Origin of the sequence: Gracilibacillus pellucidus (assembly GCF_033949965.1) — a bacterium.
Taxonomy (GTDB): domain Bacteria; phylum Bacillota; class Bacilli; order Bacillales; family Amphibacillaceae; genus Gracilibacillus; species Gracilibacillus pellucidus.
Genome location: NZ_JAWZSR010000008.1, coordinates 115,344 through 173,014, shown reverse-complemented (window position 1 = coordinate 173,014; position 57,671 = coordinate 115,344). Strand labels below are relative to the sequence as shown.

Annotated in this window: 54 protein-coding genes and 1 pseudogene (1 of these 55 only partly in view); 14 read left to right on the top strand and 41 right to left on the bottom strand. The window is 35.1% G+C overall.

Features of this window, described 5'->3' with window-relative positions; all coding sequences use genetic code 11:
• Positions 1-171, bottom strand: the 5' portion of a protein-coding gene (locus tag SH601_RS13890; protein ID WP_319958932.1) for a TetR/AcrR family transcriptional regulator. Its footprint begins 432 nt before the window's first position; only the first 171 of its 603 coding nucleotides appear in the window; it begins with the start codon at positions 169-171; its stop codon lies beyond the left edge, outside the window.
• A gap of 454 nt (positions 172-625) precedes the next feature.
• Here SH601_RS13890 and SH601_RS13885 point away from each other — a divergent pair, with 454 nt between their 5' ends.
• Positions 626-3,814 (top strand): bifunctional cytochrome P450/NADPH--P450 reductase, encoded by a 3,189-nt coding sequence (locus tag SH601_RS13885; protein WP_319958931.1) that lies wholly within the window; start codon positions 626-628, stop codon positions 3,812-3,814.
• A 518-nt stretch (positions 3,815-4,332) separates the two neighbouring features.
• Here the strand turns inward: SH601_RS13885 and SH601_RS13880 are convergent.
• The 5 genes and pseudogenes from SH601_RS13880 to SH601_RS13860 form a co-directional block, all read right to left on the bottom strand.
• Positions 4,333-4,599: pseudogene (locus SH601_RS13880) on the bottom strand (contact-dependent growth inhibition system immunity protein); the annotation flags it as partial.
• Between the two features lie 207 nt (positions 4,600-4,806).
• The gene (locus SH601_RS13875) at positions 4,807-5,256 is read right to left on the bottom strand and encodes a DinB family protein (RefSeq protein ID WP_319958930.1); all 450 of its coding nucleotides are present in this window, start codon (positions 5,254-5,256) and stop codon (positions 4,807-4,809) included.
• A gap of 182 nt (positions 5,257-5,438) precedes the next feature.
• A complete protein-coding gene (locus SH601_RS13870) occupies positions 5,439-6,056 on the bottom strand; it encodes a class I SAM-dependent methyltransferase (protein ID WP_319958929.1) in 618 nt (205 codons plus the stop codon).
• 147 nt (positions 6,057-6,203) lie between these two features.
• The gene (locus SH601_RS13865; protein WP_319958928.1) at positions 6,204-6,473 is read right to left on the bottom strand and encodes a phosphotransferase; all 270 of its coding nucleotides are present in this window, start codon (positions 6,471-6,473) and stop codon (positions 6,204-6,206) included.
• Positions 6,474-6,494: 21 nt separating this feature from the next.
• Positions 6,495-6,905: a hypothetical protein gene (locus tag SH601_RS13860; RefSeq protein WP_319958927.1), complete on the bottom strand. Its 411-nt coding sequence runs from the start codon at positions 6,903-6,905 to the stop codon at positions 6,495-6,497.
• A gap of 446 nt (positions 6,906-7,351) precedes the next feature.
• Here SH601_RS13860 and SH601_RS13855 point away from each other — a divergent pair, with 446 nt between their 5' ends.
• The gene (locus tag SH601_RS13855) at positions 7,352-8,065 is read left to right on the top strand and encodes a tyrosine-type recombinase/integrase (protein WP_413775133.1); all 714 of its coding nucleotides are present in this window, start codon (positions 7,352-7,354) and stop codon (positions 8,063-8,065) included.
• Between the two features lie 661 nt (positions 8,066-8,726).
• Here the strand turns inward: SH601_RS13855 and SH601_RS13850 are convergent.
• The 11 genes from SH601_RS13850 to SH601_RS13800 all read right to left on the bottom strand — a co-directional run bounded on the left by SH601_RS13850 (position 8,727) and on the right by SH601_RS13800 (position 17,706).
• Positions 8,727-9,485, bottom strand: a complete 759-nt coding sequence (locus SH601_RS13850) for a class I SAM-dependent methyltransferase (protein ID WP_319958926.1) — start codon at positions 9,483-9,485, stop codon at positions 8,727-8,729.
• 246 nt (positions 9,486-9,731) lie between these two features.
• Entirely contained in the window at positions 9,732-10,121 is a 390-nt protein-coding gene (locus tag SH601_RS13845; RefSeq protein ID WP_319958925.1) for a RidA family protein, read from the bottom strand.
• Positions 10,122-10,255: 134 nt separating this feature from the next.
• Positions 10,256-10,831, bottom strand: a complete 576-nt coding sequence (locus tag SH601_RS13840) for a nucleotidyltransferase family protein (protein ID WP_319958924.1) — start codon at positions 10,829-10,831, stop codon at positions 10,256-10,258.
• Between the two features lie 376 nt (positions 10,832-11,207).
• Positions 11,208-11,750 carry a GNAT family N-acetyltransferase gene (locus SH601_RS13835; RefSeq protein ID WP_319958923.1) on the bottom strand — a complete coding sequence of 181 codons (543 nt, stop codon included), beginning with the start codon at positions 11,748-11,750 and terminating at the stop codon, positions 11,208-11,210.
• A 341-nt stretch (positions 11,751-12,091) separates the two neighbouring features.
• Entirely contained in the window at positions 12,092-12,739 is a 648-nt protein-coding gene (gene hisIE, locus SH601_RS13830; RefSeq protein ID WP_319958922.1) for a bifunctional phosphoribosyl-AMP cyclohydrolase/phosphoribosyl-ATP diphosphatase HisIE, read from the bottom strand.
• The gene (hisF, locus tag SH601_RS13825; protein ID WP_319958921.1) at positions 12,729-13,487 is read right to left on the bottom strand and encodes an imidazole glycerol phosphate synthase subunit HisF; all 759 of its coding nucleotides are present in this window, start codon (positions 13,485-13,487) and stop codon (positions 12,729-12,731) included. The genes hisIE and hisF overlap by 11 nt, the downstream gene beginning before the upstream one ends.
• The gene (gene hisH, locus SH601_RS13820; protein WP_319958920.1) at positions 13,484-14,101 is read right to left on the bottom strand and encodes an imidazole glycerol phosphate synthase subunit HisH; all 618 of its coding nucleotides are present in this window, start codon (positions 14,099-14,101) and stop codon (positions 13,484-13,486) included. Before hisH ends, hisF begins: the two co-directional genes overlap by 4 nt.
• Positions 14,098-14,685, bottom strand: a complete 588-nt coding sequence (gene hisB / locus SH601_RS13815) for an imidazoleglycerol-phosphate dehydratase HisB (protein WP_319958919.1) — start codon at positions 14,683-14,685, stop codon at positions 14,098-14,100. The genes hisH and hisB overlap by 4 nt, the downstream gene beginning before the upstream one ends.
• Positions 14,685-15,968, bottom strand: a complete 1,284-nt coding sequence (gene hisD, locus SH601_RS13810; RefSeq protein WP_319958918.1) for a histidinol dehydrogenase — start codon at positions 15,966-15,968, stop codon at positions 14,685-14,687. The genes hisB and hisD overlap by 1 nt, the downstream gene beginning before the upstream one ends.
• Positions 15,965-16,585 (bottom strand): ATP phosphoribosyltransferase, encoded by a 621-nt coding sequence (gene hisG / locus SH601_RS13805; RefSeq protein WP_319958917.1) that lies wholly within the window; start codon positions 16,583-16,585, stop codon positions 15,965-15,967. Before hisG ends, hisD begins: the two co-directional genes overlap by 4 nt.
• Complete coding sequence (locus SH601_RS13800) at positions 16,582-17,706, bottom strand: ATP phosphoribosyltransferase regulatory subunit (protein WP_319958916.1); 1,125 nt, start codon at positions 17,704-17,706, stop codon at positions 16,582-16,584. The genes hisG and SH601_RS13800 overlap by 4 nt, the downstream gene beginning before the upstream one ends.
• A gap of 171 nt (positions 17,707-17,877) precedes the next feature.
• Between SH601_RS13800 and hisJ the strand changes: the two genes are divergently transcribed.
• A complete protein-coding gene (gene hisJ, locus SH601_RS13795; protein ID WP_319958914.1) occupies positions 17,878-18,684 on the top strand; it encodes a histidinol-phosphatase HisJ in 807 nt (268 codons plus the stop codon).
• A gap of 68 nt (positions 18,685-18,752) precedes the next feature.
• On the opposite strand, the gene SH601_RS13790 is transcribed toward hisJ, so the two are convergent.
• Positions 18,753-22,349 carry a dynamin family protein gene (locus SH601_RS13790; protein ID WP_319958913.1) on the bottom strand — a complete coding sequence of 1,199 codons (3,597 nt, stop codon included), beginning with the start codon at positions 22,347-22,349 and terminating at the stop codon, positions 18,753-18,755.
• Between the two features lie 155 nt (positions 22,350-22,504).
• On the opposite strand from SH601_RS13790, the gene SH601_RS13785 reads away from it, so the two are divergent.
• On the top strand, positions 22,505-22,930 hold the full coding sequence (locus tag SH601_RS13785) for a hypothetical protein (RefSeq protein WP_319958912.1): 426 nt from the start codon (positions 22,505-22,507) through the stop codon (positions 22,928-22,930).
• Positions 22,931-23,029: 99 nt separating this feature from the next.
• On the opposite strand, the gene parC is transcribed toward SH601_RS13785, so the two are convergent.
• From parC to SH601_RS13770, 3 genes are all read right to left on the bottom strand, one after another.
• A complete protein-coding gene (gene parC, locus SH601_RS13780) occupies positions 23,030-25,483 on the bottom strand; it encodes a DNA topoisomerase IV subunit A (protein ID WP_319958911.1) in 2,454 nt (817 codons plus the stop codon).
• A gap of 20 nt (positions 25,484-25,503) precedes the next feature.
• On the bottom strand, positions 25,504-27,456 hold the full coding sequence (gene parE, locus SH601_RS13775) for a DNA topoisomerase IV subunit B (RefSeq protein WP_319958910.1): 1,953 nt from the start codon (positions 27,454-27,456) through the stop codon (positions 25,504-25,506).
• Between the two features lie 72 nt (positions 27,457-27,528).
• A complete protein-coding gene (locus tag SH601_RS13770) occupies positions 27,529-27,942 on the bottom strand; it encodes a CoA-binding protein (RefSeq protein ID WP_319958909.1) in 414 nt (137 codons plus the stop codon).
• A gap of 347 nt (positions 27,943-28,289) precedes the next feature.
• On the opposite strand from SH601_RS13770, the gene plsY reads away from it, so the two are divergent.
• The 3 genes from plsY (at position 28,290) to yidD (ending at position 30,174) form a co-directional block, all read left to right on the top strand.
• A complete protein-coding gene (gene plsY / locus SH601_RS13765) occupies positions 28,290-28,874 on the top strand; it encodes a glycerol-3-phosphate 1-O-acyltransferase PlsY (protein WP_319958908.1) in 585 nt (194 codons plus the stop codon).
• Positions 28,875-29,001: 127 nt separating this feature from the next.
• Positions 29,002-29,922: a GTP cyclohydrolase FolE2 gene (gene folE2 / locus SH601_RS13760; protein ID WP_319958907.1), complete on the top strand. Its 921-nt coding sequence runs from the start codon at positions 29,002-29,004 to the stop codon at positions 29,920-29,922.
• A gap of 6 nt (positions 29,923-29,928) precedes the next feature.
• The gene (yidD, locus tag SH601_RS13755) at positions 29,929-30,174 is read left to right on the top strand and encodes a membrane protein insertion efficiency factor YidD (RefSeq protein WP_319958943.1); all 246 of its coding nucleotides are present in this window, start codon (positions 29,929-29,931) and stop codon (positions 30,172-30,174) included.
• A 133-nt stretch (positions 30,175-30,307) separates the two neighbouring features.
• On the opposite strand, the gene SH601_RS13750 is transcribed toward yidD, so the two are convergent.
• The 6 genes from SH601_RS13750 to SH601_RS13725 all read right to left on the bottom strand — a co-directional run bounded on the left by SH601_RS13750 (position 30,308) and on the right by SH601_RS13725 (position 38,712).
• Positions 30,308-30,607 carry a hypothetical protein gene (locus SH601_RS13750; protein ID WP_319958906.1) on the bottom strand — a complete coding sequence of 100 codons (300 nt, stop codon included), beginning with the start codon at positions 30,605-30,607 and terminating at the stop codon, positions 30,308-30,310.
• 2 nt (positions 30,608-30,609) lie between these two features.
• Positions 30,610-31,032: an acyl-CoA thioesterase gene (locus SH601_RS13745; protein ID WP_319958905.1), complete on the bottom strand. Its 423-nt coding sequence runs from the start codon at positions 31,030-31,032 to the stop codon at positions 30,610-30,612.
• Positions 31,029-33,308: an AAA family ATPase gene (locus SH601_RS13740; RefSeq protein ID WP_319958904.1), complete on the bottom strand. Its 2,280-nt coding sequence runs from the start codon at positions 33,306-33,308 to the stop codon at positions 31,029-31,031. The genes SH601_RS13745 and SH601_RS13740 overlap by 4 nt, the downstream gene beginning before the upstream one ends.
• Before the next feature lie 17 nt (positions 33,309-33,325).
• On the bottom strand, positions 33,326-33,928 hold the full coding sequence (locus SH601_RS13735) for a redoxin domain-containing protein (RefSeq protein WP_319958903.1): 603 nt from the start codon (positions 33,926-33,928) through the stop codon (positions 33,326-33,328).
• 710 nt (positions 33,929-34,638) lie between these two features.
• Positions 34,639-37,341 (bottom strand): aconitate hydratase AcnA, encoded by a 2,703-nt coding sequence (acnA, locus tag SH601_RS13730; protein ID WP_319958902.1) that lies wholly within the window; start codon positions 37,339-37,341, stop codon positions 34,639-34,641.
• A gap of 273 nt (positions 37,342-37,614) precedes the next feature.
• Positions 37,615-38,712, bottom strand: coding sequence for an ATP-binding protein (locus SH601_RS13725; protein WP_319958901.1), 1,098 nt, complete (start codon positions 38,710-38,712; stop codon positions 37,615-37,617).
• A 192-nt stretch (positions 38,713-38,904) separates the two neighbouring features.
• Here SH601_RS13725 and SH601_RS13720 point away from each other — a divergent pair, with 192 nt between their 5' ends.
• Positions 38,905-39,390 (top strand): DUF2621 domain-containing protein, encoded by a 486-nt coding sequence (locus SH601_RS13720; protein ID WP_319958900.1) that lies wholly within the window; start codon positions 38,905-38,907, stop codon positions 39,388-39,390.
• A 137-nt stretch (positions 39,391-39,527) separates the two neighbouring features.
• Here SH601_RS13720 and SH601_RS13715 read toward each other — a convergent pair whose 3' ends face one another.
• Together SH601_RS13715 and SH601_RS13710 are read right to left on the bottom strand one after the other, a co-directional pair.
• On the bottom strand, positions 39,528-39,953 hold the full coding sequence (locus SH601_RS13715) for a Na(+)/H(+) antiporter subunit B (RefSeq protein ID WP_319958899.1): 426 nt from the start codon (positions 39,951-39,953) through the stop codon (positions 39,528-39,530).
• Positions 39,954-39,995: 42 nt separating this feature from the next.
• Positions 39,996-40,700 (bottom strand): cytochrome c biogenesis CcdA family protein, encoded by a 705-nt coding sequence (locus SH601_RS13710; RefSeq protein ID WP_319958898.1) that lies wholly within the window; start codon positions 40,698-40,700, stop codon positions 39,996-39,998.
• Positions 40,701-41,212: 512 nt separating this feature from the next.
• On the opposite strand from SH601_RS13710, the gene SH601_RS13705 reads away from it, so the two are divergent.
• The 3 genes from SH601_RS13705 to SH601_RS13695 are packed head-to-tail and all read left to right on the top strand — an operon-like array spanning position 41,213 to position 43,715.
• A complete protein-coding gene (locus SH601_RS13705; RefSeq protein ID WP_319958897.1) occupies positions 41,213-41,941 on the top strand; it encodes a metal ABC transporter ATP-binding protein in 729 nt (242 codons plus the stop codon).
• On the top strand, positions 41,938-42,780 hold the full coding sequence (locus tag SH601_RS13700; RefSeq protein ID WP_319958896.1) for a metal ABC transporter permease: 843 nt from the start codon (positions 41,938-41,940) through the stop codon (positions 42,778-42,780). Before SH601_RS13705 ends, SH601_RS13700 begins: the two co-directional genes overlap by 4 nt.
• Complete coding sequence (locus SH601_RS13695; protein ID WP_425323695.1) at positions 42,777-43,715, top strand: metal ABC transporter substrate-binding lipoprotein; 939 nt, start codon at positions 42,777-42,779, stop codon at positions 43,713-43,715. The genes SH601_RS13700 and SH601_RS13695 overlap by 4 nt, the downstream gene beginning before the upstream one ends.
• Positions 43,716-44,141: 426 nt before the next feature.
• Here the strand turns inward: SH601_RS13695 and SH601_RS13690 are convergent, their stop codons facing one another.
• The 4 genes from SH601_RS13690 to SH601_RS13675 all read right to left on the bottom strand — a co-directional run bounded on the left by SH601_RS13690 (position 44,142) and on the right by SH601_RS13675 (position 47,638).
• Positions 44,142-44,366, bottom strand: coding sequence for a YneF family protein (locus SH601_RS13690; RefSeq protein ID WP_319958895.1), 225 nt, complete (start codon positions 44,364-44,366; stop codon positions 44,142-44,144).
• Positions 44,367-44,506: 140 nt separating this feature from the next.
• Positions 44,507-46,507 carry a transketolase gene (gene tkt / locus SH601_RS13685; protein WP_319958894.1) on the bottom strand — a complete coding sequence of 667 codons (2,001 nt, stop codon included), beginning with the start codon at positions 46,505-46,507 and terminating at the stop codon, positions 44,507-44,509.
• A 170-nt stretch (positions 46,508-46,677) separates the two neighbouring features.
• A complete protein-coding gene (locus SH601_RS13680; RefSeq protein WP_319958893.1) occupies positions 46,678-46,902 on the bottom strand; it encodes a DUF896 domain-containing protein in 225 nt (74 codons plus the stop codon).
• 73 nt (positions 46,903-46,975) lie between these two features.
• The gene (locus tag SH601_RS13675) at positions 46,976-47,638 is read right to left on the bottom strand and encodes a YneB family resolvase-like protein (protein ID WP_319958892.1); all 663 of its coding nucleotides are present in this window, start codon (positions 47,636-47,638) and stop codon (positions 46,976-46,978) included.
• A 261-nt stretch (positions 47,639-47,899) separates the two neighbouring features.
• Here SH601_RS13675 and lexA point away from each other — a divergent pair, with 261 nt between their 5' ends.
• Complete coding sequence (gene lexA, locus SH601_RS13670; protein WP_319958891.1) at positions 47,900-48,520, top strand: transcriptional repressor LexA; 621 nt, start codon at positions 47,900-47,902, stop codon at positions 48,518-48,520.
• A gap of 376 nt (positions 48,521-48,896) precedes the next feature.
• Here the strand turns inward: lexA and SH601_RS13665 are convergent, their stop codons facing one another.
• The 3 genes from SH601_RS13665 to SH601_RS17660 all read right to left on the bottom strand — a co-directional run bounded on the left by SH601_RS13665 (position 48,897) and on the right by SH601_RS17660 (position 51,656).
• Positions 48,897-49,595, bottom strand: coding sequence for a hypothetical protein (locus SH601_RS13665; RefSeq protein WP_319958890.1), 699 nt, complete (start codon positions 49,593-49,595; stop codon positions 48,897-48,899).
• A 282-nt stretch (positions 49,596-49,877) separates the two neighbouring features.
• Positions 49,878-50,606: a hypothetical protein gene (locus tag SH601_RS13660; protein WP_319958889.1), complete on the bottom strand. Its 729-nt coding sequence runs from the start codon at positions 50,604-50,606 to the stop codon at positions 49,878-49,880.
• A gap of 120 nt (positions 50,607-50,726) precedes the next feature.
• Positions 50,727-51,656: an N-acetylmuramoyl-L-alanine amidase family protein gene (locus SH601_RS17660; protein ID WP_413775130.1), complete on the bottom strand. Its 930-nt coding sequence runs from the start codon at positions 51,654-51,656 to the stop codon at positions 50,727-50,729.
• A 177-nt stretch (positions 51,657-51,833) separates the two neighbouring features.
• Here SH601_RS17660 and SH601_RS13650 point away from each other — a divergent pair, with 177 nt between their 5' ends.
• Positions 51,834-52,358 carry a GNAT family N-acetyltransferase gene (locus tag SH601_RS13650; protein WP_319958888.1) on the top strand — a complete coding sequence of 175 codons (525 nt, stop codon included), beginning with the start codon at positions 51,834-51,836 and terminating at the stop codon, positions 52,356-52,358.
• Positions 52,359-52,430: 72 nt separating this feature from the next.
• On the opposite strand, the gene SH601_RS13645 is transcribed toward SH601_RS13650, so the two are convergent.
• Complete coding sequence (locus SH601_RS13645) at positions 52,431-53,690, bottom strand: hypothetical protein (protein WP_319958887.1); 1,260 nt, start codon at positions 53,688-53,690, stop codon at positions 52,431-52,433.
• 225 nt (positions 53,691-53,915) lie between these two features.
• On the opposite strand from SH601_RS13645, the gene SH601_RS13640 reads away from it, so the two are divergent.
• Positions 53,916-54,101: a hypothetical protein gene (locus tag SH601_RS13640; protein ID WP_319958886.1), complete on the top strand. Its 186-nt coding sequence runs from the start codon at positions 53,916-53,918 to the stop codon at positions 54,099-54,101.
• A gap of 307 nt (positions 54,102-54,408) precedes the next feature.
• Here SH601_RS13640 and SH601_RS13635 read toward each other — a convergent pair whose 3' ends face one another.
• From SH601_RS13635 to SH601_RS13620, 4 genes are all read right to left on the bottom strand, one after another.
• Entirely contained in the window at positions 54,409-54,729 is a 321-nt protein-coding gene (locus tag SH601_RS13635) for a hypothetical protein (RefSeq protein WP_319958885.1), read from the bottom strand.
• 197 nt (positions 54,730-54,926) lie between these two features.
• Positions 54,927-55,148, bottom strand: coding sequence for a helix-turn-helix domain-containing protein (locus tag SH601_RS13630; protein ID WP_319958941.1), 222 nt, complete (start codon positions 55,146-55,148; stop codon positions 54,927-54,929).
• A 10-nt stretch (positions 55,149-55,158) separates the two neighbouring features.
• Complete coding sequence (locus tag SH601_RS13625; RefSeq protein WP_319958884.1) at positions 55,159-55,635, bottom strand: DUF2975 domain-containing protein; 477 nt, start codon at positions 55,633-55,635, stop codon at positions 55,159-55,161.
• Positions 55,636-56,328: 693 nt separating this feature from the next.
• Complete coding sequence (locus SH601_RS13620) at positions 56,329-57,555, bottom strand: MFS transporter (RefSeq protein WP_319958883.1); 1,227 nt, start codon at positions 57,553-57,555, stop codon at positions 56,329-56,331.
• Positions 57,556-57,671 lie beyond the last annotated feature (116 nt).

The following is a 57,671-nucleotide window of genomic DNA, read 5'->3' as shown; positions in this document are numbered from 1 at the left end:
TATCAACTCTTCCTTCGACGAAAAATGATAGTAAATTGAAGGTTTAGTAATCCCTACTTCTTTTGCTATCATCGCTAAACTTGTCTTCTCTATACCGTAGTTTTTAAAAAGTCTTAATGCTGCTTCTAAAATTTGAATAGAGGTTAATTCCTTTTTATTAATAGGTATCACTCCTTAAAAGTGAAACATTCCAATTATTGTCATTTTACATACCGTTAGGTAAAATAACAATAGGAATTTCTCACTAATTAAGAGAAAAAGTCTTTTGAATATTAGCCTCCTTATTATCCTATTCTGCCACTTCGTAAGTACGCACCTTTTTTACTGCGTAGTATACGTCAAATACGAAGAAGAGACGATCACTTAATAAACGTAATCGTCCCAGAAATTTTTAAACAGTATCGTTGTACTGCGCAATAAAAAATCCATATACTTCCACATCCTTCAATGTTATAATCCTTTTAAATAAACATTTAAGGTGGTGTTTAAAATGACCAAATAGTTCCTTGCTTTCTCTAGGATTTTTTAGGTTTAACATTCCTTATCGCAGGTATAAATAGTTATTTTGTAATTTTCAACTTAGAATCGTTTATTGCAACGAGTACTAATTGAAAGGGTGTTTTTAATGGAAAAATTGACTGCTATTCCTCAACCGAAAACTTATGGACCGCTTGGTAATACCCCATTGATTGATAAAGATAAGCCGATTTTATCGTTTGTCAAACTAGCAGAAGAGTTTGGTCCTATTTTTCAGCTACAAACTCCGGGAAGTTCTGCCATTATCGTTTCTGGACAGGAACTGGTAGCAGAAGTATGTGACCAGTCACGATTTGATAAAAGTGTAGAGGGTGCCTTAGCAAAGGTTCGTTCCTTTGGTGGAGACGGGTTATTTACAAGCTCGACCCACGAGCCTAACTGGAAAAAAGCCCATAATATTTTGATGTCTACATTTAGTCAGCGAGCAATGAAAAATTACCATGCCAAGATGGTCGATATTGCCGGACAGCTCGTTCAAAAATGGGCACGGCTTAATCCAAATGAAGAAGTGGATGTACCAGAGGATATGACTCGTCTTACATTAGACACGATTGGTTTATGCGGTTTTAATTACCGATTCAACAGTTATTATCGAGAGACTCCTCATCCTTTTATTACAAGCATGGTCCGTGCTTTAGATGAAGCGATGCATCAATTACAGCGACTGGATATACAGGACAAACTCATGGTGAGAACGAAACGTCAATTTCATCATGATATCCAAACCATGTTTTCTTTAGTGGATAACATTATTGCTGAACGTAGAGCAAATGGAAACCAAGAAGAAAATGATTTACTTTCCCGTATGTTAAATGTGGAGGATCCGGAAACGGGCACAAAACTGGATGATAAAAATATCCGTTATCAAATCATAACCTTTTTAATAGCCGGACACGAGACAACAAGCGGATTGTTATCCTTTGCAATCTATTTCTTATTAAAAAATCCAGATAAGTTGAATAAAGCCTATGAAGAAGTAGATCGGGTATTAACAGGGACAACTCCGACATATCAACAAGTTCTACAGCTTAAATATATACGTATGATTTTAAATGAATCCCTGCGTCTATGGCCTACCGCACCAGCATTCAGCCTTTATGCAAAAGAAGACACCATGATTGGCGGGAAATACCTAATTAAGAAAGAAGAAGATCGCGTTACTGTTCTTATTCCACAGCTGCATCGGGATAAAGACGTATGGGGAGACAATGCAGAAGAATTCCATCCTGAACGATTTAAAGACCCGGATAAAATCCCTCATCATGCTTATAAGCCATTTGGAAATGGCCAGCGAGCATGTATCGGTATGCAGTTTGCTCTTCATGAGGCAACGCTTGTTCTGGGGATGCTTCTTAAGCAATTTGAATTTATCGATCATCAAAATTATCAGTTGGATGTGAAGCAAACATTAACGCTAAAACCGGGTGATTTTAAAGTTAAAGTTAAGTCCCGTGATCAAGTTAGTAATTTACCACCTGCCATTGCTCCAGTGGTCGAGACGCCAGAGGATGAGCAAGTCAAACAAGAGAATGTAGCTTCTCTCACTGGACTTAATGATCGTCAACTACTTGTTCTTTACGGTTCTGATACCGGGACAGCAGAAGGCGTAGCAAGTGAACTTGCAGACACAGCTAGTTTACACGGGGTTCAAACAGAAGTGGCGCCGCTTAATAATCGAATTGGTAATCTCCCAAAAGAAGGGGCAGTTCTGATTGTGACTTCCTCTTATAACGGCAATCCACCAAGCAATGCAAAACTGTTTATACAATGGCTAGAAGAACTAAACCAAGGCGATCTTACTGACGTCCATTATGCAGTGTTTGGATGTGGAGATCTTAACTGGGCTAGTACTTATCAGCGTGTCCCGAGAATAATTGATGAACAACTTTCCCAAAAAGGAGCAACTAGATTTTCAGTACGTGGTGAGGGAAATGTAAATGGTGATTTTGAGGAACAATTTGACCAATGGAAAAGTAAAATGTGGTCTGACGCTCTGGAGACGTTTGGACTAGAACTGAATGAACATGTAGAAAAAGAGCGGAATACGTTAAGTCTTGAATTTGTCAGTGGTCCTGGAGGTTCCCCTCTTGCTCGCTCATATGAAGCAGTGAATGCAACTATTGTGGAAAATCGAGAGCTCCAATCAGCTGACAGTGAGCGAAGTACACGACATATTGAGATTGCCTTACCAGAAGACGTTACTTATCAAGAAGGAGACCATCTTGGAGTACTTCCACATAACAGTGAGGAACTAGTCAATCGTGTACTTAAGAGATATCAACTAAACGGAAATGATCAAGTATTGCTTTCAGCAAGTGGAAGAAACGCGGCTCATTTGCCACTAGATATGCCAGTTCCTTTACATGACCTGCTTAGCTATAGTGTGGAATTACAGGAGGCGGCGACTAGAGCTCAAATTAGAGAAATGGCATCTTTTACGAATTGCCCTCCACATAAATACGAATTGGAACATTTAGCGGAAGAAGGAATTTATCAGGAGCAAATATTCAATAAACGTATTTCTATGTTAGATCTTCTCGAAAAGTACGAAGCATGTGAAATACCGTTTGAGCGCTTTTTAATACTTCTACCAGCACTCAAACCACGTTACTATTCTATTTCTAGTTCACCACTTGTTGCCAAAGATCGTCTAAGTATTACTGTCAGTGTCATTGACGAACCTGCATGGAGTGGATTAGGAAAATATAAAGGGATTGCTTCTAACTATTTAAGTCAATGTAACATTAACGACAATATTGCTTGTTTTATTCGAAATCCACAATCTAATTTTCAGTTGCCGCAAAACCCTGAAACTCCAATGATTATGGTTGGTCCAGGAACTGGTATTGCACCATTTCGAGGTTTTTTACAAACTCGTTGTGCTCAGAAACAAAAAGGAATAAAGTTAGGAGAAGCTCATCTATATTTCGGTTGTCGCCACCCTGAACAAGACTACTTTTATCGTGCAGAACTGGAAAAAGATGAAATGGATGGCTTACTATCCTTGCACACTGCTTTTTCTCGTTTAGAAGGACATTCTAAGAGATATGTACAGCACTTAATGAAACAGGATGGAGCTAAATTAATTTCGCTATTAGATAACGGTGCTCACCTATATATATGTGGTGATGGAAGTCAAATGGCTCCGGATGTAGAAGATACTCTTTGTCACGCTTATCAAGAAATTCATGGTATCAGTGAACAAGAGTCCAAAAATTGGTTAGATCGGTTACAACGTGAAGGACGATACGGAAAAGATATTTGGGCTGGAATCTAATCTTTTTTACTAAATAAGTCACATACAACTACTCATAATAAAAGGATAATGAGCTTCATTTGATTAAGTGTTACGTTACAACAAAGATAAACTGCTTTGAATAAAGTCAACTATTTTTATAAAATATTCAATCATAATCCCGTATACAATAAAGGATACGGGATTTTTGTTTTCTCTTTTTAAATAATATCTCGCTCAATTTAGTTCAATAATTCACAACATCTTTTTGAACCTTAACATTGGTGTCTGATTTTTTACAGGTGCTATTCCATAAACGGGCCTGTTTGTTAAAAGTATCACCTATACATAAAAAGATATTTCTTTACTTTACTTTACTTTACTTTGATTCTATCAAGTTATTTAGGGCGTAGTAATAGTCAAATACGAAGAAGAGACAATCACTTAATAAACGTAATCGTCCCAGAAATTTTTAAACAGTATCGTTGTACTATGCAGAAAAACAAGCTCTTTGGATACAAGCTTGCTCAACTAAAGCCACCCTTATATTTAATAAGACTTCACTTTGTTGAGTCAAACTTTTTAATAACTGATATAAGTGTTTCAAATGTTGATTTCACCTCTGTTATAACTTCATTAAACTCGTAATACAAATTCTCATTCTGCTTCCAGAATTCATTATCAACTTGCAGAACTAGTTCTAGTAAGTCGACAATATACAAATCTCCTTCCGCAAAAGAGTTGTTCGCAAGAATTTCGATTGCTAATGAAATCATGTAATCTAAATCCATTTTTTTACTGTTCATTACTCTTAATTCACCAGCAGTAAAATCTCTTAGCTTTTATCCCTTAAACTTACCCATCTTCTGATTAGACTGGAATTAAAAAGATTCGTTTAATAAAGTTCATTCCAACTCATTCAAAGTTTTATTTGTATCGAAATTAGTCATTATAATTCACTCCACACTGACTAAATTCAACTTTTTCTTATTATGGATGCGCTTCCAGTTGGTTTAACATGACTCTCACCATTTTTAATTATGTAATTTTTCAGTGATTTGTTTTGAGTGGTGAGCATCGTGTTTTATGAAAATTTTTGTAAAACTTTCTCCTGAGAATTTTCTTTTACCTCCACCAATAGTAAACCTAACATCTTCGTCTAATTTTGAAATTCTTTCAGCTAACTCCTTTCGAGTTAAAACAAAATTATCTATGATAGTTTCATCTGAGTAATCTTTAATAAATCTCATAGCTTCTTCGTTATGTTGGTCATGGTCTGGGAACTTCGGTAAATCAGCATCTTTAATCATTAAGGGTACCATATTTTCTAAGTTGAATTTATCCCAATAATATAGATGACCCACGATTTCTCTAATTGACCATTTCCCTTCTTTAGTAGGTTCAGATAGTATCTCTTCAGAAAATTCTTTTAAGCCCAAAATATTATCGATCATCTTTTCAAACTGACTTAGCGTTTTGTTCATTTTATATCCTCCTCAAAAATATTAGAATATTTCAACTTCCCCATTACCACAAATTGTAATGTAATAGAACGTTCATTCTTACTTTTTATTACAATAATTAACAAGTATATTTGAGTAACTCGCTTCGTTAGTTTAAGTGTAAATTTTCACAAAATCTCTAGTTGCAAGTGAAATTGGTAAAATTATTTTCTTAAAATTATGGATTGAAAGTGATATTTTCCACCAACTATTTCATTAGGTACTACATTAAAATAATCGATTGAAAACAACTCTGATAGTAATTGTTTTATGGATTCATCTTCATAAAAGGAAAAAAACCTCTTGGGTGTATAAGAATCTCCTTCCCAGATTCCCTCATAATTTTCTCCACCATAAACCCCCATATAAAATAAACCAGATGGCTTTAATACCCTTTTGATTTCATTTAGAGCGCCTTTTATGTCTTCTTTTGAAACATGAAGTAGACAATTAAGTGCCCAAATAGAATCAAAGTGATTATTTGGAAAATCAATACTGGAAAAATTCATCACTTTAGCACTTAAACCTTTTTCCTTACACAATTTAACCATTTCAGGAGAAATATCGGTACTTATAGTATTTAAACCTTGTTCTTTAAAGTAAAGGCTATCTTTCCCGGTTCCTGCTCCAATTTCCAATAAACTACCGCATTTTTCTTTTTTTATTTTATTCAAGAAAACATCTCGTTCTTTAACCTTCCAGTCTTGCAAACTATAAGTATCTCTCTCAATTGCTTTCTTGTTATATGATTCAATAATATTTTTTTCGTCTGAAGCCTTCATTGTATTCCCCTCCGATATTTTATTCGACTAACCTGTCCGTTTAGTCGAAGAACGTTATCGCCAAATCAAATGTAACATTTTTTTCCTTTAACTTGTTTCGAAAATAAGAAAATGCTATTGCAGAAATGCTCCCTATAGTGAAACGAGCTATCTACCTATAATCTTTAATTCCACTTTCAAATGCCCGTTTATCGTTATTCTCAATCCCGTGCAATGCTTCTTGCAGAGCGAATGTACTCTTATAAAACTTAACTCGCTCTGATATCTCTTCTCCATTAGGATATAGACTAATACAAATATCAAAAAATCTCTACCATAGCTGGAGAATATTCCAGCAAAATCATAAGCTGGGTCTCCTAAACCAGAACCATCAAAATCAATTATCCCCGAAATTCTACTTGTATCTGGATTCCACAAGATGTTTGAAGCTCCGAAATCTCAGTGAATCAGTGTTATATCTAAATTTGAGAATGCTTCCCCTTTTAGGGACGTTTCAAAGCAGTCTGTTATTTCTCTTTGAGCGTCTTTTTTAATATAAGGAAATAATTTATTTTCAATCCTATCGTACAGGTTATACATTTTTATACGAGGATTACGAACTTTTAGTTTCAAGTCTCGACTTGCTCTTTCTTCTGAAATCGAATGTAGTTCTATTAGAAAAGAAACAAGTTGATTTGCTAACCCTTTAACCAATTCAAAATTTTTAATACCTATTAAACTTTCCTTCCATAAAGGAACACCACCTATTAGATTATAGCCAGTAAAGACCTTACCTGGTTCTAACTCTTCAAAGTATTGATATATTGGATTCGGAATAGGGGTTGAGACAATATCTTTAATATATTTCAAAATTTCCGTCTCTCTTTTTAATTGAATTATTCCATTTTTATATTTGGGAAATCTAAAAACCAAAGATCCGTTTACAATTAACACGTCATTATTCTGTCCAATTTCATTAGGATAAGATTTTTCATTCAGTAATACTCCCTTTTGGTCTCTTTCTAATTTTATTTCAAAACTCTTGTTGAACTATTCTGCTGCTTTAGTTGAATAACCTATCTTAATTCTAACAATAAATCCCACTCGATTCACCCGAATATTTTAAAAACTTATTTTATTCAACTTAGTGGTAAAGATGTTGATAATAATACTTTTGGGAGTGAGCAATTATGTTATTATCGGAAGCCGCACAATCTTATGAGGCAGACAAGAGAATTGAGGGTTTTTCAGCACAAACATTACATGCTTATAGGTTGTAAGCGAAGCTACTTACAGATTACTTTGGGAATATCGACATAAGTAAAATATCAACCCTACAACTGAAGGATTATTTAGCTGAATCGAGTAATAGTTTAAAGCCTTCAAGTTTGTCGCATCGTATTAGATTTTTAAGGTCCCTATTTCGATGGTTGCACGAGGAGGGTTTCATTGAGTTAAATCCTGCTAGTAAAATAAAGGAACCGAGAGTTGGAAAGAGGATTCCCAAATTCCTTACTGAAAGAGAAATTGAATATCTTAGAGATGCTTGCTTTTCTCCAATGGAAAAATCCTTATTTGAATTTATGTTTTCTACTGGTTGTCGTATAGGAGAAATTGTTACCTTGGATCGAAATAGTATAAATTGGGGAAGCCAATCTGCCATTATACGTGGTAAAGGAGATAAGGAACGAGAAGTATACTTTAATATACGTTGTGATATTTGGCTAAAGAAATATTTAGATACCAGATACGATAACGATCCAGCAATATTTGTCACAGAACGCTCTCCACATAGAATGAGCATAGCTCAGATGAGGTATATCATTAAACGTATTTCCAAACGAGCAGGAATAAATAAAACAATTCACCCCCACCAGTTAAGACACAGTTACGCAACACACTTGTTAAATAATGGTGCCCCATTAGAAGTTATTCAAAGCCTATTAGGTCACGAAAAAAGCGAAACTACGAGGATATACGCAGAACTAAGTGGTAGACTGCGACAAGAGCTTTATAGAAGATATTTCTAAAATATTAAAGAGCAACGCTGTTGTAATATGCGTTGCTCTTTTCAACTCTTGCACCCGATTGTTCAATGATCTTTCTCCATTTCCTTATGATTAATTAGCCATATAGAAGAAATTAATAAGATTAGCACCCAATTTATTTCTCCATTTTGAATCGTACTTATACCTATAATTCCTATAAGAACACCTATAATTCCCCAAAGGTAAAATTTAGTCAAAATTATCGCCCCCTATATACGTAATGATATATAACAATCTGCCCGATTGCCGAATAGTCAAAGGTACTTGAGCTATTGCACCCCGTTAGTTTAAGTACACTGTTTCACAATTAAAATAAATTTTGGATTAGAACCTTTATTCCTTCATATATAGCTATTCCTACAACAACCCCCAAAACCATTGTGATAAAGTTCATAGGTTTCTTTTTCATAAAAAAATCCCCCTTTTATAACTTAATACGAATTATCATCAGTTTTGTTTCAATTGTAATTATTAAGTTCTTTCATAAACCTGCTGCATTAGCTTAATAACTTCTCTATGTAAATACTAACATAAATTCCAAATATAGAATAAGAATTTCAACCATAAGAAAAGGTGATCCAATTGGATCACCTTTTTTAACTCATGCACCCGTTTGTTGAACAAAATTTATTTTATAATCCCCTTATTTTTTTAATTTAAACACCATAAAATCAGCACATCTAAAGTCTTCTTCGAATGAAGGGTATTTTTTAAGCATTTCTTTTGATGGCTTTGGTTCTACAATGCTTTCTATTGTAAAACCAGTGTTTATTAAAGTATTAACATAGCTTGTTAGTGTTCTATGGAAGAATAACATTTTTTCTTTATCCCCCAAAGCAGGTTGCTCATATACACCTTCATAAAAATAATTATCTACGTTCCAGTGCAATTTTTCACCACTTTCTGTTTTCTCCCAACCACTTTTAGGCGTAATAAAACAAGGATGTAGAATCGAAAAAATAAAACTCCCTCCATCTACTAATAACCTATACATTTCTTGAAATGCTTTATCATAATTAGCAAGGTCTTGGATAACCATATTGGACACAATTAAATCAAAACTATTATCTTCTAAAGTATTTAAGTCCTCACAGTTACCTTGTCTATAATCAATTAACAAATCATTCGGTGTTCTTTCTTTCGTAATTTCTATCATCCTTGGAGAATAATCAACTGCTGTAACAATGGCACCAGACTTGTAAAAAATTCTACTTAAATACCCTTCACCACATCCTGCATCTAAAACTTTTTTATTTTTTATATTCCCCATCAGCGAAAATAAAGTGGGGTTTAGGAATACCTCTTTATGAAGGTCTCCTTGTTCAGTGTGATTCTTTGAATATGTATCTGCAAAGGTATCCCATCTTTTTATTGCTTCTTCGGTACCCAAATTTTGTTTCATTTTCGTATTCCCCCTCAACTGTCATATTCTTTATTTCCTTAAACCATTCCCTTTCTTTCTTAAACCTTCTTAAGCATTACTGCCCGTTAGTTGAAGTGAATAAATTCACAATGTCACTTATCTTCACTCTTAAATCAATACCAGAAGATAAAGAGTAATTCTTCTGATTTCCGAAAATTTTGGAAATACTTACTTTATTGCGCAGTATAAGTCTACTACGTACTAACCTAATAGCTATATTCATTATTAAATTTCTTTACACGCCCATGCATCGATTTCTACTTTAAACTGTGGTGCTGCTAACGCTACTACATAAATCATTGTAGTACAAGGAAGATGTTCTCCAAGAAAATCTCCAATGATTTTTCTTCGTTGTTCTGCTTCAAAATCTCCAACTAAGTAGAATACCATTTTAGTCAAATCTGCAATCTCCATTTCAGCAGCATCAAGATTCTTCTCTATGTTTTTTAAAGCTAATTGCAGTTGTTCTAGCGGATTTTCTGGTACATTACCATCTATCCCCATACCCAATTGTCCAGATAATGTTAACCACCTATTTGGCCCTGTTACCTCAATTTGATGTACATAAGGGGCAACTGGATTATGTACTGTATCAGGATTTCTTGAAATTTTCACTATCCATCATTCCTTTACCTATTATTTTACATTCCATCTTTACTTTTCATCATTTAAGTAACCTTGTACAATTATCCGTTTAGATTGAGTCATCGTAGAAACAAAAATCTTTTCAGTTAATCTAACGAATTTATTTAATAAGTATCTTTAACATATTGAATTGTTAGTTTGGGCCAAATGGATTTCCAATCCTTTTTTGCTATTCGTTCTTCATATATATTGATTCTTTCTTTATCCTCTGTAAAAAAATGATTCGGCTTCACTTTTAGCTGGAGAACATCACTAATTCCACAAGGAGCAGTTAGTATCACATTATCTTTTTCATCCAATTTCACTCCTAGAGCTGTCGCTGTCTCTGGAAATTTAGAAATAGCATCAACGGCAGAAGTATACGGAGACATATTGCTTTTAATATGCATCCTTGCTTCATTCTTTACAGACCAAGGTGTGTTGGGCAGAAGGTTTTTAAGCGTTTCTTCCAACTTCTTTTCTTCTAATTCATCGATGTTAGCGGGATCAAAATAAATGACATCTATATCAGGGATTGGTGTTCTATCACTGAAATGATGCAAGGTATCCCATACTTTAGAGCGAACAAACCCTGCACATACCCACCAATCGGGTAGATTCAATGATTTTGCTGCTTTTAAAATATCCATCATCCATTCATCTTCTTTAATAATTTCGATAATTTCTTTCTCATTTACCATGTAAAATCACTCCTTCAATACATCTGTGTTTCTATTATGGATAGTCCTCGTTTAATATATAGCCTTCATATGCTTCTATCACGTAATTTCCAATAGCACTCTACTAAAGTTTATAGAAAACAATGTTAAAAGGCGTGTTAAACTTACAAACTCTAATGTGACTTGAATTACTTCAAATACCATTCAAGTGCGTTCATATATGAGATTTTCTTTATTCCTCCTATTCTCCCATCCCTTTTCTACTAAACTGCTCGTTAATTTGAGTGAAAATTCTCAAAATTCTAGACATAATTACTTTAAAAATTATGTTCTTATTTACTATCGTTGTTTTATTACTGCATTTTATAGTTGAAGAAGTAATGAATTTAATTACTGTTTATTTCTTCCAATCTTTTCTCAATATTCCCATTTTAATTGCATCAAAATATTTACCATTAACCTTTCTTGCCTCTCTAATTCTTGCTTCTTCTTGCATTCCTATTTTTTCTGCTACCTTCATCATTCTTGTGTTTCCCGACCAAGTTGACATACCTAATCTGTGTATATCAGTGGATGTAAAAAGATAATCAATCCAAAGTTTATAGCTTTCTGAACCATATCCACCGTTCCAAAAATTACTATCATAAATAACGATACCTGTTTCAAGCCAGTTTGTGTTTTTATCCACCCAATAGGAACCGACATAACCAATAGCCTTTCCATCACATTTTATAACGAGAGAAGCAGGAATATCTGTAAAAATCTCTTGCTCCCATGCTTTTTTATACTCTTCTTTAGTTATTTTCTCTTCAGGAATATAGGGGCCGTTCCACTTTTTGGCTTCTTGTTCTTTTTCTTCAAATTTCCAAAAATATAGTTCATCAATATCCTTATTTGTTGCTTCTTTTAATACAACTTTATTTCCTACTATTTCAATCATAATGAGAAAACTCTCCCCTTGTTATCAATTATATAATAACACTTTTTCATGTATTGCTTTTGTTAGTCTGTACTCTATTATGTATCCAAGTTACAATCAATACCGTCTCCGGGCGAGTAATCTTGCCACAAAGAATATCAATTGTCACACTGCTTCGTTACATTCATTCGGAAATTCATATGAAAGTGAAGAATTCTTATCACACAGGAATAATCTACTGTCTACTATGATTTTACAAGTTTACTAATTTACATATCATCACTATACAGGAAAAAATAAGAAACATCAAAAAAGGCAACCTCCTGTATGTACCAGTTGGTCGCCTTTCCTTCCTTAGCTTCTTACCATTTTTCAATCTCTGCCCGATCACCTTTATTGTTCCCTTTCTTACTAAAGCGATTGGATAATTCTTGTTTTACATCTTCTAATTCTACGCCTTGATTTGCCATCATCACAAACGTATGGTATAACAAATCACTGACTTCGTTAGTTAATTCCTGTTTATCATTATTTTTTGCTGCAATCACTACTTCTCCGGCTTCTTCAATTACTTTTTTACCGATTTTATCGACACCTTTATCAAATAAATAATTCGTATAGGAATTTTCTATGCGTTCTGTTTTACGTTGCTTGACTTCTGCCATTACCTCTTCAATAATAGCTGGATCAAAGTTTGCTTCTTTTTCTGCTATTCGATTGTAAAAGCATGACGTTACACCAGTGTGACATGCTGGACCTGCTGGTATTACTTGAATGAGTACTGTATCTTGGTCACAATCTAAGTCGATCGATTGTACTTCTTGTGTGTTACCAGAGGTTGCCCCCTTATTCCATAACTCATCACGTGATCTAGAATAAAACCATGTCTGTTTCGTTTCTAGTGTCTTTTCATATGCTTCTTCATTCATATAAGCAAGCATAAGTACATCTTTTGTATAATAATCTGTTACGATTGCTGGTATAAGTCCTTTTGAAAAATCAGGCTTCACGAATATTCACTCCTTGATTGATGCAGACATCTTTGACTTGTTTGACTGTAAATGTGTTTTCATGGAAGATTGATGCTGCTAAGCCAGCTGATACATCTGTCTTCTTAAATACTTCTGGGAAATGCTCAGGTTTTCCAACACCACCAGAAGCAATAACGGGAATACGGACTGCATGAACTACCGCTTCGGTAAGCGTAATGTCAAAACCATCTTTGACACCGTCTGTATCGACGCTTGTCAGCAAGATTTCACCTGCTCCTCGTTTCTCTGCTTCTTTTGCCCATTCTATCGCGTCCAAGTCAGTATCCTTTGTTCCACCATGTGTCATGACGTGCCACTTCTCACCAACTCGTTTCGCATCAATTGCTACGACAACACATTGGGCACCAAATCGATCAGATGCTTCTGTTATTAGTTGTGGATTGTTAACAGCTGCTGAGTTCATCGCTACTTTATCGGCACCAGCTTGTAACAAACGAGTTACATCATCAATTGTTCGTACACCACCACCAACGGTAAAAGGAACAAAAACTTGTTCAGCTGTTTGTTTAACAATCTCGACCATTGTTTGACGTCCTTCATTTGTTGCAGAAATATCTAAAAAGATAATTTCATCAGCACCTGTTTTCGAATAGTTCGATGCCATTTCTACTGGATCACCTAGTTCTCGCAAGCCGACAAAATTTGTTCCTTTTACTACTTTTCCTTCCTTCACGTCTAAACAAGGAATAATACGTTTGGCAATCATACAATTTGCCTCCTATCGCTTTTCGTTTCTTCTAAAAATACTTTTAAAAGCTCGACACCAACTTCCCCACTTTTTTCTGGGTGAAATTGCATGCCATACACATGCCCATTTTGAACAATACCTGGTACTTGCGTGCCATAATCTGCCGTAGCAACCAAATACTTTTGTGCTGTTCTCGCTTGGAAAGAATGAACAAAGTAAACATGTTTCTCTTGAAACGCTGCAAAAGCTTGATTATCATTTTCAATTTGTAGCTGGTTCCAGCCGATATGTGGCAAAATATAGGTTGTTTCGATTCTAGTAACCTCACCGGGTATAAGCCCTAATCCATCTGAAACCCCATTTTCATAGCCTTTATCAAAAAGTAATTGCATGCCTAGACATATACCTAAAAAAGGCTTTTCTTGTGCGAGTTTACGTAAAGGTTCTGCTAAGTTTCGCTCTTGAATCTCTTGAACGGCAGCTTGAAAAGATCCTACACCAGGTAGAATAATATGACTTGCAGCTTCTAATCTATCGATAGAATCTGTAATTTCCACCTCGTAGCCTAATTGTTCAAAGGCTGTTCTAACACTTGCTACATTTCCCATACCATAATCTACAATTGCGATCATTCGATTAACCCCTTTGTAGAATTAACCCCTTTAATATCAGGATTGATTCGAACTGCCTCACCTAATGCACGACCAAGTGCTTTGAAAACCGCTTCAATTTTATGGTGTGTATTGTGACCATACATTACTTTTGCATGTAATGTTATCGCCGATTGAAAAGCAAATGCTTGTAAAAATTCTTGGACTAGCTCTGTATCAAAATTACCTAGCTTTTGATTAGAAAATTCTCCATCAAATACAAGAAAAGGCCGACCACTAATATCTAAAGCGACAAAGCCTAGTGCTTCATCCATTGGTACATAGGCACTTCCAAAACGATTAATTGATTTTTTATCGCCTAGTGCTTCTTTAATCAATTGACCTAACACAATACCTACGTCTTCTACCGTATGGTGACTATCAATGTGTAAGTCACCTGAGGCTTTTACGACTAATCCAATCCTACCATGACGTGCAAAAGCTTCTAACATATGGTCAAAAAATCCAACGCCTGTTTCAATACGTACTTCTGACGGATCATCTAAGTTAACAGATATATCAATCTTTGTTTCTAGTGTTTCTCTTCGTTTACTAGCTGTTCTCATTATTTCTCCTCCAAACGTTTACTCACTGCAAGTCCATGTCCTTCAAGCTGTTCTTGGTTAGCTATCGTTACAACAGCTTCCCCAGCATCACGTAATGCTTGCTCTGTGTAATATAAGTAAGTCGTTTTTTTGACAAAGTCATCGACAGATAATCCGGATGAAAATCGAGCAGTTCCAGACGTTGGCAATACGTGATTAGGACCAGCAAAATAATCCCCTATTGCTTCTGGTGTATATGGACCTAAAAAGACGGAACCCGCATGACGCACTTTACTCAAATGACTGAGCGGATCTGTCACTTGAATTTCTAAATGCTCCGGTGCAAGTTTGTTTGATAATTCAAACGCCTTTTGTAAATCTTGAACAACTACTGCAGCACCTTTTTCTTGTAAAGAAGTGGTTGCAATTGATTGTCGTGGTAATTCCTTACATTGTGTCACTAATTCTTGTTGCACTCGTTCTGCTAACACAGCAGAGGTTGTAATAAGGAATGCGCGCGCATTTGTATCATGTTCTGCTTGTGCAATTAAATCAGCTGCAATAAATACAGGATTGGCAGATTGGTCTGCAATAATGGCTACTTCACTTGGACCAGCAATCATATCAATGCCGACATCGCCATAGACTAATTTTTTTGCAGCAGCAACATATGCATTACCTGGTCCTACAATTTTATCAACCTTTGGAATAGTTTCCGTTCCATAAGCAAGTGCTGCAATCGCCTGTACACCACCAACACGATAAATATTCGTTACACCAGCAATATCAGCTGCTACAGCTAGAACGGGATCAAGCTCTTCTCCATCCTTTACTGGTGTTGTCATCATCACATCATTAACTCCAGCAAGTACAGCAGGAATAGCATTCATTAATACAGATGAAGGATATACCGCGGTTCCTCCAGGTACATAAATACCAACACGGTCAATCGAGCGATATAACTGCCCAGCAATAATATCTTCATCCATTTGCATCATACGAGAATTGTTTACTTGCTTTTGGTGGAAGCTTCGAATATTCTTTGCCGCTCGTTGTAACGCCTCTATCACGTCTTGATCTACTTTATCCCAAGCTGCTCTGCGCTCCTCTTCCGTAACAAGAAATGTCGCTGGCGCTTTTCCGTCAAATTTTTCGATATATGTGCGAACAGCTTGATCACCAGCATTCTGTACATCAGCGATAATACTTGCTGCAGCTTGTAAAAATTGTTGCTGTTCTTGACTATTTGTTTTTTCTGGTGCTGCTTTTGTGAGGAATTCCTCCACAGATAATAAAGGAATCATCTTTTTTTCGCCCCTTCCCTAAACCGTTCAATGACTGGTACTAATTTCTCTCTCTTTATTTTTAACGATGAACGATTCGCAATTAATCTTGCACTAAATGACAAAAATTCATCTTCAATAACAAGTCCGTTTTCTTTCAAGGTAGTGCCTGTCTCGACAATATCAACAATAGCATCTGCAAGACCTAAAATCGGTGCTAACTCCACCGATCCTTCTAATTTAATCACATCAACAGACTCACCTTTTTCTTTAAAGTAAGATTTCGTAATATGTGTAAACGTACTCGCGATTCGTTTCTTTTGATCTGGCCACACATAATCTTTCTTCGTCGCTAGCGCCATTCGGCAATGACCAAATGGTAATGGAAATAGATTAAATACATCTGGCTCATGTTCAATCAAAATATCACCACCGACAACACCTAGATCAGCGATACCATTTTCTACATACGTTGTCACATCGACACCTTTAGCAAAAAAGAAGGAAAATTCATTGGTTTCGATACGGAGCTTTCTACCTTTTTCCATTAAAGGCTCTGCTTCATAACCAAGTTCTTTAAAAAATTGTACAAATTGCTTCTCTAATCGTCCTTTTGTTAACGCAATTACTGGCTTCATTTTTCAACCACCTTATACTGACCGTCCTCTTCCACCACTTCATATACTGTATGATAGACTGATTGGTCCTTTAATTCATATTGAATATCGACTACTGGCTCATCCATTGCGATTCTATGTTTCTCTGCAATCGCATGTGTTTCCGGAGAAGCTAGTATACAAATTTTATCTGGCTCTTGTTCTGGTTTCATATGCTTCGCTAATACATCTACATCAAAGGCAAGGCCTACCGCAGAAGTAGTTATATCAAATTGCTTATACAACCTGTCATATCTACCTCCGGAAAAACAAGTAGAACCGTCATTGGTTAAAAAGCCTCTGAACATAATTCCGTCATAGTACGGTAGATTCTTCACGCGTCCGAGATCAACAATTACTTCTGATACACCTGATGCTTCCAATAAATCTATTAACTTCTCAATATTCGTCAACACTTCGATTAAATCTTCTCGGTCCGACCATTTTTGACGATACTGCTTAATAATATCTCTTGAACCGTACGCATCGATTAAGGCTAATAAAGACTCTGCTAGTTCCGCATTTCCTGCCTTTAACACAATGGCTTCGACTAAGTCTGTTCGTTTATCATGCATTGCTTGTAACAATTGTTCTTCTTCTAGCTCTGTAAAAGCAAAAGGAGCAACAAGTGCTTCAAATATACCAGTATGTCCTAGTTCAATCACATATTGATCAATCTCTAATTGTTGTAAATAGGCAATGGCAGTTAGTAAGCTCTCTGCCTCACCGAAAAAGCGATCTGCATGAACAATTTCAATACCTGCTTGGCGACTTTCCGTATTTTCTTGATCAAATCGAAAGACACTACCTTGATAAGACCATTTTTGCTTAGATGGATGCTGTCCAGCAATCGCTCTTGCTATCGCTGTTGTCCAGTCTGGTCTTAACACCTCGATTTCCCCTTCACCGTTAAACCATTTCAACATAGAGAGCAAATCCATTCCCGCAACATCATTTGTAAATGTTTGAGCGTATTCTACTACCGGCGTAGAAATTTGTCTGAAACTTTTATTATAAGTAACTTGTCTAAATATTTCATATGCTCTTAGTCGGTTGGAAATCTGAACTCCTGTTTCATCTTGACTACCTTCTGGTAAAAACATATCGGTCACATCCTATCCCGCGCTTTATTAGTTTATCACTCTACCGTAATAAAGTGTTATTTTGTAATATTAGATTAGCATACTTTTCTTAAATTTGTCAATCTCACTTTCCATTTTCTATAATTCTGTTTACAATAGATATCAAGCTTATTTATATAAGGAGAGATACTTATGCAATTTGACGGTGATTACCACGTACATACCCAATTTTGCCCACATGGTTCAGATGACACGATTGAACAATATATTGAAACAGCCATCCAAAAAGGGCTAAAAGAAATTACTTTTACAGAACATGCTCCACTACCAAGTGAGTTCGTTGATCCGACACCAGATAAAGACAGTGCAATGGCATGGGAGGATGTGGAGCGGTATATTGCGATTATTGAACGTTGCAAAAAAACATATGAGTCACAAATAAAAATAAATCTAGGCTTTGAACTAGACTATATTGAAGGCTATGAAGATGCGATCACTTCTTTTCTTAAAACATATGGTCCATATATCGACGATGCGATTTTATCTGTTCATATGTTAAGAACACCAGATGGTCGTTATGTATGTATTGATTTCAGTGATACAGAGTTTGCAAAAATCATTCGTTTGTTTGGCAGCATTGAAGCTGTTTATGATAAGTATTATCAAACAGTAGAAAAAGCGATTGTTGCAGACCTCGGTCCATATAAACCTAATCGAATCGGTCATTTAACATTGATTCATAAATATCAGCGTAAATATGCCGTTGATGGTAGTTATACAGTAACGATAGAAAGACTACTTGATTTAATTGTTCAACGTGATTTAGAGTTGGATATTAATACTGCTGGACTGTATAAAGCAGATTGCCTTGAGCTCTATCCACCGCAATCAATCATTAACAAAGCACTCGCAAAAGGAATCAGATGGAAACCCGGATCTGATAGTCATTCTGCAGAAACTATTGCCCGCGGCTTTGATCAATTAACGTTTAACAAATAATCTTATTAGGGAAGGACCATTATCTATTTACCCCATGTCCTCCCCTTCTTAGCTTTCTTGAACTGTGTTTACGCGTGAGAAGTTACGATACAATTCAATTGCTCATACAATCGTTTTAGCTCCTCTTTATTCTCCTCTTGACCTTCCATCCCTTCGATCACATGTCGATAATAGTCTTGTACTTCTTCCGTGTGGTTACTCCAAACTTGTTGGTCTGCTTGATTCCATTGTTCTTCATAAAATGTCAATAAATCTTGTTCTAGCCGTTCCATTGCCAGCTGCCACTCATCAGTAAAGTAGTCATTCGTAACGGTTTTTAATCTTTCTTGGCCATTTCCAGAGAAAAATGATTTAGAATCTTTATAATGGTTACTCCATTTTCCAAGTGTATTTTCCGCTGGATCGATAGATGTTAGGTCAATATTAGGTTCTTCTAGTTTATAATCCTCCGCTGCAGATAAGGAGAATTCCGGGTCAAGCTTTTGTATTTCTGCCAGCGTGTCTTCTCGCATTTTTCGGATAATTTGGTGAAAATGTTGTTCCACCCGAATGAAAATAGCCTGATATTCGTAGGTTAAGCGCAAATTGATTGCTTGGACGAGTTGCTGCAGACTAACAGCTACTTCGTTTTTTCCTTTACGACCAGAAGACTGAATGGCACCTGGATTCACATAATCTTTAAACACATCATCATATTGAATGGAAAATCGTTGTTTTGCATAATAGATTTGCTTAGTTAACTTTTGCTGTATTTGCTTTAAGTAAAAGGATTCGTTTCTTTCTTGAATGACATGCTCAATCTTATGTTGATTATTTTTCGCCTTTGTCATTAACCGTTCTTTTTCAGCTTGATCTCCATTCATAATAGATAACCAATTACTTACTAATGATTTTGCCCTAGATAAGTCCATATAAATCGACCGCATGCTCATCTGTGTTAATTCTTCTTGAACAAAGTGATAAAAATCCGCTTCAAACGAAGGTAATCCAGTTGCTTCTGTTTTTTCTTCTACAGCCTGCTTACTTGAAACGGCGTACATCCGTGGATTGTTAATATCAAATTGCTGCAGCTCTTTTGTTACATAATCATGAACAAGTGCTGCTTCCTTCTTATCTTTAGCAAGGTCGATTGCATTGATAATAAAGAACATTTTGTCTAATTCAAATGCATCCTTCACATTACCTAACCGTTCTAAAAACTGTTTATCTGGCTTAGAAAACGGGTGATTATAATACGTGACAAACAAAATAGCATCTGCATCCTTCATATAAGAAAATGCTAAGTCTGTATGTCGAGCATTTACAGAGTCTGCTCCAGGTGTATCAACTAAGGTAATCTTATTTTCTGTTAAAGGGCAATCATAAAAAAGCTCCATTTCCTTTACAAAACAAGCTACCTCTTCATCACGGACATATCTTTGGAACGTTGTAAAATCAATCGTATATTCTGTGCCAATTTTATCCTTCATATCGGTATAACCATTGTAAAAAGCAGTAAGAAAAGACTTATATTTATCCGCAATATCTAATTGATCTATTTTTGTCTTGCTTATTATTTTATAAGCATCATCAAGGCTTTGACATTCTTGTAACAACATTTCCTGTAAATCAGCTAGTAATTCTCTTTCTTGTTTCCATGCTACACGAACATCTTTATGGTTGTATTGTTCGGTAGGTGGACTGATTTTATTAATCGCAGCTGTAGTTGGATTTGGTGATGCGGGCAGCACCTTCTCACCAATTAACGCATTCGCAAATGATGATTTTCCAGCACTAAATGCTCCAAATAAAGCGATCGTAAAGGAACGATTGCGTAGTCTGTTTTTCTTTTTAAATATCTCTTGGCGTATTGTTGAGAGTCCACTTATGTTTGCGAGTAGCGGCTCTACTTTTTCCAAATCAGCTATCGTTTCATTAAAGCTATACAAAGGTGAATGTTCTTCTTTTGGCGATATATCTCTTTGTTTAGCTTCTTTCTTTTCTGCATCCTCTCTTGTTAGCTCCTTCATATCGACTATTTTATGAACAATTCTTGCATTTGATTTCGCTACTAATAGCTCTAATGCATCTTCTCCGAACGTAGCTTGTTTCATCAAATGGGATTCCACTTTCTCTTGGAACTCTTCCATCACTTGTTGTATTTCGTTTACTTTTTGCTGGATGGATTGGGATCTCTCAAGAATGTTCATTTGCTCCTGGATTTCTGTTATTTGTTCTTCTATCGGTCCTAGGACTGGTTCTTTATAGGTCATCCATTTAGTTTTATAATATTGTCGATAGATTTTCTTTACTTCATTCGCAACGTGATCTGTATAAACAAGCACATACTCTCCATTAGCGGTCGCCCCATCACTCATCATATCTACTAACGCTTTTTTACTGAATTGCTCTTTAAATACTTGTTCCGAAAAATTAAAGGTTATGTATTCCTGCATAAATGCAGTCATTTTATCTCTCAATTTCCACTCTAAATTTGCTTCTACTTTCTCTTTCAATGCTTGATAAAAGGTATCCAATCGTTCTTCTCGTTCTTGTTCAATTTTTTTACGGTTTCGGAACAATCCCGTTTTGAATTTGGGGTCATATGCCTGCAAGCAATGTTCTGCCTTTTCCCTAATATCAAATGGCATTAATTGCGCATTTTTCGTTGTCTGTTCTACTTGATGGTTATAGTCTTTTTCTATATTTTTTTTCTTCTCCTGTAATGACTCTAGACGTTGCCCGATTTCTTCAAAAGAGTGCTCAGGTAATATTAATGATGCTTTTTTTTCTTGTAATTCGGTTAATTGTTCATTGGTTTCGATTTGTTTGTTCTTAATAGCGTCCTTGACCGAATAATGAACGCCATTACTTAACGTATTTTGCAACACATCTTGATGGTGAGTCGAACATAATTGATCGATTGTTCTTTTTAGCTCATCAAATTGATTAATCACGTTATCTTTCGTTTGCATTGATGTAAAAAATACTTGTTCAGGCCGAATATCCCATTGTACCAATACATGTTCCAAACTTTTCTGAAATGCAGTAAACGGGAGCTCTGTCTCATCATGTTTATCCATTTGATTGATAATGACATAATAAGGTTTATTCATTTCATCAATTTGCTTAAGGAAATGTGCGTTAACTTCTGATTGTACATGATTATAGTCCATCACATAAAACATGACATCCACTTGATGTAGAGCAGATTCAGTCATAATCCGATCAGCATCATTCGCAGCATCAATGCCTGGTGTATCCATTAACGTAACTCCATTAGGTAATCCCTCTACTTGCTTAAAAATTTCTATTTTCTTCACTTCATCTCCATCACGACACAGTTCCTGTAAATGTTCAACTGTAGGAAGAGTGTTCATCTTTATTGCAGATTGGTGTGCAAAATGGACAATAATTGCTTCTTCACCTTTTTTTATTTCTACTATATTCGCACTAGTTGGTATCGGGCTCTGTGGTAACAATGATTCATTCATAATTTGATTAATGATTGTTGATTTCCCTGCTGAGAAGTGACCACTGAAACAAATATGTATCATGCTTTCATGTAACTTGTCATAGTAATCCAGCATTTGTTCTTGATAAACTTGCTCATTATGTTGTCCAAAAAAAGAATATAAATCTGCTAACTGTTGCTTATCTACATTGTGGGTGCTAGTTGTCAACATTATCGAAACTCCTTGAATGATCTATGTTTTTTCTCAATTATACTGATTTTTCGGAAAAATCGCTAGGATGAACTTTGGTATAATTAATTCCCAACTATTTATAGAGAAGAGAATGCTACATTAAATGAAGGATGTATGCTAACTGGAGTTTGCTCATGGACATAACTCTTGGAAAAGAGAAAGTTATGTCTATGATAAGCCACCTCATGGACATAACTCTTGAAAAAGAGATAGTTATGTCTATGATAAGTCGTCTCATGGACATAAATCTTGAAAAAGAGATAGTTATGTCTATGATAAGTCGCCTCATGGACATAACTCTTGGAAAAGAGATAGTTATGTCTATGATAAGCCACCTCATGGACATAACTCTTGAAAAAGAGATAGTTATGTCTATGATAAGCCGTCTCATGGACATAAATCTTGGAAAAGAGATAGTTATGTCTATGATAAGCCGTCTCATGGACATAAATCTTGGAAAAGAGATAGTTATGTCTATGATAAGCCGTCTCATGGACATAAATCTTGGAAAAGAGATAGTTATGTCCGTGATAACCTGTCTCATGGACATAACTCTATGAAAGGTATTGTCTTAAATATTCTTTCTCTACAATGTAACTAAGTGAAAAAAGGTTCCGTCCATCAAAACGATGGACGGAACCTTTTTGCTAGTTCTATTTTTATTCTTTTTCGTCTTCAAAAACTTTCGTTAGTTCTTGTTTTGACTTGATATTTATTACTTCTCCTTCGATGTCTGTATCTATTACATATGAACCATTACTGTAGCGATCACTTAATGGTAAGTCTGTTGGTTTTACTTCATGACGTTCACCTTTTGCTGTTATCATTGTCATGACATCAGCATCTGTCACAATATCAAATCCGACAATTCGGTGTGGTTTTGATTTTAGTTCTCTTAGCATAACTAATCCTTTTTTCGCACGAGCTGACTTTTCAAATCGATTAACCGTCATTTGTTTACATGCACCACGTTGTGTCATAACGAATAAATGTCGCTTCTCATTATTTTCATTCATCATTACTGCATTGACAACAAATTCATCGTCTTTCAACTGGATAGCTTTGACTCCAGAAGCACGCTGGCCAATTGGGGTTACTTCGGATTCATTATACCAAAGGCCATAACCTTTATTTGTAGCAATGAAAATATCTTGTTTACCATCAGTTTCATATACATTCACTAACTGATCATCATTTTTTAAGTTTAAAGCTATTAGCGGTCTAGAAAAACGTTGTGACTGATATTGGTCCAACGTTGTTTTCTTTACCATACCATTTTTAGTGAAGAAGATAAGATATTTGTTTTTCTCAAAATGACGAATAGGTATTGCCTTAACAATCGTTTCATCTTTATCGATTGACGCAATATTAGATATATGTTGACCTAATTCCTTCCACCGAATATCCGGTAATTGGTGAACTGGTATTGGCATATAACGCCCTTTATTCGTAAACAACAGTAGATGATCCGTTGTATTTAATTCTAACAAGGAAATTAAATGGTCATCTTCTTTCATCGAAAAATCTTCATCACTAGAAGCCGTATAGGATCGTATGCTTGTGCGTTTTAAGTAACCTTGTTCTGTTACAGATGTAATCACATCTTCACTAGCAACTGTTACTTCAACATTAATTTTCAACTCTTCGATTTCTTTTTCTACTTTAGTACGACGAGCTTCTGCATATGATTTCTTCATATTTCTTAAATCTTTTTTGATAACAGCTAATAAATTCTTCTCGTCAGAAAGAATTAATTGATATTTTTTAACCGCTTCTTCAAGTTCTGCTGCTTCTTTTTCCAAAGCAGTAATATCCGTATTCGTTAAACGATACAATTGTAACGTCACAATTGCCTCTGCTTGTATTTCTGTAAAACCATACGCTTGCATGATTCGTTTTTTCGCATCTTGCTTATCTTTTGATGCGCGGATCGTTTGAATAAGTTCATCTAAGATCGAAACGGCTTTAATAAGTCCTTCAACGATATGTGCTCGTTTCTCTGCCTTATTTAAATCAAATCTCGTCTGCCTAGTCACCACTTCTTTTTGGTGATTGACATAAGCATCAATCATTTGTGTTAAATTCAATAATTGTGGCGTTTTATCTTTGATAGCAACCATATTAAAATGATAAGTAATTTGTAAGTCTGTATTTTTATATAGATAATTCAATACACCTTGACTATCTGCGTTCTTTTTCAACTCTACAACAATTCTTAAACCTGTTCTATCTGTTTCATCACGAACTTCTGCAATACCTTCAACTTTGCGATCAATTCGCAATTCATCCATTCGTTTAACTAGAGCAGCTTTATTTACTTCATACGGAATTTCATCAATGACTATTTGTTCTCGGTTACCCTTTAATGGTTCAATAGTTGCTTTCCCACGCACAACTACTTTACCTTTACCAGTTTGATAAGCTTTCTTCAGACCTTCATATCCTTGAATAATTCCACCAGTTGGGAAATCTGGTCCTTTAATAATTTCTAACAATTCCTCGATCGTTACAGATGGTTTATCTAAACGCTTGATAATAGCATCAATGACTTCCCCTAAATTATGTGGGGGAATCTCTGTTGCATAACCAGCAGATATACCTGTAGATCCGTTCACTAACAGATTCGGTATTCTTGCTGGTAAAACAACAGGCTCATCAATGGAATCATCGAAGTTCGGAATATAATCAACTGTTTCTTTATCAATATCACGTAACATTTCAGATGCAATAGCTGATAAACGTGCCTCCGTATAACGCATTGCTGCTGGTGGGTCACCATCGACACTACCGTTATTACCATGCATTTCGACCAATACATTTCTTAGTTTCCAAGTTTGACTCAATCGCACCATTGCATCGTATACAGACGAGTCACCATGTGGATGATAATTACCGATAACAGTACCTACTGTTTTGGCTGATTTTCGGAACGGCTTATCATGTGTATTCTTCTCTTCATGCATTGCATAGAGAATTCTCCGTTGTACTGGTTTTAAACCATCTCGTGCATCTGGCAATGCACGATCCTGAATAATATATTTACTATATCGTCCAAATCGATCTCCCATGACGTCCTCTAAGGGTAGATCTAAATACTTTTCCTCTACTGCCAACGAAATTCCTCCTAAAAGCCTTAAATTTGAATATTTTCATTATCAATAATATTGTCGTCTTCTTCAAGCGTAAATTGTACGTTGGACTCAATCCATTTACGTCTTGGTTCGACTTTATCACCCATCAAGGTTGTGACTCTGCGTTCAGCTCTAGCTAGATCATCAATTGTTACTCGAATTAACGTACGAGTTTCAGGATTCATCGTTGTTTCCCATAATTGATCTGCATTCATCTCGCCAAGTCCTTTATAACGTTGCAAATGGTAACCATTCTTGAATTTTTTAGTCACTTCTTGCAGTTCATCTTCCGTCCAGCAATACTCTATTTGCGCCTTAGCACCTTTGCCTTTAGATATCTGATATAAAGGTGGTAACGCAATAAATACTTTTCCAGCCTCAATTAACGGTCGCATATATCGATAAAAGAACGTAAGTAATAATATTTGAATGTGTGCACCATCTGTATCAGCATCTGTCATAATTACAATTTTGTTATATTGGACATCATCTATAGAAAATTCCGTGCCGACCCCTGCACCAATCGTATGAATAATCGTTGAGATTTCTTCATTTTTCATAATATCTACAAGTTTCGCTTTTTCCGTATTAACAACCTTACCTCTTAAAGGAAGGACTGCTTGAAACTTTCTATCACGTCCTTGTTTGGCTGAACCACCCGCAGAATCACCCTCGACAAGATATAATTCATTTTTGTCTGGGTTTCTAGATTGTGCCGGTGTAAGTTTACCACTTAACAAGGCATCTTTCCGACGTTTTTTCTTGCCACTTCGAGCTTCTTCTCGCGCTTTACGAGCAGCTAAACGCGCATCTCTCGCACGAATTCCTTTCTTAATCAACATCGAAGCGACATCTGGGTTTTCTTCAAGAAAATAAAGCAAATGTTCTGCCACAATTACATCAACAGCAGAACGCGCCTCCGCAGTTCCAAGCTTACCTTTCGTTTGGCCTTCGAATTGCAATTTCTCTTCAGGAACTTTAATAGAAATTACAGCTGTAAAGCCTTCACGAATATCGTTACCTTCTAAATTTTTATCTTTTTCTTTTAAAAGATTTACTTTCCGTGCATAATCATTCACAATCCTTGTGATAGCTGATTTTGCACCAGATTCGTGTGTTCCACCATCTTTTGTCCGCACATTGTTAACGAAAGATAAAATATTTTCCGTAAAGCCATCATTATATTGAAAGGCAAAGTCTAATTCCATCTCTTGTTGTTCCCCTTCAAAAGCGACAACCTCGTGAAGTACATCTTTTTCTTCATTTAAGTACGAGACGAACTCTTTTAACCCATCTGGATAATGGTATGTTTCTTCAACTCGTTCATTTCTTTCATCAATTAATTGGATCGTAATTCCTTTTAATAAGAAGGCAGCTTCCCTTAATCTTTCCGCTAAAATGTCAAACTGATAGGTTATCGTCGAGAAAATAGTTGAATCTGGCTTAAAGGAAATAGTTGTACCAGTCTTTCTTGTTTTTCCTTTTTTCTCTAAGGTCGTTACTGGTTTTCCACCATTTTCAAAACGCTGATGAAAGACTGAACCATCACGTTCTATCGTAACTTCGAGCCACTCCGATAAGGCATTTACAACGGATGCACCTACACCGTGTAGACCACCACTTGTTTTATATCCGCCTTGACCGAATTTACCGCCTGCATGTAGTACAGTTAAAATGACTTCTGGCGTTGGTCGACCTGTTTGGTGCATCCCCGTTGGCATCCCTCGCCCATTATCTTTTACCGTAATACTTTGATCTGGATGAATCGTTACCGTAATCGCTTCACCAAAGCCGGATAGCGCTTCATCAACTGAATTATCTACTATTTCAAAGACGAGGTGATGCAAACCTCTGGCATCCGTACTACCAATATACATACCTGGTCTTTTTCTAACAGCTTCTAATCCTTCTAAAACTTGAATCGAATCGTCATTATACATTGTATTGTTGCTCATTACTTACTCGAAACTCCTTCCCTGCACTACCACTATAACTAAAATATAGAACATATATTCTTATTTGTAAAGCTATTTTATTAAAATGGAGTGGGCCACTTTTATACATTGATCCATAATTACTTCTTTATTATGTTCTGTTAAATAATTATATGCTTCCTCATCAGAAACACCTTGTTGCATCCAAACATAGGAAGCATCTGTTTGAACAATTTCTGTTGCTAGTTCTTTTAATGCAGATGATTTTCTGAAAATGTTGACCGTTTCATATGGTTCTTTAACATCTGTTAATGTAGCATATGCTTTTTCTCCCAAAACTTCTTCTACATTCGGATTAACCGGAATAATTCGATACCCTACTTGTTGCATTGCATGTGCAATTTGAAAGGATGTTCGTGACGGATTATCTGATAATCCAACCACTGCAATTGTTTTTGTTTTCTCTAGTATTTTTTTCATTAATTGTTGTTCATTAGTATGTGTCATTTCCAAACACCTCATTTTTATTGATTAAACCACTGAATAAACATTTACGCAAGTAACTATGTATAAAAGTATACATGAAATTAACCAGTTTTTGCTAGGTAAGCTTCTGTTTTATGTCGTGTAAACTCTCCTTTTTCATCTACCATTATTTCTATTTTAACATGTTAACCAAAGCACATTCTGTAAAATAAATAAAAATATTCATAATGACTGTACTTTTTTTCATAACAACGTGCTAAAATATAGTAGAGTTTCTATCCATCATACTTAGCAACAGTCCGTTTTAGATGGTTAGCTTATACGAAAAGGACAAATGTAATCATATCATTTTTTTAAGGAGTTTGACGATGGAGTATATTATTTTTATCATTCTTGCCTATTTACTAGGTTCTATACCAACAGGACTAATTGTAGGTAAACTCGGCTATCAGAAGGATATTAGAGAACATGGAAGTGGTAATCTGGGTGCTACTAATACCTTTCGGGTTCTTGGTATAAAAGCTGGTATTATTGTTACAGTAGTTGATATTTTAAAAGGTACATTAGCAGCTACTTTACCGATTATTTTTCAAATTGATAGTGTTTATCCACTTGCTATTGGAGTATTTGCAGTTGTTGGACACATGCTTCCTATATTCGCAAAATTTAAAGGTGGCAAAGCAGTGGCTACCTCTGCTGGTGTTATCTTAGGAGTGAACCCATTATTATTTGCGATTATGATTGCTAGCTTTCTAATTATTCTTTACTTATCTAAATATGTGTCTCTTGCTTCAATGGTGACAGGTATTATTACAATCATTGTAACGATTATACAACGTGATCTGGGATTAATGATTGTTACATCCCTTTTAACCGCATTCGTTATTTATCGACACAAAGCAAATATTAAACGAATTATTAATAAAACAGAACCTAAAATTAAATGGATGTAAAAGGATCTAACTTAACTGTTAGATTCTTTTTTTCTTCTTATGTCCCTACATAATAAGTTTTATAAATTGAATATTCATTGAAGATTAAGTATACTTTGATATAGTTGATCACGAAAGGGGTACAATCATGAAAGAGTTTAGTGCAAAACAACTGCCAACTAAAGAAGAGAGACATAAATTATTTGGCTCAGTTGAACCAGGCGAAAAAATAAAGCCTACTGAAAAAGAAAAAATGCCTGATTTACAAAACACACATAAAGATTTTTTATTTGATATAAATCAAGTTGGTATTTCCAATGTGAAGCACCCTGTACAAGTATCCAGCAAAATGAAGCCTGAAACACAAACAACAGTTGGTACCTTTAAAATGACTTCTTCTATTAAGCAAAATCATAAAGGGACAAACATGAGTCGCTTTACAGAAATGATTCAACTATATAGTAAAGGCAACCCATTTGATATTTCTATCGCTTCATTAAAAGCATTTACAAAAGATATGGCAGAACGTTTAGAACAAGATGATAATCAATTAACTGTTTCATTTCCTTGGTTTTTTGAGCGTAGTGGCCCTGCTTCTGATATGCCCGGAATGAATCATGCAGATGCAGAAATCACTATTTTATATGATAAGCATGCAGGCTACCAAATTACTGTTTCATTAAAAGGAACGATTACGACACTTTGCCCTTGTTCAAAAGAAATAAGTGAGTACAGCGCCCATAATCAACGTGGTAATGTTACAATGACTGTAGATTTATCCAGTGAATACAATGAAGAAGTGGATTGGAAGTATGCTTTGCTTGAAGCGGCAGAAAGTAATGCAAGTGCGCGAATTCATCCAGTGTTAAAACGACCAGATGAAAAAATGGTAACAGAACAAGCATATGAAAACCCTCGTTTTGTGGAAGATATGGTTCGCCTAGTTGCAGCTGATTTATATGAAATGCCATTTGTTAATAAATTTACTGTAACATGTGAAAATGAAGAGTCGATTCATTTACATGATGCAATAGCTTCTATCACATACGATAAAGCACTTCACGCATAGGTGATTATCGTGAAAAAAATCATTATGTTACTCATTCGTTTTTATCAACGATTTATTAGTCCGATGTTCCCACCAACATGTAGGTTTCAACCGACATGCTCACAATATAGCTTAGAATGTTTTAGGCACTATAATGTGTTCAAAGCTAGCTATTTATCAGTGAAACGGATTCTAAAATGCCATCCGTTTCATCCAGGCGGCTTTGATCCTGTACCGATAAAAAAAGACAGTAACGATAAAGAAAATGAGTAAGAAAAAACGTTCAGATAGCGAATGCACTGAACGTTTTTTTCGTTTATAAACAAAAATAAATGGTTACACACATCTATTTTGGGAAATAAGCGCCATGTTACGAGGAAAGTTCATTTGTAAAAATGATTTTCAATCATAGTCGGAAACGGTCTATTTGCTCCCATTGCTCTTCTTTGGTTAAGATGTCCTTTTGTGTTTCACCAAAGAGATCAAAGTGAGGAAATTTTGGATCGTTGTGTATCCACTCTTTTTGCAATCCGTACTGTTTCCCCCACGCAATTAGCTTTTCATAATCGGCACAACCTACTTTTGTAACAGTTGTACAGCCAGGAAAACGATCGTCTAACCAATAATGTGTTAAAAATGATATCTCACCATTACGTACACTTGTCTTCCAAGCCTTTAATATAGCTCTATCAATTCCAAATGCCATAATTATTCCGCGCTTTCTAAAGCTTTTTGATAGGCTTGATGCCAATTAGGAAATTGTTTTTTTAGTGATAATGGACGAAAAGTATCTTTATTTACAATCACGTGTTGTGTCTCACCTGTTACAGCTACTTCTCCATCTTGATTTGTAATACGATAACCATACGTTGTACGAATACCATTATATTTTTCTAACCATGTTTCTACATAGGCATCATCTCCGTAACGAATCGGTTGCTTAAATTGAATATTCGCATCAACCACTGGAGAAACAACTCCATCTGCTTCCATTTCATGATATTTGAAACCTAAATTTTCGACAAAATCTGTTCTACCTATTTCAAACCAGATTAGATAATTCGCATGGTAGACAACTCCCATCTGATCTGTTTCCTGGTATCTTACTTTAATTGGTGTCGTTACTTTCATGCTTCCTTCGTCCTCCTTACAGATTTCCATGCTAATTCAAAATCTTTTTTCGTTAAAAGCTCTAGTTGCTCTACTGTCTCTTCTACGTCTCCTAGTCGCAATGCTTGATATTGAATAGCTTCATTGACTAAATTCACAACAAAACGTCCGTTACCTCTTATTGTTGCGTTCTCTAATTGCTCTGTTACATATTCCATTACCTCATTATCTAATTGATATTGGAATGTCTCGACATGATAATCAATCATTTCCAATAATTCCTCGGTAGAATAATCCTCAAAATGGAAATATTTTTTAAATCTTGATTCTAGCCCTGGGTTACTTGCTATGAACCGTTCCATTTCATTTTTATAACCAGCAAGGATCACAACTAGGTTCTCATTATGCTTGGTCATTTCATCTACTAATGTATCAATAGCTTCTTTTCCAAAGTCCTTTTCACCACGGAACAAGGAATAGGCTTCATCGATAAATAGCACACCACCTAGTGCTTCTCTTATCTTATTTTTCGTCTTTATCGCAGTTTGACCGACAAAACCAGCAACGAGATCACTTCTAGATGCTACAACTAAATGTCCACGTTTTAGCAAGCCACATTGCTTTAGAATTTGTGCAAATATTTTTGCGACCGTTGTTTTTCCCGTACCAGGATTTCCTGAAAAAACTGAATGTAATTGGATGGGGACGGTTGGTAGTTGTCTAGCTTTACGCTTTTGTTGTACTTGAACAAAAGCAGATAATTTTTTTACTTCTTCTTTTACATTATCGAGGCCGATTAACTGTTCTAATTGATTTATTGGCTCTGTAGATTCTTGTTGATCATCTAATGCTGCGATATCGTGTTCAGTTATCCGCATGTGTGACAACCAATTTTCCTTTAATGGTAAAGAGTGATTAGCACCTATATGAAAAATAACTTTCAACACTAAATCCTTTACTGTTCGAGCATTACCGAATGATTCATCTACTCGTGATTTATCAATTAATGATAAGAATCGATGTCTCGCTTCTTCTGTGAAAAAGTAATCATTATTAAGTGCGGCTTCTTCAGCGATTTGTAGCAACTCTTCATTAGAAAAATCAGGTAGTTGTATAAAATTCCCCTCCGGAAAACGACTTCTCAAGCCTTGATTTGCCCATAAAAAATGTTCCATTTCTTCAGGATAACCTGCCATAATCACTGCAAATTTATTCGCATATTCATTACTCGTCATACTTGAAACTAGTGTATCAATAACAGCTTGTCCATAGTCATTACCAGTTTGGTCTTCTCGTTTTAAATTATAAGCTTCATCAATAAAAAGCACACCGCCTAATGCTTTCTTTACATAGTTCAGCGTATTCTCCTCACTTTGTCCCATAAATGAACCAACTAATTGTGATCTATTCACTTCCACTACTTCATTTGTCTCTAATAAGCCAAGACGATAATAGATATTAGCAAGCAATCGAGCTATCGTTGTCTTACCAGTTCCCGGATTACCTGTTATCACCATATTTAACCCTTGTTCATCAACCATTTGGAAACCGGCTTTCTTTCGTTCCTGCTGGTATTTTAAATATTGATAATAGCGATTAATGTAATCTTTCACTTGATGAAGCCCAACCATGCTTGTTAGTTCATCCAAAGGATCTGTACTTGTCTTTTCTTTGATGAAAGAAGGTAATTCATTATAAAAAAGAGCCATTTGATATTTTAGCTTATCCATAGCTTCATTATATGGTTGAATATCTTTGGTTGATTTTCGATTCTCTAAAGCATATACCATTGTTTCTGCCACATCTTCTATCCATTCAATTTGTTCAAAAATCTGGTCATACGCCTTTTTTAGTTTGTCTGTTCCGTTTAACTGATGATTTTTCAGCTTGGATAACCGTTCCATTTCAGCTAAAAGTCCTTTTACCTTTTTCAGTTTTACCGGATCAAAATCTGTTTCCCGAATTTGAAACTGACTTAAGTCAGTCTCTTTCATTTCTTGAAAGATACCTAAATAATGCTTTAACGCTTGAACCCCCGTAACCATAGGATGCTCACTCTTATTATTTAGTAAATCTAACTGTTTATTTAGATGGTCATCTGCTACATTTCTTTTTAATCGATAAAATGTAAGCATACTAAATAAAATTGCTTCAGCATCCGCATCCAATGAAATAGACGCTTGTTCAACTTTATCTAATATTCTTAGAATTTCAATTTCATTATATGGCGGAGTCTCATCAAATGATTGCCAGCTCTTTATGTTCTCTTCTATCTTTTGTAATTCTTTTGTCGACACACACATACACCTTCCGATCAATTCTCTTTCTCTATTTGTTCTAACTGTGTTTGCATTTGCTCTAGTGACATGGCTCCATTAACTCTCGCCATTACTTGTCGGTCGCTATTTCGGATAATAAATGAGGTAGGCATGCCAACAATAGCATAATGGTCATACACCGTATTATCCTCATCTAACAAAATCGTAAAATCGAAGTCACCATCATCCACAAATGATTTCACTTTATCTACCGAAGTTTCACTATTTGTTGTGTTAACTGCCACTACTTTGATGGTTGCTTGATTAGCCTCTTCAAAGGCTTGTAAATCAGGCATTTCTTCCGTACAAGGTTTACACCATGTTGCCCAAAAATTTAATAATATGTACTCTTGCTCTACGTCAAATGCTTCCACTTCATTACCATTCAAATCTGGTAATTGAAAAGACGGCGCATTATTTCCTACTTGTATTTGCTCCGCATTTGGCGCAGTAATCGTTACACCATCAATCGATGTGTCCCCTGTAACATCGACTATATTCGGATCAGCTTGTTTATCAAACATATCAGTAAAATTCGTAACAAATACGATACCAACTAATATTAAAACGATCGTTACAGATATAATACTTTTCCACATCATTCTCATCCTTTACGAATAGCGCTAATTCCTATTATATAAGATAACGGTTGTATCGTCTAATTATAGAAACTTACAGAATACTAAACCCAAGAAGGTACTTAACACTCTTTTATAACTACCTGATAACATTCGCTAACACTTACGAAGTCTAAAAACGAAAATGGGCGGTAACTCATGTTAATTATTCCATGAAACGCGCTCACCCATTCTCTTCGTAGATAGTGGATAACTTATCGCTACGTCAGAATACTCCGCTTTCATAGTGTTTTCTATGCCACGGGCTTGTCTTCAACTAACTTTTTCAACAAGAACGGTTGAAAAAGTGGTTTTCTTCACAAAGTTAGATGAAGCCGTACCGAGCAGCATAGAAAACACTACGAGAGCGTTCTTTGCTTGAGTAGATGTTGCACTTGTGCCCAGAGGGTGAAAGCGTAGTGTTTTGTCGGAGCTTATGCAAGCACTCATCAACAATAGAATGGGAAAAAGTCTAGCCCACAGGAGACTATCGCTTTTAGACTGTGAAAATACAATATGCATATTGAGATAATGTGTTTCCATGTATACGTGACCGAGTGGTTACTCTTCTCTTTTTTCGATTTTTAATACAAAAGTGTTTTTGAAGAAACACTGTAGCAGAGGCTAGTATTAATACTTCTCTTCACAAAAAAAGATAGCTCATGTGCGAGCTATCTTTTTCTTTCTATCTATTAAGCTAGTTTATTACGTAATACCATTTGAAGGATGCCACCGTGGCGATAGTAGTCTACTTCTACTTCACTTTCAAAGCGTGCCACTACTTCAAATTCTGTTACTTTACCGTCTTTTGCAGTTGCTTTAACTTTTACGATATCACGTGGTTTAACTGTTTCGTCAATTTTTATTTCAAATGTTTCTTCACCAGTTAATCCTAAGGAATCTGCTCCTTCACCTTCTTTAAATTGCAATGGAAGAACACCCATCATAACTAGGTTAGAACGGTGAATACGTTCGAAGCTCTGTGCAATAACTGTCTTAATACCTAATAAGTTTGTACCTTTGGCAGCCCAGTCACGTGAACTTCCCATACCATAATCATTACCAGCAAGTACAACAAGTCCTGTGTTATCTTGTTGATATTTCATTGCCGCATCATAGATTGGCATTACATCACCAGTTGGCCAGTAAGTAGTGAAACCACCTTCTGTTCCAGGTGCTAATTGGTTTTTGATACGGATATTTGCAAAGGTACCACGCATCATAACTTCGTGATTACCACGACGAGAACCATAAGAGTTAAACTGACGAGGTGACACGCCATTGTCTTGTAAGTATCTACCTGCTGGCATATCTTTTGCGATTGCTCCAGCTGGTGAAATGTGGTCAGTTGTGACAGAATCACCAAATTTACCGATTGCACGTAATCCAGATAATTCTTCTACTTTACCAGGTTCTTTTGAAAGTCCTTCAAAGAACGGAGGATTTTGAATATAAGTAGAATCATCATTCCATGAATATAACGGCTCGTCAGTCGTTTCAATTGCATTCCATTTTTCATTAGAATCAAAGACGTTTTTATATTGTTCACGGAAGATCTCTGGTGTTACAACTTTCTCTACTTGTTCACGAATCTCATCCATTGATGGCCAAATATCATTAAAGTAGACAGCATTACCATCTGCATCTTGACCGATTGGCTCATTTTTCAGATCAATATCTACTGTTCCAGCTAATGCATATGCCACTACTAGAGGTGGTGAAGCTAAGTAGTTCGCCTTAACAAATGGATGGATACGTCCTTCAAAGTTTCGGTTACCAGAAAGAACAGATGCCACTGTTAAATCATTATCAGCGATCGCTTTTTCAATTTCTTCACGTAACGGACCAGAGTTACCAATACACGTTGTACATCCATAACCTACCAGATTAAATCCTAGTTGATCTAGGTATGGCATTAAACCTGCGTCTTCTAAGTATCCTGTAACTACCTTAGATCCTGGAGCTAATGAAGTTTTCACGTAAGCTGGAACTTCAAGTCCTTTTTCTACTGCTTTTTTCGCAAGTAGACCTGCCCCTAGCATAACATAAGGGTTAGAAGTATTTGTACATGAAGTAATGGCTGCGATTGCTACAGCGCCTGTTTTCATAACTGATTGACGTCCATCTGCATGGTTGATTTCCACTTCTTTATCAAATTCTGTAGCATCTAAACCGAATCCTTGATTACCAGCTGGAGCTGTAATAGATTCATTGAAAGAATCCTTCATATTTGATAGTGGAATTAAATCTTGTGGACGTTTTGGACCAGAAAGATTTGGTTCTAATTCAGATAGATTAATTTCTACTAGATCAGTAAAATCTGCATCTGCTTGATCAGGTGAATACCATAAGCTATTTTCTTTACAATACTTTTCTACTAAAGCAATTTGCTCTTCACTTCTACCCGTTAAGCGAAGATAATTTAACGCTTCTTCGTCAACTGGGAAGAAACCACAAGTTGCTCCATATTCAGGAGCCATGTTAGAAATAGTAGCGCGATCAGCTAACGGCATATCTTTAAGACCAGGCCCGAAAAATTCTACAAACTTACCAACAACCTTTTTCTCACGTAATACTTGTGTTACTTTCAATGCTAGGTCAGTAGCTGTTGTTCCATTAGGGAAGCTACCTGTAAATTTCACACCAATAACATCTGGTTGCGGGAAGTAAGATGGTTGTCCAAGCATACCTGCTTCCGCTTCAATACCACCAACACCCCATCCTAGCACACCTAAACCATTAATCATTGTCGTATGTGAATCCGTACCAACAAGTGTATCAGGGAAGGCCTCAACTTCTCCATTTGCATTTTCTACTCCATGGACAACATTCGCAATATATTCTAAGTTAACTTGGTGAACAATTCCTGTTGCAGGTGGAACTGCACGATAGTTATCAAATGCTTTTTGTGCCCAGTTTAAAAATTCATAACGTTCAGCATTACGTTCAAATTCTAATTCCATATTTGCGCGTAACGCATTTCTTGTTCCATACTCATCAACCTGAACAGAGTGGTCAATAACAAGATCGACAGGTACTTCTGGATTGATCTTGTCTGGAGATCCACCCATATCAACCATTGCTTTACGTAATGACGCTAAATCTACTACTGCAGGTACACCTGTAAAATCTTGCAAAATTACACGTGAAGGCTTGAAAGGAACATCCTCGCCTTCTTCTTTCCCCCAGTTTACTAGACTTTTAACATGCTCATCTTTAATTACGTGACCATCATGTTGACGAATTAATGATTCAAGTAAAACACGGATAGAAAATGGTAGACGATCAATATTACCAATTCCTGCTTCTTCTAATGCTTTTAATTGGTAATAGTTATACTTCTTACCATTCAGTTCAAACTGCTTTTTAGCTTGAAATGGATTTTGATTTGTCATTTCGTCAAGTTACCCCCTTAAAAATGTTAGACCGTAATCCGATCTTGCATATCTCTTAATACTATGTAATATAGTATGCACCATACTATTTTAAATGAAATCGGTTTATAAGTAAAATAATTAATAATGTAACGTCCTTTGTTCATTATGAAGCACGACTTCTACCAGGGAACTAACACTGATTTATCCCCCACTTAACTTCTTGTTTATACTTGAATCTTGCCGTGGGGGTATCTCGGACTTTTTTATCTTAATAAAACCTAGCAAAATTACTTAATCTTCAGAAAAAGGCAGGCATATGCTAAATGTACTTCCCTTTCCATTTTCCGATTTTATTTCTAATCTACCATTATGATTATCGATAATTTGGTTGGAAATCATCAATCCTAAACCCGTACCATTCTTCTTCGTTGTAAAAAAAGGCTCTTTCAATTTATGGATGAGATGTTTTGGTATACCAGGACCTTGGTCAGCAATAGAAATCACACATTCTTGCCCATTACGATAGACTTGAACATGAATCATACCTCCATTTGCCATTTCCTCGATTGCGTTTTTTATTAAGTTAATAAACACTTGCTTTAACTGAGACTTATCACAATGAACCATATAATCACCTTGGACCTCTAGCACTAAATCGATATCATATAAATTAGCTTGCGTTCGAAGTAAAATAATGACATCTTGCAGCATTATTTGTACATTTTCATTACACTTCTCATCTGTCATCGGTTTCGATATAAATAACAACTCTGATGTGATTGCATTGATCTTATCAATCTCATCCATCATTATTTTATAATACTCATCTTTATTTGTGATACCACCTTGCAATAATTGAACGAAGCCCTTCAAGGAAGTAAGTGGATTTCGAATTTCATGTGCGATCCCAGCAGCTAATTGACCAGCGATGGACATTTTTTCAGATCGAATCAACATTTCTTCAGCTTGCTTTTTGTCAGAAATATCCCGAGATAAGGATAAGACCTTTTTTTCACCTTGAAATTCTATTACTTGTAGGATGATTTCAAAGACTATAAAACGCCCAATATGATTTCGAATATGTATATAAAATTTCTGTTCATTATGATTGTTCATATCAAAATAGTTTTTTATATTTATTAAATCATCTCGCATGATATAACGAAAAACAGTTTGTCCTATCGCTTCCTGTTTACTAAATCCAAGTACTTTTTGTACAGAATCTGATATATATTCAATCTTTCCAGAATAGTTATTGATACACGCTATATCAAATCCATTATTTTCCATCTTTTCAACAATATCTTTCGGTAAGTCAAACAACTTAATGATCTTATTTTTGTCAGGACCGGCATCAGCATTTTCTGGTTGATCGACATAATTCAGCAATTTTATACCTCCCCACTTTTTTGTTTGAAAATAATTTTAGTAAAAGTCTAATTATGCTATAATATCAACGATCTAGTAAATTATATGAACAAAAGAAATAATCATGCCTTATTTGACGATTTATTGTTATCTTACTATAATTTTACATGAAATAAAATAGTTAAACCAAGAAGATTGGTAGGTGTAAAACATATGTCCTCATCTTTTATGTTATTTATCATGACATGGACTTTTATTTTATTAGGACTTATTGCTATTGGCGGCTTCTTTATGTTTCGAAAATTTCTGAAAAGTTTGCCAAAAGATGATGGAAAGTCTGATTTAGATTGGGAAAAATACTATATTGAACAATCGCGTCACCTCTGGAAAGAGAGCGAAAAATCACTTCTTGAAGAATTAGTCTCACCTGTTCCAGAGCTTTTTCGAGATGTAGCACGACAGCGAATCGCTGGAAAAGTCGGTCAAATTGCTTTAGAAAAAAACGAGAAAAACATCACACAAGAAATATTAATTCAAGGCTATATCATAGCTACTCCGAAACGCGATCACCGATTTCTGAGAAAGAAATTAAAAGAGAAGAATATTGATGTGAACAACTATGAGCATTATTTCAACTACTCACCAGAAGACTACCGTAATAAAAAATACGCAGCAAGAACACGTAGTAATATGAGATAACCGTGACTTGCTGCGTATTTTATTAGCTTTTTTTACAGTGCAAATGTCCGTACCCCCCACTTCAAACGCTCAAGTCAAAACAAGGTAACTAGGGGATAAACGGTAACTAACTTCCTGATAAGTTTCCATTTATGTTTTTAACGATCACTTGAAATAGTTAAAACAATGGTCATTGTAACACCAATAACTGTTAAATATACTCCAAGGTCAAATAGCATTGCTGTTGCTAACTCTATCTCACCAAAGATAGGTACATGAAAATAGCCAAATGTTTGACTTAATAATGGTTGACCAAAAATAAAGGCACCTACACCTGTTGCAATAGCAATTAGTAGACCCACACTGATCATTGTACGGTAATTAACTGGTAATATTTTATTTACCGCCTTTTCTCCATATGCCATGTACATAAGGACAATTGCTGCAGCAGTCATTAAGCCGCCGATAAATCCACCACCGGGTTCATTATGGCCTGCGAAGAACAGATTGACTGCAAAACCAAAAAGGATAAAAGCTATTAGCACAGTCATCGTTTTAAGGATTAAATCATTTGTTTTTACCATTCTATCTCCTCCAACTATCTATAGTATCTCTTACTTACCTAATTAAAATCCTGTGAAATTAAATAGCCCCGCAAGAAAGGATGTTAATTTTGTCATTAAATCAAAAAATAAGAAGAATCCCATGAAAATCATGACATATCCACCTATTTTCACTAACTTTTGCGCATTATTTCTAATCCACTTCATTTTACCAATAAAGAAGGCAAGGATAAAAAATGGAACAGAGAAACCTAATGAATAAGCAGTCATTAAGATGATCCCCATCTCCGTATTTGCTGCCGCAAGAGAGATTACCGCCATTAGAATTGGTCCTGTACAAGGTGTCCATCCTAATGAAAATGCCATCCCTATAATGAAAGAACCGATAAATCCTGTCGGTCTATTTTTGAAATGTACTTTTCTTTCCTTCATTAGAAAATCAAATTGCAAGGCACCAACAATAATAAGACCGAAAAAGATAATTAATATCGCACCGATCTGCCTAATTAAATTATCCCATCTAATTAAAAACTCTCCAATAAAACTTGTTGTAAATCCTAGAACTATAAAGATACTGGAAAAGCCCAACAAAAAGAATAAAGTGTGGAGAATACTTTTGTAGTTAAACATTGCCTTTTCTTCTTTTATATCACTTACACTCATTCCCGTAATATAGGAGAGAAATGCAGGATACAGTGGTAATACACAAGGAGAAATGAAGGATAAAAAACCTGCACCAAATGCAATAAACATATTTACTTCATTCAAATCGGTCACTCCAAACAATGCCAAAAAATAGACATTCATTATTGTGAAATATATTAAACTTGTGGATTTTATGTAGAACAAAAACAGTTTTTTTGATCATTCTTTCACCAAAAATATAGCATAATAACAAAAGAATAACAAGAGTAACTTCCTTTCTATTCAATACTCCAAACGATACCGACCTGTTTCTTCATATTTATATATACCAAATTATTTTATTACAATGGAAAAAACCCAACTCCTAATAAATTTCGTTAATAAACCATTAAAATCTAAAACTCTCACTGTTTGAACGTGCACTTTATTGTATTATTTTGTACATAAAATGAATATTGATAAGAAATTTAAATGTTGGAAATCGTAATCTTTACAAATTGATTTACGAGGAGTATACTTTAATTAAAGTTTACTTAGGGAAACTTTTTTACCCAAAAGACATATTATATATCCAAAATGTATAACGTTTTATTATAAACAATGAACTCTATTTATTAAAAGAGGTGGAAACTAGCATGATTGCAGTGGAAAATTTGTCTGTTACATACGATGGCAGAACAAATGCAGTAGAAAAGGTTAACTTTACGTTCGAAGAACCCTCAATAGTTGGCATACTCGGTCCGAATGGTGCTGGTAAATCAACGTTAATAAAAGGAATGCTAAAGTTAATTCCTAGTGAAGGACAGACTTATTATAATGATGTTTTGCTAAAAAAAGTACAACGAAAAGTCGCGTATGTTGAACAAAAAAGCGCAATTGATTACACTTTCCCTATTACAGTGAAAGATTGTGTTTCACTCGGACTCTATCCATCAGGTAAATTGTTCAAGAAAATCTCAAATGAAGACTGGAAAAAAGTTGATAATGCATTAGAAAAAGTAAAAATGATTGATTTTAAAAATAAACAGATCGGAGCACTATCTGGTGGGCAGTTCCAACGTGTGCTTATGGCTAGAACTCTCGTACAACAAGCAGACTTAATTTTTCTAGATGAACCGTTTGTCGGAATTGATGCGGTTAGTGAAAAAATTATCATGGAAATTTTATTTGAATTCCGAAATCAAGGAAAAACTATTTTTATCGTGCACCATGACTTAGGCAAAGTGAAGGATTACTTTGATAAGTTAATTCTTATGAATCATCACCTTGTTACCTATGGTGATACGGAAGATGTATTTGTCGATAAAAATCTTATTGCAACATATGGTGATTCCATTATTGTCAAAGGCGGTGAAGAAAAATGATCAGTAATTTTATTGATGGCATTCTGCAATATCATTTCTTGCAGAATGCTCTAATAACTTCTACCGTCATCGGGATTGTAGCTGGAGCAGTTGGTTGCTTTATTATCTTAAGAGGTATGTCGTTAATGGGTGACGCTATTTCACACGCTGTGTTGCCTGGTATAGCTATCTCGTTTATATTAGGATTTAACTACTTTGTCGGAGCAATTGCTTTAGGTTTAATTGCGTCATTTATTATTACGTTTATATCAAATAATAGTAAAATTAAGAACGATGCAGCTATCGGCATTACGTTTAGTTCCTTTCTTGCCTTAGGTGTTATTTTAATCGGCGTTGCAAATAGTTCAACGGATTTATTCCATATACTCTTTGGGAACGTATTGGCCGTACAAGACTTTGATAAATGGTTAACAATTGCTATCGCCATTATCGTTTTAATTATATTGTTTATTTTCTTTAAACCGTTACTCATTACTTCTTTCGACCCGAATATGGCAAAAGCCTTCGGTATGAAAGTAAATAATTATCACTATTTACTCATGATTTTATTAACACTTGTATCTGTTACTGCGATGCAAAGTGTCGGTACTATTTTAATCGTAGCAATGTTAATTACACCTGCTTCCACTGCATATCTGTACACTAATAGATTAAGCTCAATGATCTTCCTTGCTTCTTTTTTAGGAGGGATAACGTCGATTATCGGCTTATTTATCGGTTATAGCTTCAATATAGCAGTTGGTTCTTGTATCGTATTAACATCTGCTCTCATTTTTCTTATTAGCTTCTTTATTTCGCCTAAACAAGGCTACTTTAAAAGAAAGGTGGTTAGTTCATGATAAAGCATAACAAAATCGCTATTTTTGCCAGTATGTTTACTGCGTTTCTATTGTTATTATCAGCCTGCGGCGGTGATGATAACTCGTCTGACAACGATAAATTAGATGTTGTAACAACAAATTCAATTATTTGGGATATCACAAATAACATCGCTGGAGAAAAAATTAACTTACACAGCATCGTCCCTGTTGGTAAAGACCCACATGAATACGAACCATTACCTGAAGATATTGTTAAATCAACGGATGCTGACTTAGTTTTTTATAATGGATTAAACCTTGAAACAGGTGGTAATGCTTGGTTTAGCAAATTAATGAATAATGCTAATAAACAAGAAAATGAAGACTATTTCCCTGTTAGCGATGGTGTTGACCCACTCTACCTTGAAGATAGCAATGAAGAAGGAAAAGAGGACCCTCATGCTTGGTTGAATTTAGAGAATGGTATCGTGTATGCACAAAATATCACAAAGCATTTATCTGAAAAGGACCCAGATAACCAAGCGTTTTATGAAGAGAATCTAGAAGAATATGTTGCGAAATTACAGGAATTAGATGCAGAAGCGAAAGATAAGTTTCAAACCATTTCTGATGATAAGAAAATGATTGTCACAAGTGAAGGTTGTTTCAAATATTTCTCGAAAGCTTACGACATCCCATCTGCTTATATTTGGGAAATTAATACGGAAGAAGAAGGAACACCAAACCAAATCAAAGATCTTGTGACCAAATTAAATGAAACGGAAGTACCTGCGCTATTTATCGAAAGCAGTGTAGACGATCGTCCAATGAAAACTATCTCGAAAGAAACAGGCATTGATATTTATTCAAAAGTATTTACAGACTCTATTGCTGAAGAAGGCGAAAATGGAGATAGCTATTATTCCATGATGAAATGGAATCTAGACAATATTTACGAAGGTTTATCACAATAATTACCTGATATGATTTCCATGTAATATGGAAATCATATCTTTTTTTGATTCCGCTTCTATTCGTTAAGCAAAAAGAAAAAGCACCCTAAAGGATCCCTTTTTCTATAATACATAATTATCGATATCTTTCACTTTATAAAGTTGAATTCTTTCTTTGAAAATGTCTACTTCCGAAATATTTGTTATTTTGCTTTTCTCTTGTTCTGTAATAATATTGTTATCCGTTAATTTTTAAAGCAGTTTTTCTATAACAAACTTTTGTTTTAGATATCCCTCAACTAAATGGAGGCTTTCAATCTCATACGCTTAAAACATTACAAGCCATTCTCTCTGCTATCATTTTTTCTAACAGAAAGAATGGCTTGGAAAATAAGTTTCTTACATTTTTTATACTATTAAGAGACCCCTATAATATGGTCCGAAAACCTATTTGCTATCCATTTGATTGTTCATTGCACGCATCATTTGTTTAATTTTCTTCTGCGATGGTTTTTGGCCCATCTGCATCATTAATGTTCTTAACATTTGCTCATTAATAGGTGGGTTTTTCTTTAAATAACTCATCATGTATTTTCTCGCGATAAAAAAGCCTAGGGCGATCCCGGCTAACAAAGCAACTACGAGCAATACAATCCAAATCCAAGTGCTCATTTACTTGTTCCTCCTTCAATTTCTCTCTAATACAGTATATTAAAAGTCGATTAATAATACAAGCACTACTTATGTATAACTACTGTTTAAAAAAAGAAAATGGGACGAGGAACTTCTCCTCTGTCCCATCAACCATTATATTAGAATAATTCGTTCACATGTTTCACAACATTTTCAACAGTGAAACCATATTCTTCGATAATCTTGTCACCATTTGCAGAAGCACCAAATGTGTCGATTGCAATAATTTTACCTTCTAGGCCAACATATCGCTCCCAACCTAATGAAGAAGCCATTTCAATACCAACACGTTTTCTTACTGTGCTTGGTAATACAGATTCTTTGTAAGCTGCATCTTGTTTGTCGAAACGATCAAATGACGGAATACTTACAACACTTACATCTTTACCTTCTTCTTTTAATGCTGCTTGTGCTTTTACTGCAAGCTGTACTTCAGATCCAGTTGCAACAAGAATTGCATCAGGTGTTTCTTTCGTTGATGGACTAATGACATATCCACCTTTTTTCACACCTTCATACGCATGTTCAGCAGTACCAGGTAATGTTGGCAAGTTTTGGCGTGTAAGTACTAATGCAGTTGGCTGTGAAGTAGATTCAACAGCTAAACGCCACGCAGCTTGTACTTCATTTCCATCAGCAGGACGGATAACAGAAAGATTAGGCATTGCTCTAAACGCTGCTAATTGTTCAACAGGCTCGTGAGTCGGACCATCTTCCCCTACTGCAATAGAATCATGTGTTAATACATATGTTACAGGTAGGTTTTGAATAGCAGATAAACGAACTGCTGGACGTAAGTAATCACTGAATACGAAGAACGTACCACCGAACACTTTTAAGCCACCGTGTAATGCCATACCATTAAGCGCTGCAGCCATAGCAAATTCACGTACACCAAACCAAATATTACGCTTGTCAGGTTCAGCTGCTGAGAAATCACCAGCATCTTTTAGGTTTGTTTTGTTAGATCCAGCTAAGTCGGCACTTCCACCAAATAATGATGGTACTGCTTTAGCCACCGCATTTAACACTTCACCAGATGTAGCACGAGTAGCTGCTGCATGAGTACCAGCTTCATATACAGGTAATTCTTTCTCCCATCCTTCTGGAAGTTTGTCATTAATTGCATCCTCTAATTCTTGGCTTAATTCAGGATAAGCTTTCTTATATGCATCGAATAGTTCATTCCATTCTTGCTCAGCTTTTTTACCGTTTTCAACAATTTTCGTTTCAAAATCTTGGTATACTTCATCTGGAACAGCAAATTCTTCATGATCCCAAGCATAAGTTTCTTTTGTTAGTTTCACTTCATCTTGACCAAGTGGTGCACCATGTGATGCAGATGATCCAGATTTGTTAGGAGAACCAAATCCGATTACTGTTTTTACTTCAATTAATGTAGGTTGATCAGTGTTTGCTTTTGCATCTGTAAGTGCTTTAGAGATAGATTCTGTATCTGTTCCGTCTTCTACACGGATTACTTGCCATCCATATGCTTTAAAACGATCTTCTACATTTTCCGAAAATGCTTTATTCAACTCACCATCTAAGGAAATATCATTAGAATCATATAGTGCAATAAGTTTGCCTAATTTCAAATGACCAGCAAGAGATGCCGCTTCATGTGAGATACCTTCCATCAAGTCACCATCACTTACAAGTGCAAATGTGTAGTGATCTACAACATTGAAGTCATCTTTATTATATTTAGCTTCTAAGTGTTTTTCAGCCATTGCCATACCAACACTCATCGCAATACCTTGTCCAAGTGGTCCAGTAGTTGCTTCTACTCCATCTGTATGATGAACTTCTGGGTGACCTGGTGTTTTAGAACCCCATTGACGAAATTCTTTTAGGTCATCGATTGATACATCATAACCAGCTAAATGTAGTAAGCTGTATAACAACATTGACCCGTGTCCTGCTGATAATACGAAACGGTCACGGTTAAACCATTTAGAACTTTTCGGGTTATGGTTCATGTGTTCAGTCCAAAGAGTATATGCCATTGGTGCTGCGCCCATAGGCAACCCTGGGTGACCAGAATTAGCTTTTTCAATAGCGTCTATTGATAATGTTCTAATAGCATTAATAGACTTTTGTTCAATTTGCTTTGCCATCGTAAATTTGTCCCCTTTCAATATACAAAAAAATATGTACGCACATCTATAATCCTATAACGAAATGAAGTCAAAGACAAGTATCTCTATTCAAAAACAGAGCATTTTCTTCAAAAACAGCAATGTTTAACAAAATTTTCTTGTATAAACAAAGAAAAAGCAGCAAAATACTACTTTTTCTTTTGTAACTTTTTAAGTTTTTCCGGAGTAACGTCATTCCCATTCGGGTCAACGACTGTCATCCCCTTCATATGATTTTTAAATGATTTTCTCACATTTTTCAAATAAGCTTCACGTAATTCTTTTTGTTCTTGTTTTTCTTCTACTGTTAAGCCTTCTTTTTTCGATTTATTTGCAAGCTCATTAATTCGAGCAATTTTATCTTGTGATAACATCGAGATTGTACACCTCATTCCTTTTAAAAATGAAAAAAAGTATATGACATCATCGTCTATACTCCCTATCATTCTAATCTTCATCTTGTAATTTTTCAAGTGTTTGATACTCTTGGTAACGGCGATGTACCGTTGCTTTGGATACATCATAACCCATTCCTCTAAGAACAGATGCAATCTCTTGAAACGTAAGCTTATTGCCCTTCAATCTAACAACTTCTTCAATCGGGAATTCTTTTCGCTCACGTCCTGTCGCAAGATGTTGATTAGAAAGGTTTTTAGCTGGATTATAGCCGTTGCTTACTGCTTTTTTCATTCCTCGTCTTATTTTGGCATTATGTAATTTTCGCTGATACTCTTCTACTATGGACACAATTTGCAAAACCATTGAATCCCCTTCTGACAAATGAAGCTCACCATTATGTGATAATGTGTAAATCGATATACCTAAACGATTCAATTGATGTAACAAAGCTATTTTCGTATTTCCTCTACCTAGTCTAGTCTCATCCTGAACCAGAAGGGTGTCAGCTTGTCCATTTTGAAATGATTCTAACATTTCAAAGACACCCTCTCTTTCAATCTCATAGCCGCTCTGTTTCTCTTGTATCGTCTTAAACACATTAAAATTATATTGATTAGCGAAATATTGTAGTTCTTCTGCTTGTCTTTTAAGAGAAGTTTCTTGTGCATCCTTCTCTGTACTTACACGACAATAAATAATTGCATTAGTCATTTTTCTTACTCTCCTACTTTATAAACTAGTTACTACAGAATAATATAAAAAGATAATAGCTAGTATAAAGGCAACTAAGTAAAAAATGTCAACTTTCGATAAATTTTTTAACATATTATCCCTCCACAGAACTTTTGTTCGTAACCATATTATACACGAACGAATGTTCATGTCAACAGATTTTTCGAACGAATGTTTGTAAAACAATTGTTGCTGTGCTATAATTTACTTAATAAATAATACGTGTGAGGAGATTTTAATATGACAAATCTATCAAAACGGCAAGAAGAGATTTTGGCTTATATTAAACAGCAAGTAGAATTAAAAGGATATCCACCATCTGTTCGTGAAATTGGGGAAGCGGTCGGCCTAGCATCAAGCTCAACTGTTCATGGACACTTGGCTAGATTAGAAAAGAAAGGCTACATTCGTCGTGACCCTACGAAGCCAAGGGCTATTGAAGTCCTTCCACAAGAAGGCGAAATTACTATTCCAAAATCTGAGGCTACTTTTGCACCAGTTATCGGGAAAGTTACAGCAGGTCTACCGATTACTGCTGTTGAAAACATTGAAGAGTATATCCCAATTCCTTATAACGAAATGCATGCAAGCGACCAATTATTTGTATTGATTATTGAAGGCGATAGTATGATAGAAGCTGGCATTTTAAACGATGATAAAGTAGTAGTTAAACAGCAAAACACAGCTGAAAATGGAGATATTGTTGTTGCAATGACAGAAGATAGTGAGGCTACGGTTAAACGTTTCTTTAAAGAAAAAGACCATATTCGCCTACAGCCTGAAAATGCAACAATGGAGCCATTAATTTACGAAAATGTTAGTATTTTAGGGAAAGTCGTAGGGTTATATCGAACCGTTTAAATGGATACCTCCTGCCTGATATAGAGTGCGCACTATTATAGTCGCACTTCTTTTTTCTTAATACCATAATAATATTATGTTAACTATTTTGCCCATAATAATCCCCTTGGCAATTGATTCATACTGCCAAGAGGATATTTTTCTTATGATGGTGATGACTGTAGCGCTTGTATCCCACATTACTGGTACGTCTAATTAAACAAAGGTACCTCTTTGTCAATGGAATATCTGCTAATGTCACTTCTAGATATATGCTCATTGAAAGAAAAATAGTAGCAGACCGTATCTTTCTTCATGTTAGGACTACCTGAAATCTTTTGATCGAGTATAGAAGATTTATACAGGCCAATTTACACTCATCAAATGTCTTTTTACTTTATGGCAGGATTCCTCCACCGTTTGGCGGTGCTGGTAATGTGTGTGTCGGTGCAACACCTGGCGTTTCGCAACGATTTGGATTGACATCACAAATATTACCGCTTGCGTCTTGAATTACTGGACGTGTTACCGTAATCGTTGTTTTTAAGATTACTTTAAATAGGATACCTTGAACAAGATCGATTCCTGCTGCCCCGATTACAGGGACACCTGGCTGAACAAAGATACCTTCGATTTCCAATGGTGTTTCCGTTAACGTATCTTCTGGACATGCTCCAGGGAAGTCGGTGTGTTCTTGGAATGGAAGACTAGTATCCAACGTAACGGGCAATTCAATATCTAAAATAGAGATTGTAATGGATGCAGGTAAAAGACCAATATTAACTACTTTATCCTTAATAACACGTGCATTTTGTGTTACAGCATCTAAATTCGGTACAATATTAACAGAAACAATATCATCTAACACACCTAAACCAGCAAACGCTGTAATTGGTAATGTTGACTCCGCCACTTTTTGTACGGTCTTTGTTCCTACTAATGAGTTTACTACTACACAATCGTTGGTTAATTGTGCTGGTTTTATTACTGGTTCTGTCACATTACAGTTACAACCTTCTACTTTCTTTTTCGCTTTTGGTCTTAAAGGTAGTTTTGCAGGAACCTCAACTTTAACACCACAATTGTTACTTGCCATTATATCGCTTCCTTTCACTCTTATTTCATTATGAAACTAACTTTAATTTTGCTAGCCATTTTCCAACTATCGCAGAACTGCTCATGGCATAAGATCTTTTATTTTTAGTGCAATTGATACTTCAATGACTGCAAATCCTAGAGCTGTGCAGCGATTTGCAATTATTTCTTTCGTTGTTCATTCTAGTTTCATAGCTTTCTCCAATATATAACAAGAACAGCCAGTTGATTGCATTTTTTGTACTGACTATCCAGTCTTAACTAACCTTGTTAGATGATTAACCTATGGTAAAGGTAAAATGCCTCCACCATTTGGCGGTGCTGGTAATGTCTGTGTCGGTATAGCGCCTGGCGTTTCACAACGGTTTGGATTAACATCACAAACATTTCCGCTTGCATCTTGGATAACTGGTCGTGTAACCGTAATCGTTGTTTTCAATACTACTTTAAATAGAATACCTTGAACAAGATCAATACCAGCAGCTCCAATTACAGGTACACCCGGCTGAACAAAGATACCCTCTATTTCTAATGGAGTTTCCGTTAGTGTATCTTCTGGACATGCTCCTGGAAAATCTGTATGCTCTTGGAACGGTAAACTTGTATCTAATGTTACAGGAAGTTCAATACCTAGAATCGAAATAGAAATGGATGCCGGAAGTAGACCGATGTTGACTACTTTATCCCTGATAACTCGTGCATTTTGTGTAACTCCTTCTAAATTTGGAACTACATTAACTGATACAATATCATCTAGCACACCTAAACCAGCAAACGCTGTAATTGGTAATGTCGCTTCCGCCACTTTTTGAACTGTCTTTGTTCCTACTAATGAATTTACAACGACACAATCATTCGTTAATTTCGCTGGTTTAATAGCTGGTTCTTTTACGTTACAGCTGCAACCAACTATCTCTTTTTTCGGAACAATAATTTCTTTTCTTGCATTTGCTTTTTTCTTTGTAGAGACTCTTGCTGAACTTTGTACTCTTCCACACTTATTGCAAGCCATTATACCCCATCCTTCTTTATTCAAGATTTTTTTCCATTAAGGATTCTCTTTATTTTACTGATTTCACCAAGTTTGGTGTGGGCATTTACGATAGTCGTTATTACTTTTGTTTAGCCTTTTTTAGAATGTGTCTGCATTTAACCGTCTTTGCAGCTCTTTTACCATCATTGAAGGATTACTAATCACCCCATCCACTGGTGTTCCTAAATACATTTGAAGCCTTCGAATTGTTTCAGGACCAAGTAAACCATCCGCTGATGCACCAACTTTATCTTGCAACGATCGAATCACCATACTTCCACCGTTACCAAATGTTATCCCATTTACGATCATCGTTGTCACACTATTTCTAACTTGATTACTAATGATGCCATCTTCCACTGTACCTAATGCCCGTTGTAAGGCGCGTGTAGTCTCGCTTCCCCACCTACCATCCACGATTAAACGATTAGATAATTGTTCTTCTTTTGGTTTCACACTTACAGCACGTGATATATTTCCTCTTACCTTCTTTTTTAAGTTAAAGATACGAACAATCCCATTCACATGACCTTGCGCAACTTTGTCTAAAAAAGAGGAATCCTTTAACTGTTGTGCATCCTCTTCTGAATCGATAAATCCATTTTCCGTTAGAATGGCTGGCATTTTTGATTCACGTAACACATGAAAATTTGCATTCTTCTTCCCTCTGTTCGTCCAATCCATATAACGATTGATTTCATTATGCATGGTCTCTTGTCTTTCACTACTTTGCGAAGAATTGGTCGAATTAGTATGAATATAATCTTCATAACCTGTTCCACCACCAGCATTCACATGAATACTAACGAAATAATCTGCTCCCCACCTGTTTGCGGCATTCGTACGTTGATTTAGTGAAACAGTCCGATCCTTCATGCGACTTAAACGAACCGAAAGATTCGCATAATCACTTAATTTTTCTTTTATTTTCATTGCAATTATTAATGTTATATCTTTTTCCATCAAATCGTTAGCTACTGCACCTGAATCAGTCCCCCCGTGACCAGGGTCAATAAATATTTTGACCAAGCTCCCCCTCCTCTCTTTTCCTTAACTTTAAATAGGACGTATGAAATCCCTATATGAGTAATATAAATACTAACTAGCTATTTTGTAACGGCGCTTTAGCTATTAATCATTTGAATGGCCAAATCAAGATGATATAATAATAAAAATCTAATTATTGGAAAACAATGAGGTGAAATGATGCTAGAACATAATAGAATACTATTAGAAGAAATATCTGAACAAGATGTAGATGGTTTGTACAAGTGCTACTCTCACCAAGAAACGATGGAATTTTTCGGGCATAAAACAATAAATAATTTGGAAGAAGCATTAGACATTATTAAAAAGAATCAAAAAATGAAAGAATTTAATACCGGAGTACGTTATGTAGCTAAAATGAAGGATACCAAAGAATTTGTGGGGGTAGTGACATTGAAGCGATACAATAGGACACATCACCGAGGTGAAATCGACTATATCATATTACCTCGTCTGCAAGGAAAAGGTTTTGCGTCAGAAATGCTGCACCTCTTTCTAGAAAAAGTGTTTAAAGAATGGAATTTAGAAAGAATTACCGCATATGTTGACTTAGATAATGTACGTTCTTATCACCTGTTAGAAAAACTGCATTTTCAAAAAGAAGGGCTTTTACGTTCATGGGTATATGATAATGGTTCCTATTATGATGTTTATTCATTTAGCTTGATTCGTAGTGATTTATAAGCTTTTATATGATATTAGCACTTCTTTTCACTACCGAGAATGAACCAAAAAAAGAGGGGAAAAATCCCCTCCTTACTCAAATGCTGCTAATTCAAATTCATAAATACCATCTTCTTTTGTTATAATGACAAAACGGTCATTATCAAGGACTTTATATACATCAGAAACGGTTGAAGCCATATCAATCACTTCTTCATCTAATTGGTATTGTTTTAGTAATTCCTTAGATTGAATATCCAAAATAGATAGAACCGTATGGTCAACACTGCTACTTAAAAGGTAGAAATTATTCCCATGAATGAATGTGTAAACATAGTCATTTCCAAATCCTTCATCATCGTCGTAATAATAGTTAATGTATGGTTCCCCAGTAGAAGTATCTATCCCAATTGTTCCAAATGCCATATGATAAGTTAAAATACCATCTGTATATTCTAAATATCTACCATACTCATAATCATGGTCTACATCTTCAAATGTACTTAACTCTGTCAATTCCCAAGTATCTGTGGCCAGCTTATAAAAAGTGAATGTATGATTCGTTAGCTGTTTTACGAAATAGATTGTATCTTCAACTTGCAATCCAGCTGTATAATATCCTTTTTCTTCGTATAGGATATCACCTGTTTCTTTATCTAAAATATATAAATAAGGAATTCTACCTCCCCCAACATGAACATAGTTATCTAGCACTTCTACTCCATCAAGAATCGACTCGATTTCCGGTAAAGGTGTACTCCATAACAATTCTGAGCTTTCTTTGTCATACGCTTCAAGAATAACATGATCTTCACTAGTTTCAGAATCTACCATATAACTAGTATTTTCTGATTGATAACGACTAACATGCTGTAAGTATTCTTCTTCACTTATATCAGCTGTTGTGTTTTCTTCTGGTTTAAGAGAAATACCAATTGTTTTATACTCATCTTCTTCCTTATAATAAAGCTTTTTGTCATAAGCATTAAATTCGGAATAAGCAGATGATCTTAAATAACCATTAGGTTCCCAAACCGGTTCACCAGTTTTCCAATTCATTGCCCAAGCCGTAGATTCTCGTTGTGCAAGTGCAACATCCTCGTCTAAATATGCAACAAAATTTTCTGTTAAAATTTCCTGATGTGGATAATGATTATGTTCTACATCTGTCAGTGGTTCAACTGTAACACCATCATGTTCTTCATAAAGGTTTAAATCTGTTAATTCATTGTTTCCTGTTTTTTGATTGGAGGTATCCTCACCATTTTCTGTTGATTGTGCTTCTTCTGAACTACAACCAAATAAAACAACACAAAGGCACAGAAAAATGAAGAGTTTGTGCATAATTTTCATGAATAAAAAATTCCTTTCTTCACATAATATGTATTTTTAAAACAAGCAAAGATAGTATAACACTTGCTATTGCTAAGATATATGAGTAATTGGTATCTTTTTTGCCAAATAAGAAATTTCAAAATAGTTATAATAGACTAGTTTTTATTGAGGATAAATGAAATATGTGATAAAATGGAAATGTCATACATATTATTTGTGATGCTTTAGAATGGAGGTGTACGAATGAATAACAAGTTGGCACTTTGTTACATATTAATATTAATTGGAGCTATAGGATTATTAAGAATGGTATTGGGCTTCACTGACTTCTCATTTGTAAAAACCATTTTATTTGTAAGTGGAATCATTTTACTTTTTGTTGCAACACAAAAACAAAAGACACAACCGCAATATGTACCATCTATATAAAAATCAGTGGGAGTTTTTTTACGGACTCATGTATCATGATAGAACTATTAGGATGCATGTTAGCTATTTTTAAATGAAGCTCTGTTAAAGTTTACTGTTGATATTCGTTATGAAAATGGAACCTCCATAATTTGGAGATTCCATTTTTAATAGTTATTTGTTAATCGAACACTTCGTTAATACGATAATAAAATATAAATGCTATTCTTCTGTGATTAACAGTTTTCTTAATTCTAGTGTAGCATCTGGTGATACGAAATAGGCATTATGTTCATGCCCAACATACATCAATACACTGATTTCACCTTTATCTATCTCCCAATATCAAATGTAATAAGTGTGTATCTCCGTTTTCATAATTAACTAATATATCATAATCAGGTTTGTCCTCATTAATTTTTGCATCTTCTAATTTTGCACTTTTCATAATTTCTTCGAAGGCTGAAGTTATTTCTAAATTACTAAAGGAAGAGAAAAAATTCTCATCTATTCCACCATACCCTCCAGATTTTGAAATGGAAATTTCAGTTATGGTATCTAATAATGTCATTCGTTCTTTTGGAGATTGGCAACTAACGAGAGTAATAGCTCCACATACTAATAAAGCCAACATGATAAGCCTTTTCAACAGACGTTTCCCCCTCAATTATTTACTACAAGTTTATTTTAGCAAATATTTATTGATTAGTTTGAATCTTTTCTCATTGTATTAGTATTGTTTAAGTGTCTTTCTTCGATTTCAAATAAAAATAAAATAGGCTGAATAATAAATAATGTTAATATCTTGAATATAACGTATTATATATTCTTAAATTTTGCAGATGCTTAACCTATTATTTCTTCTTCATCTATGTGTTCTAGAATATCGCCTGGTTGGCAATCCAACGCTTTACAAATCGCATCCAAGGTTGATAATCGAATCGCTTTTGCCTTCCCATTTTTCAGTACTGAAAGATTTGCCATCGTTATACCAACTTTATTTGATAGTTCCGTTACGCTCATTTTCCTTTTTGCGAGTATTACATCAATATGAATTCTAATTGCTATCGTTATCACCTCATACTGTTAAATCATTTTCCGTTTTTATATCAATTGCTTCTTGTAATAGTCGCTGTAAAACAGCAGCAAACACAGCGATTATCATTGAAGCAAAGATAGGAACCATTCCTACTATAATAAGGCCTGGAGCATCATCTTTCTCTGCGACAAGGTAAACAAATGGAAGGATAACAACATATAAGCTACTTATTGTAATAGCACAATATTTTATCTTTTTTAGCGCCTTAACAGACATTTGTGAAAAAGCTTTGTTTTTATCAATATAACTCAAAAGTTTAAAAGCACAAAACAACGCTAAGTAAAACGGAACCACTGATAGATACATCCCTATTAACACAGGGTATAAAATATAAGCATATTCTGGATTTACTGGATTATTAGCTATTTGAACTAGTCCAAATAGGCATAGAGCTAGGACTGGTAACCCAATAAATAGTACAGCTACCTTCAAAAAAAGTGTAGAACCATGTTTCATAAAAACACCTCTCTTAATCATTCTTCAGTTGAATTATAGCATATTTTTATCGTTTTACAATAAAAAAATATCGTTTTTAGGTTTTTATTTTAACAACAACTATGTAAGTATATGAAGAAACAACATATTATCAATACCTTTTTACAAAAAGGTTTGGGATAATCTTCCTCTTTCACTGTTAACATGTTTTTAGCGATATGGAAATGGAAGTCGAATTATAAAATGTGCACTCTTTTTTTCATTTTATAGGGATACTGCGAACAAAGCACGAGTCTTATAAATAAGCAAATTTTTGCTCTCGATTGTGTCCGAATATAAAAAATAATAAAAATGAAAGAATTAAATGGACATGGACATATTGGGTTTATTGTATTGCTATTCAACTCTTCTGTTTCGCTAGTTTACCCCAATAATTAATTAGGAATATATTACCAGTTGTATCTTTTAGCTGCACACTGACTTTTCCTATTAAATCCTGGGAAGGCTGTGGCTTTAGACCGTATTCTTGCAACTATGATTGATTCGACTTTCCTTCACTTTCCCTTAACTTATCGTAAAATAAAAAATAGTCATAACCCTATATATAGGCTTATGACTACATTTCTCTTGTTGCTTATGAAACATTATTTATAATCTTATTTGAAGATTTTGTCTGATTTTTTTTATATACTCAATCTATTTCATTATTAGTGGTCACAACTTTTCTTGAATAAATGGCTTTATAAACATAAGCACAGTTAAAATGGTAAAGCTTACAACAATATATAAGATAAAAGATAAAGAGTATTTATCAATTATAAAACCTAATAATACGACGCCAATTAAATATGAGGAATCGATAATAGGCATAGTCAAACTATTAAAAATACCTTGTTTTTCTTTTGATATTTTTTTTTGGAGAAGTGTAAAATATGTCACAAAAGCCAAGGTTTCAAAAATGGCTGCTATTATTAGAACACATGTAACAAGCACCAGGTTATGGTCTATGTTGATTAATAAGAGCGTTAATCCTTCAGCAATACTAACTAGAGCATATATCTTAGCCAAAGTTAGTTTCTTTTGTAGTCGTGATATTATTACTTGGCTAAAGATTGCACCTATTAAAGCACCGAAACCTTGAGATGCTAATAGAAAGGAATATATTTGTTCTGAATCTCCTAATATATCTGCTAATGAAAATAAATAGATTTTTAAAGCACCCAAAGTAATTGTATATCCAACAGCAGTTACAAATAACCCCATAAGTAATTTCTCATGTATCAAAAAGCTTTTACTAGCTTTATATAATGTTAATAATCTAACTTTAAAATCAGACTTCTCACTTTTGTTACTTTTATTAATATTTCCTTTATCCCTCGATAAAGGAATTGTACAGAGAGCAATTATAGAAGGAATACATAGTAATGATGAAACAAGAAATGACATCTCTACACTTGATAATAAAACTAATAGCCCAGCAAGTAATGGACCAAGAATCTTAGATAGTCTTTGAATACCAATAATTATTGAGTTTCCAGCAACTTCTAGACCGATCGGTATAACATAAGCTCTTAAAGTTAAAGAACTGGGTGAAGCTATGGCTTGCCCTATTCCTAGAGCAAATATTAACAATTGAATATGAATTGAATTTGAAGCGAAAGATAATAAAGCTAGAATAGCAGAGTAAAAAAACATTACAGATATATACATTTTATGAGGTCCCCATTTACTAATTAAAAATGCGGTAATAGGACCTAATAAAATGCTCGGTAACCACTGCAGACCTATACTAAATGCAAACTCTTGCCCAATTCCAAAATGTTTGTTAAGTAATATAGGGGTAAGAGTAGGAATAACCCAAATATTAACCAGAGTTATCAAATATGCATAAATATAACGCCTGAAAATCTTATTCTTTAATATTATTTTATTATCTGACAATTAAAGTCCTCCCCGAATAATTCTATAAACTACGAATTTTCGGGGAAAACACAATTAAAAAAATCATAAAATTCACCATCAGCTCTCTTAAGTGTTCTTTCTGATTACATCTCTTC

Excerpts from the sequence above, each read along its gene's own strand:
- SH601_RS13885 (WP_319958931.1), top strand. The coding sequence starts at position 626 with ATGGAAAAATTGACTGCTATTCCTCAACCGAAAACTTATGGACCGCTT.
- SH601_RS13875 (WP_319958930.1), bottom strand. The coding sequence starts at position 5,256 with ATGAACAAAACGCTAAGTCAGTTTGAAAAGATGATCGATAATATTTTG.
- SH601_RS13870 (WP_319958929.1), bottom strand. The coding sequence starts at position 6,056 with ATGAAGGCTTCAGACGAAAAAAATATTATTGAATCATATAACAAGAAA.
- SH601_RS13850 (WP_319958926.1), bottom strand. The coding sequence starts at position 9,485 with ATGAAACAAAATTTGGGTACCGAAGAAGCAATAAAAAGATGGGATACC.
- SH601_RS13840 (WP_319958924.1), bottom strand. The coding sequence starts at position 10,831 with ATGGTAAATGAGAAAGAAATTATCGAAATTATTAAAGAAGATGAATGG.
- SH601_RS13835 (WP_319958923.1), bottom strand. The coding sequence starts at position 11,750 with ATGATTGAAATAGTAGGAAATAAAGTTGTATTAAAAGAAGCAACAAAT.
- hisF (WP_319958921.1), bottom strand. The coding sequence starts at position 13,487 with ATGATTGCCAAACGTATTATTCCTTGTTTAGACGTGAAGGAAGGAAAA.
- hisH (WP_319958920.1), bottom strand. The coding sequence starts at position 14,101 with ATGATCGCAATTGTAGATTATGGTATGGGAAATGTAGCAAGTGTTAGA.
- hisB (WP_319958919.1), bottom strand. The coding sequence starts at position 14,685 with ATGAGAACAGCTAGTAAACGAAGAGAAACACTAGAAACAAAGATTGAT.
- hisD (WP_319958918.1), bottom strand. The coding sequence starts at position 15,968 with ATGATTCCTTTATTATCTGTGGAGGAATTCCTCACAAAAGCAGCACCA.
- hisG (WP_319958917.1), bottom strand. The coding sequence starts at position 16,585 with ATGAAGCCAGTAATTGCGTTAACAAAAGGACGATTAGAGAAGCAATTT.
- SH601_RS13800 (WP_319958916.1), bottom strand. The coding sequence starts at position 17,706 with ATGTTTTTACCAGAAGGTAGTCAAGATGAAACAGGAGTTCAGATTTCC.
- hisJ (WP_319958914.1), top strand. The coding sequence starts at position 17,878 with ATGCAATTTGACGGTGATTACCACGTACATACCCAATTTTGCCCACAT.
- SH601_RS13790 (WP_319958913.1), bottom strand. The coding sequence starts at position 22,349 with ATGTTGACAACTAGCACCCACAATGTAGATAAGCAACAGTTAGCAGAT.
- SH601_RS13785 (WP_319958912.1), top strand. The coding sequence starts at position 22,505 with ATGGACATAACTCTTGGAAAAGAGAAAGTTATGTCTATGATAAGCCAC.
- parE (WP_319958910.1), bottom strand. The coding sequence starts at position 27,456 with ATGAGCAACAATACAATGTATAATGACGATTCGATTCAAGTTTTAGAA.
- SH601_RS13770 (WP_319958909.1), bottom strand. The coding sequence starts at position 27,942 with ATGACACATACTAATGAACAACAATTAATGAAAAAAATACTAGAGAAA.
- plsY (WP_319958908.1), top strand. The coding sequence starts at position 28,290 with ATGGAGTATATTATTTTTATCATTCTTGCCTATTTACTAGGTTCTATA.
- folE2 (WP_319958907.1), top strand. The coding sequence starts at position 29,002 with ATGAAAGAGTTTAGTGCAAAACAACTGCCAACTAAAGAAGAGAGACAT.
- SH601_RS13750 (WP_319958906.1), bottom strand. The coding sequence starts at position 30,607 with ATGGCATTTGGAATTGATAGAGCTATATTAAAGGCTTGGAAGACAAGT.
- SH601_RS13745 (WP_319958905.1), bottom strand. The coding sequence starts at position 31,032 with ATGAAAGTAACGACACCAATTAAAGTAAGATACCAGGAAACAGATCAG.
- SH601_RS13735 (WP_319958903.1), bottom strand. The coding sequence starts at position 33,928 with ATGTGGAAAAGTATTATATCTGTAACGATCGTTTTAATATTAGTTGGT.
- acnA (WP_319958902.1), bottom strand. The coding sequence starts at position 37,341 with ATGACAAATCAAAATCCATTTCAAGCTAAAAAGCAGTTTGAACTGAAT.
- SH601_RS13720 (WP_319958900.1), top strand. The coding sequence starts at position 38,905 with ATGTCCTCATCTTTTATGTTATTTATCATGACATGGACTTTTATTTTA.
- SH601_RS13715 (WP_319958899.1), bottom strand. The coding sequence starts at position 39,953 with ATGGTAAAAACAAATGATTTAATCCTTAAAACGATGACTGTGCTAATA.
- SH601_RS13705 (WP_319958897.1), top strand. The coding sequence starts at position 41,213 with ATGATTGCAGTGGAAAATTTGTCTGTTACATACGATGGCAGAACAAAT.
- SH601_RS13700 (WP_319958896.1), top strand. The coding sequence starts at position 41,938 with ATGATCAGTAATTTTATTGATGGCATTCTGCAATATCATTTCTTGCAG.
- SH601_RS13695 (WP_425323695.1), top strand. The coding sequence starts at position 42,777 with ATGATAAAGCATAACAAAATCGCTATTTTTGCCAGTATGTTTACTGCG.
- SH601_RS13690 (WP_319958895.1), bottom strand. The coding sequence starts at position 44,366 with ATGAGCACTTGGATTTGGATTGTATTGCTCGTAGTTGCTTTGTTAGCC.
- tkt (WP_319958894.1), bottom strand. The coding sequence starts at position 46,507 with ATGGCAAAGCAAATTGAACAAAAGTCTATTAATGCTATTAGAACATTA.
- SH601_RS13680 (WP_319958893.1), bottom strand. The coding sequence starts at position 46,902 with ATGTTATCACAAGATAAAATTGCTCGAATTAATGAGCTTGCAAATAAA.
- SH601_RS13675 (WP_319958892.1), bottom strand. The coding sequence starts at position 47,638 with ATGACTAATGCAATTATTTATTGTCGTGTAAGTACAGAGAAGGATGCA.
- lexA (WP_319958891.1), top strand. The coding sequence starts at position 47,900 with ATGACAAATCTATCAAAACGGCAAGAAGAGATTTTGGCTTATATTAAA.
- SH601_RS13665 (WP_319958890.1), bottom strand. The coding sequence starts at position 49,595 with ATGGCAAGTAACAATTGTGGTGTTAAAGTTGAGGTTCCTGCAAAACTA.
- SH601_RS13660 (WP_319958889.1), bottom strand. The coding sequence starts at position 50,606 with ATGGCTTGCAATAAGTGTGGAAGAGTACAAAGTTCAGCAAGAGTCTCT.
- SH601_RS13650 (WP_319958888.1), top strand. The coding sequence starts at position 51,834 with ATGCTAGAACATAATAGAATACTATTAGAAGAAATATCTGAACAAGAT.
- SH601_RS13645 (WP_319958887.1), bottom strand. The coding sequence starts at position 53,690 with ATGAAAATTATGCACAAACTCTTCATTTTTCTGTGCCTTTGTGTTGTT.
- SH601_RS13640 (WP_319958886.1), top strand. The coding sequence starts at position 53,916 with ATGAATAACAAGTTGGCACTTTGTTACATATTAATATTAATTGGAGCT.
- SH601_RS13625 (WP_319958884.1), bottom strand. The coding sequence starts at position 55,635 with ATGAAACATGGTTCTACACTTTTTTTGAAGGTAGCTGTACTATTTATT.